Source organism: Sunxiuqinia sp. A32, from assembly GCF_052690465.1.
On the sequence record NZ_JBQYLI010000006.1, the window covers coordinates 1 to 57671 of the forward strand.

The following is a 57671-nucleotide window of genomic DNA, read 5'->3' on the forward strand; positions in this document are numbered from 1 at the left end:
AGATTGATAACTTTCAATCTTTTTCCCACTCTTCGCTGAAAATAAAAAGAGGCCATCTCTTTTGAGACAGCCTCTTCTTTCCCTAAATCACGAAGCTCAAGGCCTTCGCTCGTGTACTATCGAATTGATTGATTAATTGATTAACTCAATAGGGATTTTACCTTATCAGCAATGTCTTTGCCATCCGCTTTGCCTGCAAGATTTTTACTAGCGAGCCCCATTACCTTCCCCATATCTTTCATGCTTGTTGCACCAACTGATTCAATAATGGTTTTAATAGCAGCAGTCAAATTTTCATCACTCATTTTTTCTGGCAGATACTTTTCAAAGACCTCAACCTGCACCATTTCCTGGCTATATAAATCTTCTCTCCCTTGATCTTTGTAGATGTTTGCAGAATCGCGTCCTTGCTTTGCCAGTTTTTGGATGACTTTAATTACTTCATCATCACTTAGCTCAGAAGAAGCACCTTTTGCTGTTTTCGCCTCCAACAGAACTTTCTTAATTCCACGGATTGCTTCCAGTTTTTCTTTTTCGCGAGCCTTCATGGCTGCTTTCATATCTTCATTTACTTGATCAAATAAACTCATGTTATTGTTTTTTATTTCAAATTCTAATTAAAAATTCCATAGCCAGCTGACAAGCAAAATAACGTTTGCCAGAAACGACTAATCTACATTATCATGCAAATAAGAGTTGTTATCACGAAGAACCGTTTTATCTTCCTCATCAGGAGATAAAGAGAAGCGACTAAAACGCTCTTCAAATTTCTTACGCATACTCTGAATATTCACTTTCTTGCGACGATATGCCGGAATGTTTTCCAGTTCATCAACTTGCTCATCAGTCGAAACAGAATAATCCATCTTTATTGAGAAAGATTCTTCCTCACTGTGAGTTTTTGGTTTTCCGTACAAGTCTTCAAATTCATCTTTAGGCGATGAATTAATATCAAACTCAAAAGTGCGCTGATTAGATGAAGAAGAACCAGTATCACCACTCGTTGGAACCTTCGGTTTTGGAGCAGCCTTTGGAGCCGGTTTTGGCTGTGGATCATCAACCAACGTATGATATGTTTTCTCCACCTTACGGGCAGCCATCATCTCGGGAATACTGGTGACACTAAATCCCGTGGCTATAACTGTAACAGAAACCTTGTCACCTAAAGCTTCATCAACTCCATTTCCCCAAATTAAATCAGCATCATGCCCGGCTTTTGCCTGTATGTAATCAGTAATTTCGCCAATCTCATCCATCGTAATTTCCTCTCCGCCTGATGTGATATTAAGCAAAATATTTCGAGCTCCGTGAATGTCATTATTATTCAACAATGGTGAATTTAAAGCTTCCTCAACCGCTCTCATTGCACGGTCCTCACCTTCTGCTGTAGCAGATCCCATCACAGCGACACCGCTGGTGCGCATAACTGTTTCCACATCAGCAAAGTCAACATTGATATATCCCGCAACAGTAATAATTTCAGCGATCCCCTTAGCTGCTGTTGTTAAGACATTATCAGCTTTAGCAAACGCCTCTGAAATTTTAAAATCACCGTACATCTCACGAATGCGCTCGTTATTGATCACCAACAAGGAATCAACATGTCCTTCCAAAGATGCGATTCCATCAATTGCCTGTTTAATTCTCCGACGACCTTCATTACGGAAAGGCAGGGTAACAATACCCACAGTGAGCAGCCCCAGCTCCTTGCATGCTTCAGCGATAACTGGTGCAGCACCAGTTCCCGTTCCGCCACCCATTCCTGCAGTTATAAATACCATTTTCGTTGACTTCTCCAACATCTTTTTCACATCTTCAATGTTCTCAATGGCTGCGTCACGCCCAATTTCGGGTTTGTTCCCAGCGCCTCGCCCTTCCGTAAGAGATTCGCCCAATTGAATTTTTAGTGGAACAGGACTGTTCTTCAAAGCCTGTGCGTCGGTATTACACAGCATAAATCCCACATCCTTAATCCCTTGTTGAAACATATGGTTCACGGCGTTTCCGCCACCGCCTCCAACACCAATTACTTTAATAATTGTACCAGAGGATTTATCTAAATCGAAATTCATAATATCGCTTGACATACGCTAATTCTTAATCATTATCATTTATTGTTTCATCCTGATCATCAAAGAATTTATTAAACTGGCGTTGAAACCAGCTATCAACTTTCTCTGTATCTTTAAATTGATCAGTTACCAGCTCTTCCTTTCTCCGATTCTTTTTCCTATTCACAGGTGTTGACTCGGATTTTATTGGCTCAGAGTACATTTTTTCTTCTGCTTCTACCTCAATCAGTTCTTCGTCAGTTTCATCGTCGAGGTTTATATTGAATGTCTCATTGCTTAAAACAAACTCCTCTTTGGGCTCTTGCTTCTGCAACAGACTATTCGGATTTTTATCAAATCGGGTGGCAATGATGGTGACGCTAATTTTCTCACCTAACTTTTGGTCGATGCCATTCCCCCATATAATATTGGCGTCTTGCCCTGCCTTTTCCTGAAGAAACTCAATGATATCGCCAATTTCACCCATAGTGATTTCATTACTTCCAGACGAGATATTAAGCAAAATATCTTTCGACCCGTAGATATCATTGCTATCCAACAGGGGCGACTCCAATGCTGCTTGAACGGCATCCATTGCGCGACCATCTCCTTCAGAAATACCCGTTCCCATGATGAATACCTTGCTTTGAGACATGACCGTATTCACATCGGCATAATCAATGTTGATATTACCATGAAGCGTGATGATCTCAGCTACACCTTTTACAGCAGTTGCCAAAATATTATCAGCCTTCTTAAACGCTTTTGAAGCAGGTAAGTCACCATAAATTTTATGCAGCTTTTCGTTGCTTATTACCAACAAACTATCTACCTGATCTTTCAGCTTCTCTACGCCTTCCAATGCCTGATCAAAACGCCGACGACCTTCTGCTGGCGACGGTACGGTTACAACCGCGATAGTCAAGATATCCATCTCTCTTGCCAGTTCAGCAATAACAGGTGCGGCACCAGTTCCGGTTCCACCACCTAGTCCGGCTGTGATAAAAAGCATTTTGGTAGCACCTTCCAATACCAACCTGATATCTTCCAAATTTTCAATGGCCGCCTGCTCACCTTGTTGTGGCATATTGCCGGCACCACGTCCTTCAGTAAGGGTAACCCCAAGTTGAATTTTGATAGGAACCGGACTATTTCGCATTGCTTGCGCATCCGTATTGCAGATGAGAAAATCAACACCTTCGATTCCCTCTTCAAGCATGTGATTAACCGCATTACAGCCTCCACCACCCACTCCAATTACTTTAATAATTGAAGACTTTGACTGCTCTAACCCAAAATTTAAAATGTCCTCCATACACGAGGATTTTGTATTAATTAAAACATTTCCGTATCCTGTTCATCTTCAAAGAACAGTGTAACCTGGCGTGCAACTTCCTTCCTCATTTGAGCAAAGATTCCAGGCTGAGTCGTTCGTGTTTTCTTTTTCTTCTTTTTAAAGAAAAATTCCTTTTCGTTTTCTTCTGCAGCATCATTTAAGGCCGTGAAGAATAAACCTAAAACAGTCGCATTTCGTGGATCTTCCAGTGGTTTCCAATGGTCATCCAAATGTAAGCGAGGAATACCTTTCCTCACATCCATACCTGTTCTAAATTTGATTAGCTGACTTAAGTTTGGCATTAACGCACTGCCTCCTGTTAGAACAATACCAGCACCAACCTTATCCAGGCAGCCAGTACTTTCAATCTGATAAAAGAAAGCATCAATAATTTCTTCCATCCGGGCCTGAATAATGAATGCCAGACTTTTAAATGAAATTTCCTTAGGTTCCCATCCTGAGATTCCAGGAATAGTCACCACTTTATCTTCCGGGGCAAAATCGCCCATTGCTTGCCCAAACTGCACCTTCAACGATTCGGCCTGTCTGGCAAGAATTGAACAGCCCTCTTTTATATCATGAGTGATTACATTCCCACCGAAAGGAATCAGGAACGAGTAGGCCAGTACACCATCCAGATAAACCGCCACTTTTGTTGTTCCTCCACCAATATCAACGAGAATAACACCTGCTTCTTTTTCATCATCAGAAAGTAAGATTTCCGACGATGCCAATGGGTCCACCATTGTTTTTTTCACCTGAATAGCGGCACGCTCAAAACATAGTTTGAGGTTATTCTCATAAACCTCTGGTGCCGCGAGCAATTTAAAATCAGCTTGTAATTTTTCACCAGTAATTCCAACCGGATTGGGTATTCCAATCTCATGGTCGATAGAAAACAACTGTGGGCAGGTATGATAAATCTTAAATCCTTCAGGCATCTCTACCCGTCGGGCAATCTCGAACAGGGCATCGACATCTTCCTCCGAAACAATTCGACTTTCTCCAACATACTTTTCCGCCTTTGAAGATATCGTTTTCAAATGTTGACCAGCAATATTTACATACACCTGATCAATGTCTCCATCAAACATATCTTCTGCCTGACGAACAGCTTCATGAATCGCGGAAAAGGCTTCTTCAATATTTAAAACAATTCCCCGTTTCACACCCATTGACCGCGCTTTTCCATAACCAAGCACTTCAACCTTTCCTTCTTCAGTTTTTCTACCGGCTACCACTACAACTTTGGTGGTACCTACGTCAACTGCTGTTACTATTTTATCGCTCTTGCCCATAAGCTTTATTTTTTAGTACAAACAACCTGATTCTGATATTTTAAACTTATATTTTTATAATGCGTCCAACCAGATATTGAAAATACCTGTTGGTATAACGCTTTCAGATTTCTAAACTTCTTCTGGAAGTCCTCAGAATTGCCAAACTCAATTAATTGATCACCCACCTGGGGAACCAGAATCAACTCCCCATCATTCTCTACATAAATCTGCTCGATCTGAGCTTTCCAAAATTCATTTTCATCAATAAACCTCACGATTGACAGAAGCTCTTCCTTTGCGAATTTTTGCGAAATACTGCCATTTGCAACCAACACCTTCGCCGTGAACTTATTTGTTTGGTCTATTTTAACTCCTTCAACATCCAAATAATAATCATCATTTCCGCTCATAACCCGCACAATTGGATTACGCTGTTCTACTTCTGCAATGATAGATCCTTTGAAATTGAGACTTTCACCGCTAATATGTCTGAAGACTTCTATTTTACGAATTGAACCCACCTGACTCAACTTCTCTTCCAATTCATTGGTATTGATGTCACTCAGTTTTTTCTCTAATAAATTAGCATCTGTCTTCTTAATTAGATTTGTGATCTCTTCTTCATCTAAAAAACGAGGAGATCCATCCTTGATAAGAACCGTTACACCTGTACATTTTACTTTAGATAATTCACCAGTTGAAAAAGCAAGTGAAATAATCAGGATCACCCCGATCACCATTAATACTATAATATGTAGTACTCGCTTACGCATTGTCTTTCTTTTCTATCACTTTCTTAAGTGGTCCAACCAATGTATCAATATCGCCTGCTCCCATCATCAAAATCACACCTTCTTTAAAATCTCTGGCTACATCTATTAGCTCACTCTTTTTAATGAGACTTTTATGATTATTTTCTATTTGATCAAATATCAATTTCGATTCCACCCCTTCAATTGGTTTTTCGCGGGCAGGATAAATATCCAGCAAAACCACTTCATCCAATTGCGCCAATTCTTCAGCAAATCCGTTAGCAAAATCTTGCGTTCGGCTATACAAATGGGGTTGAAAAACGCCTGTTACATATCGATCAGGAAACATCGCCTTTACTGACGAAATAGTCGCTTTCAATTCTGCAGGATGATGCGCATAATCATCAATCAAAATATATTTCCCTGAGCGAAACTGAATATCGAATCTTCGTTTTACACCACTGTAAGTTGACAAAGCCTTTTTCAACTCTTCATCACTCACTCCGGCTTGCAATGCCAAAGCAGAAGCGGCAACGGCATTCTCCACATTCATAAGCCCGGGATAATTCAACCCAATATTCTGAATAACTCCTTTTGGATGAATCAAATTAAATTGATAAGACTCGTCCACCAAACTCAGTTCATCCACAAAGAAGTCTGCCTTTTCATTTAACGAATAAGAATAATATTGAACGTCACTGTTTTTATCCTTATTTACCGGAAGACCTTTTTTAGTAATCAATGATCCGCCAGCTTTCACCTGTCCACCAAACTCATTAAATGATTTTATAATCTCGTCATGATTTCCATAAATATCCAGATGATCTGCATCCATTGAAGTAATTACCGCATGATTTGGATGCAACCGTAAAAATGAACGATCAAACTCATCGGCCTCGGCAACTATCCACTCACTTTCAATACTAAGGAGTAAATTACTTCTATAGTTTTTTGAAATACCTCCCAAAAATGCTGTACAACCAAGCGATGATTGGTATAAAATATGCGCCAGCATTGTTGAAACCGATGTTTTACCGTGCGTTCCTGCAACTGCACACGATTTTGACTGGTCACAAATCAAACCCAACACTTCCGATCGCTTCTTCAACTTAAAACCATTTTCTTCAAGGAATACTTTTTCACCCAAGTCTGCAGGAACCGCAGGCGTATAAACAACCAGACAAACATCTTTTACAAGGTACTCAGACAACCAATCTGGTCGATCTTCATAATGCACAATAATATCTTCTTCTTCCAAAGCTCGAGTTAACTCAGTCTCAGTGCGGTCATAACCCGCAACAATGTAGCCAGCATGCTTAAAATAGCGTGCCAGCGCACTCATCCCGATTCCTCCGATACCAAGAAAATAAATTTGCTTTATTTGATCCAAGCCTGTCATCTTTTTTGTACTTCTTTTAAAATCACTTCAATAATTTCGCTAGTGGCATTTGGCTTTGCCAGTTTTAATGAATTTGCCGACAAAGAATCTAATTTTGCTTTGTCCGCAACCAGTTTCATTGTTTGCTCTATCAAACTTTCTTTTGCTTTACTGTCTTTCACTAAAATGGCTGCATCCTGATCAACCAATGCCATCGCATTTTTTGTTTGGTGATCTTCAGCTACATTAGGTGATGGAACCAATATGGAAGCTTTTCCCAACAAGCAAAGCTCAGAAATAGTTCCTGCCCCTGCCCTGGAAATAACCAAATTAGCAGCCTGATAAGCCAAATCCATCCTTGACAAAAATTCTAAAGGTTTCAGATTAGCAGGTTGCTTTCCTTCCAATCTTCCCAACAATTCCTGGTAATATATTTTCCCGGTTTGCCAGATAAACTGAACACCGGATTTTTCAATCAATTCCAAATTGGCCATCACACTCTCATTCAACGTGCGAGCACCAAGACTTCCACCAACAATCAAGACAACCGGTTTCTTCTCTTCCAAGTCAAAAAACCGGAAAGCCTCTTTTTGATCTGCTTTCTCCAATAAATTTTGGCGTACAGGATTTCCTGTCAACACCAGCTTTTCGGCTGGGAAATAACGCTCCATATTTGGATATGCCACACAAATCTTTTTCACCTTTGCAGATAACAACTTATTGGTTACACCTGCGTAAGAATTTTGTTCCTGCAACACTGCCGGAATTCCTTTTTTCACAGCAGCCTTTAAAACAGGTCCACTTGCAAAACCTCCCACACCTATAGCAACATCTGGCTGAAAATCACGAATTACTTTTTTTGCCTTACTCATACTTTTATAGAGCATGTAGGCAAACTTGAATATCTTGAGAGATGCTTTCCTTGGCAATCCCATTACTGGTAAACCAACAATTTCATAGCCAGCAGCTGGCACCCGTTCCATCTCCATCTTCCCCAAAGCACCAACAAATAAAATGTCGGCTTCCGGTATACGGGCTTTCAGTTCATTGGCAATGGACAAGGCCGGGAAAATATGCCCCCCGGTTCCACCTCCGCTTATGACTACTTTTAGTTCTTTCATTTATAATTCTTCGTCTTCATCCGGCACGTCAATCATGACCGGTTGTTCTGCAACTTCTTTTTTATCTTTTTGGTTCTGATAGCTAACTGATAAAATAATACCAAACGATGCTGCCGTAAAGAGCGTGGAAGTCCCCCCCATACTCACCCATGGCATTGGCTGTCCGGTAACAGGAAACACCCCCGTGGAAACCGCCATATTTATAATTGCCTGAAAAACCATCACCAACACCAAACCGGCTGTTAAAAATGCCGGAAACGTTCGATTCGATCGCCGGACAATAACCACCCCCCGATATAAAAAGATGAGGTATAGCATGGCAATACCAATTCCTCCGACCCAGCCATATTCTTCAATGATAATTGAATAAATGAAATCGTTGTACGCAGCTTCCATGTAATTACTAACTTCACTCCCACCGGGACCTTTACCAAACACACCACCTTCATAAATAGCCAGTTTGGCATAATCTGCCTGTGTCATTCCAAGCTCCGCCTGATCATCACCATAAACAAAATCATCGATGCGTTCCTTGAATGTATGTACACGCCCCGCCCAACTCGGCAAATAATCAGCAGTGAAATACACCAGGGTTAACAACAGAATTCCTGCAACAACCGGTAACATCAATAGTTTTATAGGGATTCGACCTATTAACATCAAAACCATCACACTTCCAAAAATTAAGGCAGAAGTAGAAATGTCGCCGTAAAAAATAATTCCACAAATTCCAACGCTTACACCCATGATCCAGATAAAGGCTTTCTTCAAGTCTTCATACGTTTTTTGCCTTTTGCCAAGCACTTTTGCTACAAACATGATTAAGGAGATTTTTGCAAGCTCGGCAGGCTGAAAACTCAAAAAGCCTAAATCAAGGGATCTCGGAGTAGGCTTAGAGGGTGTCAATTTGTACTGAATGATGGCTGCAAACAGGGCAGCTGCAGTTGCCATCAGTAATAAAGGCGCAATCCATGAATAAAACTTGACAGGAATAATATTTACTAAAAATGCCATCAAACCAAAACCAATGAGAATAAAAACAATTTGACGAATCAAGTAGTAACCCGTATTTCCTCCCGCCTGTCTATAAGCCAACCTTCCCGTTGCACTATAAACAATCAATAATGAAGCCAGTGATAAAAACACCAGAATCACCCAAATAATACGGTCACCTTTCAATATTTTTCCTAATGAGAAATCCATTCTATAACTCCCTTACAGCCATTTTAAATTGACGACCACGATCTTCATAATTATCAAATAAGTCAAAACTGGCACAAGCCGGTGACAACAATACAGTTTCACCATTTTTAGCCAGGTAATATGCAGAACGCACCGCATCTTTCATGTCATGAGTTTCCAAAATATCCGGAATCACATCTGAAAAAGCATCAATAATTTTTTTATTGTCCAGTCCAAGACAAACAATTGCTTTCACCTTCTCCTTCACCAAACCTTTCAATGATTCGTAATCGTTTCCCTTGTCAACTCCACCGACAATCCACACAATTGGCTTGTTGATACTTTCCAGTGCATACCAGGTTGAATTGACATTGGTTGCTTTAGAATCATTGACAAAAGCGATTCCATGAACTTTCAGAAAGTGCTCCAAACGGTGCTCTACTCCCTGAAAATTGGAAAGGCTTTCCCTGATTTTCTCGTTCCTGATATTCAGCACCATCCCGGCAAGTCCTGCTGCCATGGAATTGTAAGTGTTGTGCTGACCCTGTAATGCAATATCAAAAATTGACATATTGAATGAATTTTGTTCCCTGTTAATTACTAGTTGATCCCCTTTTAGTCCTGCTCCATCACCTTTTAGCTCAGTCAAGCTGAACGGTAGGCATGTTGCCGGTATACTTCTTTTATCTATTTCCCTCTGAATAACCGGGTCTTCTGCCCAGTAAATGAAGAAATCATTTTCAGTTTGATTTTGTGTGATCCTAAATTTCGAATCGATGTAATTCTGAAAATTGTATTCGTATCGATCCAAATGATCTGGTGTGATATTCAGTAAAACTGCTACATCAACCTTGAATTCAAACATTCCATCCAACTGAAAACTGCTCAGTTCAATTACATAATAGTCGAAATTCTCATTGGCTACCTGCCATGCAAAGCTGTGCCCAACATTTCCTGCCAATCCTACATTTAATCCTGCGTTTTTAAGCAAGTGATAGGTAAGCATGGTGGTGGTTGTTTTTCCATTACTTCCGGTAATGCATATGGTTTTAGCTTTGCAATACCTCCCTGCAAATTCAATTTCAGAAATTACCGTAATACCTTTTACATGAAGTGCTTTAACCAATGGTGCATGATCCGGAATTCCCGGACTTTTGATCACCAAATCAGCCTCCAGAATTAAGTCTTCAGAATGTTTTTCCTCTTCAAACTTTATTTCATTTTTTAAAAGAACGTCGCGGTATTTTTCCTTCACTTTCCCGGCATCAGAAACAAGAACTTCAAATCCCTGTTTTTTAGCCAGAATGGCCGACCCAACTCCACTCTCTCCGGCACCCAGTATAACCGCAAACTGTGCCATCCTACCTGATCTTTAAGGTAATAATGGTTATTACCGCCAACATAATTCCCACAATCCAAAAGCGAGTTACAATTTTCGCTTCCGGAATGCCTTTTTTCTGATAGTGATGGTGAATCGGACTCATTAAAAAGACCCGCTGCCCTTCACCATGTTTCTTCCTGGTATATTTGAAATAAGCCACCTGAATGACCACTGAAAGATTCTCAATCACGAAGATTCCACACAATAACGGAATCAATATCTCTTTGCGAATTACCACAGCAAAAACGGCAAGAATTCCACCCAATGCCAAGCTACCGGTATCTCCCATGAAAACCTGTGCCGGATAAGAATTATACCATAAAAATCCAACGGTTGCCCCAATAAAAGCTGCTATAAATACTGTCATTTCGCCGATATTGGGGATATACATGATATTCAGATAATCGGCATAAATTACGTTACCACTCACATAAGCCAATATTCCAAGAGTTACTCCGCTTATCGCCGACGTCCCAGTTGCCAGCCCATCAATACCATCCGTGAGATTCGCAGCATTGGAAACTGCTGTTATGATGATGATAATTGCAAATGCATAAACCAACCATCGCCAGAATTCGGCTTTTGGGCCAATGAAAGCAATAGGCCACTTATAGTCAAACTCATGATTTTTTATGAATGGCAAGGTGGTTCTGGTAGATTTTACCTCTTTTGTTACAAAATGAATCTGCTGCTCTCCGCTCTCCTTGTCAACAACCAACTGCTTAACAAATTCACCTTCGCTGTTACGAACCCGCTCGCGAACAACCACATCTTCAGCAAAATACATTGTTGATGCAACAATGACTCCTAAGCTAACCTGTCCCAGAATCTTAAATTTACCTGCCAATCCTTCTTTATCTTTCAAGAAAACCTTGATATAATCGTCAATAAAACCGATCATCCCCAGCCATGCAGTGGTAATAATCATTAATAGGATGTAGGTATTATTTAATTGTGCAAATAAAAGCGTAGGAATAAGAATGGACGCTAAAATGATCAGTCCTCCCATTGTTGGAGTTCCTTTCTTTTGCAGCTGACCTTCCAATCCTAAATCACGCACTTCCTCACCAATTTGCTTCTTTTGTAAAAAGCCGATGAGCTTTTTACCAAATCCCATGGTAATTAGTAGTGAAGTAATGATCGCTGCAGCTGACCTGAAAGAAATATACTGGATCATCCCCAATCCAGGAATATCAAAATCTTTTAGCCATTCATACAATAAATAAAACATTCCCTTATCTTTTTAATTTGCGTTAAACAGTTCGTTAATTACTTCTTTGTCATCAAAATGATGCTTCACACCATTGATCTCCTGATAATCTTCATGCCCCTTACCTGCAATCAAAATAATATCTCCAGGCTGTGCCAGCATGCAAGCTGTCCGAATAGCTTCTCGCCGGTTAACTATGGAAAGCACTTTGCTTTTTTGATGAGCCTCCACTCCAACTTCCATATCAGTGATAATTTGCTCAGGCACCTCTGTTCGAGGATTATCAGAGGTAAGAATTACTTTATCACTTTGCGAAACGGCTTCCTGTGCCATTACTGGTCGTTTTGTTTTATCACGATCTCCTCCAGCACCGACAACGGTAATTACCTGCTCGTTGCCAGTTCGTATCTCAGCAATTCCACTCAATACATTCTTCAAAGCATCCGGTGTATGTGCATAATCAACAATGGCATACTTTCCATCAGGAGAACGCAAGATTTCAAATCTCCCTGCAACTGGTTTTAAAGCACTGATCACTGGCAAAACTTCGTCAACTTCTTCACCCAGCAAAACGGCAGTAGCAAATACAGCCATCAAATTATATGCATTGAAGATTCCTGAAAAGTGCGTCCACACCTCCATACCTTCAATACTCAGAAGCATACCGTCCAGATGTTTTTCAATGACTTTGCATTTATAATCAGCCAATGATTTCAAAGCATATGTTTTCTTTTTCGCCTTGGTATTCTGAAGCATCACCATCCCATTTTTATCATCAGCATTGCTCAATGCAAAAGCAGTGGCGGGTAACAAGTCAAAGAATTTCTTCTTTGCCTTTAAGTACTCAGCGAATGTTTTGTGATAATCTAAATGGTCGTGTGTCAGATTGGTGAAAATCCCGCCATCAAATTCAATTCCTTCAATTCGATCCTGATCAATAGCGTGTGAGCTTACTTCCATGAAACAGTATTCACATCCGGCCTCCACCATTTTTGCCATTAAAGATTGAATTTGAATTGCATCAGGTGTCGTGTGGGTTGCAGGTAATTCGTTCTCGTCCACATAATATTTAATTGTGGATATTAATCCAGCCTTGTAACCCAACTCACGATACATCTTATATAATAAAGTAGCGATTGTTGTTTTTCCGTTGGTTCCAGTAACACCAACTACTTTCAATTTAGAAGATGGATTCTCATAAAAATTACCAGCGATTTGCCCAAGAGCTTTCGCGGTATCTTCCATTTTTACAAGTGATACATTTTTCGCCTCAACATCCTCAAACTTTTCAGCAACAACAGCTATTGCACCACTTGCTATTGCTTTATTAATATAGCGATGCCCATCAACATGAGTTCCAGGAACTGCGACGAAGACATCACCCGCCTTCACATTTCTGGAATCAAAATGAACCTGATTTATCTCAACAGACAAATCCCCATTGACCAATTCAACATCCAGCCCTTCTAATATGTCTTTCAATAACTTCATCAACCTAAATCGATATATATAGTTTGACCTTTTCTAATTTTATTTCCTGCCGGCAACGATTGTTTCCGTACTTTTCCAATTCCCTTCATTTTAACTTTTAAGCCAGAATTTTCTAACAGGTAAAGAGCATCGCGACTTCCCATTCCACGAACATCAGGCACTAAGCCTTCCTGAATAGTAAGCTGTGAGATATCCAGGTTATCCTGATCAGAATTTACTTTAATGAACGTTGAATTTGCCTTTTCCTCCGGAATGTCAAGATCTAGTTCATCTGCTGTTCTCAATATATCTTCAGCAAATCCAGGTTTAACAACTGGCGCTTCTGCAATCATTTCTTCTTCAGGAATGCGAGGATCAAGAAAAGAAGCATATACTTTCCCAACAACTTCTTCAAAAACAGGACCTGCAACTGATGCACCATAATATTTTCCTTGGGGTCCAACAATTACAACCACACAAGTATATTGAGGATCATCCGCTGGAAAATACCCGGCAAACGAAGCCTGATAATTTTTCCGTCCGTCTTTTGAGTAACCTTCATTATTATAAGCGACCTGGGCAGTTCCAGTCTTTCCGGCAATCGGGAAGTGCGGATTATTTAATGATTTACCAGTTCCATCTATACAAACAGCCTCTAATAAAGCCTGCGCTTTCTTTAAAGTTCCTTTTGAGCAGATTGAAGGATTTAGAACTTCAGTTTTAAATTCTTTCACCAGAATTCCATTCTCACGAACTTCTTTTACAAATTTTGGTTTCACCATCTTACCATCATTGGCAACGGCATTATAAAATGTGAGAGTCTGAAGCGGTGTAAGCTTGATTTCATATCCATAAGAAATCCATGCAAGAGACGGTCCCCACCAAACTTTGTCTCCAGGGTATTTAATATATGGGACTCCCTCTCCAGCAAAGCCAAGTCCTAATTGTTTATTTAATCCAAAATTGTATACCCGGTCTATGTAATCTTCCTCATGACCTTCATAAAACTTGGTAATAATTTTTGCAACGCCAACATTCGAAGACAACTTGAAAATATCTTTCATAGAAAGTTTACCATGTCCGCCATACCGCCAATCGCTGTCATAAATAGTTTGCCCACGATAGTCCCAAACTCCGTTTCCTGTGTCAAAAACATCCATGGTATCCACGTAACCATGTTCCATTGCCACCATCATCGAAACCAACTTAAAGGTAGACCCGGGCTCACTACAGCCAGCATGGCCCAGTGCAAAATTGTACGTTTCCGAGTAATTCCCATCTTTTCGTTTTCCAAGATTAGCAATTGCTTTAATCTCTCCTGTTTTCACCTCCATCACAATGGCTGTCCCCCATTCAGCCTGCGATACGTCCATTTGTTTTTGTAAAGCATTTTGTGTGAAATCCTGGAGATTTACATTCAGAGTAGTAATCACATCACTTCCATCCTTAGGTTCAGTTATTGGCACATCAATCCAGTGACCGGAATAGTTTCTCTTAAGTGCCATTCCATTTTCACCACTTAAATAGCCTTCCATCAAACCTTCAATGCCAGAATATCCAATGTTTCCATGAATTCCGCCATAGGCACCTTTATTTAATGTACCAATAGTTCGACTAGCCATATCTCCATGCGGCAAGACTCGCTCACTTTCACGAACCACGATCAACCCCGCTCCAAACGAAGTACGTTTTAACGTTTCCAGTTTTTTAAATTTTTGCAGTTCGTTGTAGTTAACTTTATCTGGATGGATTAAAAACCAGCGATTGCCCTTTTTAGAATCCCGACTTAAACGTTGTTTAAATTGATACTTTGAAACCCCAAAAAACTTCGCCACTTCCAAAGAGAATTCATCTGCCTGATCTGCAAAAACTCGCAATACCCGGGGTGCTTTGAGATCCATTCTTAATTCAAAATATGGAACTGAAGTTGCAAGAATGCTACCATCATCAGCACAAATATTCCCTCTCTTCGCTTGAATTTCGGAAGTATTTGTTCGCAAGTCTTTTGCTGTTTGCTTCCACTTCTCTGTATCTACCGTTTGAATAATGAAAATCTTAACCACGATGATGACACCCATCAACACAGCCAGAAAATAAATAATCCCAAAGCGGGTAATTATGTCTTTTCTAATTTTCATTTATCTTCTTCTAACTTTTCAACTTTTAACTTTCTGGCTGGCTCTTTAGGTTCAACTAAATCCAACCCACTTGACTTTACTTTATTGGTGATTTCGGTTGGCCTGTTCATCCTCATCAATTCTGTTTCATAAGTAATTGACTCGGCCTTCAATTCTTTGATTGAATCCTGAACAGTCTCCATTTTGCGAATAGTCTTTTCCGACCAATAACGGTTTGATATAATTAATATACCGAGCAAACCAAGAAAGAACACAAAGGGTATTTGTTTGATCACCTTTTCATTGGCAAGCAAACTTCCACCAAGTAGAGATTTTAATCCACCTCGTACTTTTTTCCCCTTTCCTTTATTTTTTGGTTCCTCGCTCATACTTTTTCAGCAATTCTCAGCTTTGCACTTCTCGCCCTTGGATTTCTCTCAATTTCGTTTTCATCAGGAATAATCACCTTACGGTTTACTGCCGTTAATCCGGAACTTATATTTCCGTAAAAATCTTTCTCCAACTTGCCCTCAAAATTTCCTGAACGTATAAAATTCTTTACCAAGCGATCTTCTAATGAATGATAAGTGATCACCACCAACCGACCACCCGGCTTTAACAACTCAGCACTTTGTTCCAAAAAGTCTTTCAATACTTCCAACTCCTGATTGGTTTCAATACGAAGTGCCTGAAAAACCCTTGCCAAATATTTTGTTTCATGTTTCTTTGGAACACAAACAGCAATTACATTTTTGAACTGATCGATTGTTTTTATTGGTTTCTGCAGCCTCGCTGCCGTAATGGTTTTTACCAACCGATAAGCATTTTTAACCTCACCGTATTCTTTAAAAACCCGAATTAGCTTTTCTTCATCATATTCATTGACAATTTGAGAGGCGGTCATTTTTGCATCACGATTCATTCGCATATCCAAATCACCGGAGAAACGAAAAGAGAAGCCACGTTCTGCCACATCAAAATCATGAGACGAAACACCAAGGTCTGCCAAAATTCCATCAACCTTTTCAACTCCATTATATCGAAGGAAATTCCGGATGTATTTAAAGTTGTGCCTAATGAAAATAAACCGTGGATCATCAAATGCATTTGCAGCAGCATCCTCATCCTGATCGAAGCCAAACAAACGACCGTTCTCCAAACGACTCATTATTTCACGAGAGTGACCGCCCCCTCCAAAGGTGACATCAACATAGTCGCCATCCTTTTGAATGTTCAGCCCGTCGATGCTTTCATTCAATAAAACCGGTATGTGGTAAATTTGATCCACGCTATTCTTCTATATCACCAAAAGTCTCTGAAAACATTTCTCCGTAATCGCCCATCTCTCCGAGATAAGCTTCGTACTCGCCAACATCCCAAAGACGGATTCGGTCGCCCTGACCAACAAAAACTACATCTTTGGAAATATTTTTCTTCTCCATGAAATTATTTGGCAGGTTCATTCTGCAATTCTCCGGAACGTTGATAATTTTAAAGCTCCGGTAAATCATATCAAGCAAACGGCTTTGCTGACGATTATTCCGATTCAACTTTGACTTCAGGGATGCTAATCTTTTCTCCCAGTTTTCAACTGGATAAACATTCAGACATTTCTCATACGGATCCAGCTCGATAGCCAATTGGCCACCGGGAATCCTGCCTCCCATCTCGTTTTTATAATCGGCAGGCAATACGACTCGACCTTTTTCGTCGATTGTTGCGTTTTTTTCTGCTGAAAAATCCATTTGTCAATTGCCTTTAATTCAATCGTAAAAATAGTGATTTCTTCTACAAAATTCCACTTTAAGTCACATTAAGTCACATTAAGTCACCAATATCAAAAATAAGACCTGTTTATTTCTTGTTAATATCGCAATCATCACTGTTAACAACATCACTCTTTGCACTGATTAACTGAACGTTGACTTGTCAACAATTATTACAAACAACCGTTAATAAATCTAATTAGTCAATTTTAGTTTTGAATAAGCTAGTCACAAAAGATTATCGAGAACTATTTTTTTATAATTTTCGCCTTGCAAAACAAGTATTCGAGAAAAAATGGACAAAAACTCATCAAACAAAATCAAGCGTATTGATATGCGTGAGGTTTTTACGGAAAAAGCTCCAAGACTAGCAAAATTTATGCCTGGTTTTGTCTTCCGCTACCTCAATCGAATTATGCACATCAAAGAAGTCAACGAAATCATAGACCTTTACGGGGAACAGGATGGGATTGAATTTGTGCATAGTGTTGTTGATTATTTTGGTGTAACACAGCAGGTCAATGGACTGGAAAACCTGCCCTCTGAAGGACGGTATATTTTCGCAGCAAACCATCCACTGGGTGGATTTGACGGCTTATTACTCATGAGCAATGTCAATAAAGTTCTTGGCGAAGTCAGGTTTCTTGTTAACGATGTATTAATGAACATCCCTCAGCTAGGCAGTGTTTTTGTACCTATAAACAAACATGGGAGCCATGGCCGTGATTTTGCGAAGGTAGTTCATGAACAATACAACTCTGATGTACAAATTTTAATCTTTCCATCGGGATATGCTTCCCGAAAAATAAAAGGTAAGATCACCGATCTAGATTGGAAAAAACATTTCATACAAAAAGCGGTTCAATATGAACGAGATATTATTCCCGTCCACGTAAGTGGACAAAACTCCAAGTTCTTTTACAGACTTGCGAACTTCCGAAAAGCAATAGGATTAAAATGGAACCTAGAAATGTTCTTTCTTGCTGATGAAAGCTTTAGACACCGTGGTAGTAATTTTACTATCACTTTTGGCAAGCCAATCTCGTATAAGAAACTTGACAAATCAAAAACCCAGAAAGAATGGGCGGATGAAGTACGAAAGATCCTATATGCGCTGCCTGAAAAAAAGTAGCGATGAATTTTACGTTTCATGAAAATTGATTCTAAATAATTTTTTTTAGTTTTGTAGCTCATTAAAATTAAGCAGACTAAGTATGAAGGATATAGTTGCACCTGCTCCCAAAGAAGCTGTTCTAGCTGAACTGACAGCTGATAAGCTCTTACGGAAAACGAACAAAGGTGCTAATGAGATTTACGTGATTACACATCACGACTCTCCAAATATCATGCATGAAATAGGCCGCCTGCGTGAGATTACATTTAGAGATGCCGGAGGAGGTACAGGCAAAGACATTGATATCGACCAATATGACACTCAGGAAAATCCATACAAACAACTAATTGTTTGGGATCCTGATTCTCAAGAGATCCTGGGTGGTTACCGATACATCATGTGCACAGATCTGCCTGTAGATGAAAATGGTGAAGTTCAACTTGCCACATCAAGGTTATTCCACTTTTCAGAAGAATTTAAAACTGATTACCTTCCATACACATTGGAGCTTGGTCGTTCATTTGTTCAACCGGCCTACCAATCTAGCAAAGCTGGTGCTAAAGCACTTTTTGCACTAGATAATTTATGGGACGGACTAGGTGCTTTAATTGTAGATCACCCCGAAATGAAGTACTTTTTCGGAAAAGTGACTATGTACACTCACTTCCACACGGAAGCGAGAAATCTGATTCAATTTTTCTTTTTAAAATACTTCCGGGACAAAAGCAATTTAGTTTCTCCTAAAAAGCCGATGGAACTTCACATGGACACTGAAGAACTCGAGAAGATTTTTAATGGCGGCTCCTACAAAGAGGACTATAAAATACTAACTCAACAGGTCAGAGAACATGGGGAAAACATTCCCCCACTAATTAATGCCTATATGAATCTGAGTCCTTCGATGAAAACTTTTGGCACAGTTCTCAATGATCGATTTGGAGAAGTAGAAGAAACCGGAATCATTTTAACAATCAAAGATATTTACGAGGCAAAAAAAGATCGTCACATTGAAACCTATATTAAGGGTAAAAGCGACGAATTCCCAGAAGTAGAATAAAGACAATTACAATTATAAATGAAAAAAAGCAGGTTTTAAGCCTGCTTTTTTTCATTTATATATAGTGCCTATAACAGTATCTAATAAGCCCTTCCGTCAATTTGCTCTACGAAATTAATGAAGGAAGTATTCACAACCTTATTTCCACCAGGAGTTGGATAGTCCCCGGTAAAATACCAATCACCCAAATCATTTGGACAAGCCTTGTGCAAGTTTTCTGTGCTCTGATAAATAATTTCAACTTCAGCTTTACAATCTTCCGGCCTCAATAATTCTGCAATTTTTGCAGAAATTTCTTCTGCTGTAAATTGGCGATAAATATCTTTTACGTAATTAACTATCTCTTCTTTAGGCAGATTCTGCTGAGCTTTACATTTCTCATAAACTTCATCAATAACACTCTCCTTGCCATGATCCTTCAGTAAATCAATAGCTGCATTAAACGCAATGAATTTATCCAGCACCGCCATGTCGATACCATAACAATCCGGATAACGAATCTGAGGAGCAGAAGAAACAACAATAATCTTTTTAGGATTCAACCGATCAAGAATCTTCAGAATGCTTCTTTTCAATGTTGTTCCCCTAACAATTGAATCATCGATGATCACCAAGGTATCTTCATTTTCTTTCAACACACCATAGGTAACATCATATACGTGCGCAACCAAGTCATCCCTACTGGCATCATCTGCAATAAAGGTTCGCAGCTTAACATCCTTAATAGCAATCTTTTCAATTCGAGGCTCACGTGAAATAATTGCTCCCAACTCCTCCTCTGACAACTGGCCTGCCCTACCTTTGATTTGCTCTTTCTTCCAGTCAATCATATGTTGATCAACCCCTTTCATCAAACCATAGAAAGCTGTTTCAGAAGTATTTGGAATATATGAGAAAACTGTATTTTCAATATCGTAGTCAATTGCCCCCAAAATTGTTGGTGCAAGCAATCTTCCCAACTCTTTACGTTCATGATAAATTTGCTTATCACTTCCTCGTGAGAAATAAATTCTTTCGAACGAACATGATTTACGTTTGTGCGGCACCCGAACAATTTGCGTAGAAACATCTCCATTTCTCTTCACAATAAGTGCTTCTCCTGGTTTTACCTCCTTCACATCCTCGTATTTCACATTCATCACTGTCTGAATAACCGGACGCTCCGATGCAACCACCACAATTTCATCATCATAGTAATAATGCGCTGGACGAATCCCCCAAGGATCCCTTGTAACAAAAGCGTCACCATGTCCAATCAGTCCGGCCATCGCATAACCACCATCCCAATCTTTACTGGCACTTTCAACAATGCTCTGAACATCCAAATTATCCTCAATCAAAGGCGATATTTCCCTGTTCGAGTAACCTTCATTTTTATATTGACGAAAGCGAGCCTGGTTTTCTTCATCCAAAAAGTGACCAACTTTTTCAAGAACTGTAACAGTATCAGTGTAATTCTTTGGATGCTGACCAAGATCAATCAACCGCTGAAACAACTCATCCGTGTTCGTCATATTGAAATTACCAGCCAAAACCAAGGTTCTGGATTTCCAATTATTGGTACGAAGAACCGGATGAACAAAATCAATACTATTACGTCCAAATGTACCATATCTTAAATGTCCCAAATAAAGTTCCCCTGCATATGGAAGGTTTTTGTAGACCCATTCAAGATCACTTATATCTTTTCCTGATTTAATCGCCTTACGAACTCCTTTACTCACCTTGTCAAAAACATCCTTAATTGGATTTTGCTCTACAGAACGATATCTGCTAATATACTCTTGCCCTGGTTTCAAATCCAGCTTTACACTAACCACACCGGCACCATCCTGCCCTCGGTTATGTTGCTTTTCCATCAACAGGTAAAGCTTATTTAATCCATATTGCCAGGTACCATATTTCCCCTGATAATAATTTAATGGTTTTCTCAATCGAATTAATGCAATTCCACACTCGTGTTTAATCAATTCACTCATTGCTTGTTCTTTCGGTATTTAATTCAGGAAATTGAATAATGTCTTTCACTATGAAAGCATTTGGATAATCTCTTTTTATTCTTGCTTTTAATTTTAAAGCTTCATTTTTTGTTCTAAAATCCCCAACACGAACCTTAAAGTTAGGACTCAAAAAAGTTATATACGCGGTAACATCCTGATATTTTCTTAAAAAATCAGTTTTAGTCACTAACGCCTTTTCACGAGCTCCAATACCAGACTCAAAAAAGATCTCCAATCGAAAACCGTCCGTTCCATTCAACCGTTTATTCATGTCGATATGAGTCTTCAAAAGACTATCAATTCGCGCATCTTGCTGAACCTGTATTGCTTGTGAAATTTTCGGGGATTGACTTTGGGGTGTTAAGGATTCGTATGATTGCTCCTGAGCAGTCGAGCTCAAAGTAAAAAGGAGAATAATCCCAAGGACAAAATATTTCATACCTATTTCCTTTAAAAGTGCAAATATAATGCTAAATGATTTAATTCGATCAAGTAAGTTTTCAACGACCCGTTAAAAACACAAAACTTTACATTGATTAAACATTTTAATGGCTTTGATTATTGCCAAACCAACCGAATAAAGGTTTTGTTTTAATTTGGCGCTTCCAAATCCGGTCAAAATCAATAAATTTGCAAGCTTATTTCGAGACTGATGAGAGAGAAGAAACTATTTATTGAAACATATGGATGTCAGATGAATGTTGCCGACAGCGAAGTGGTCGCAGCCATTCTTCAAGACAGAAAATATAGTATTTGTGAAACGGCAGAAGAAGCAGATGCCATCTTTATTAATACCTGCTCGGTTCGGGACAATGCAGAACAACGCATTTGGGGAAGATTAAATCATTTAAAAGGATTTAAAAAGAAAAATAAAAAGCTGGTAGTTGGTATTCTTGGATGCATGGCTGAACGTGTTGGTGAAAAATTTTTAGAACATGATGCTGTTGACCTTGTTGCAGGCCCGGACGCTTATCGTGACCTTCCCTTTTTAATTGATAAGGCTTGTGAAAATGGCGAAGCTATCAATGTGGAGCTTTCGACAAATGAAACCTATGATAAAATTACTCCGGTACGAATTGGAGACAAAACGCTATCTGGTTTTATAAGTATTACCCGTGGTTGTAATAATTTTTGCACCTACTGCATTGTTCCGTACACCAGAGGAAGAGAAAGAAGTCGCGCCCCTAAAGATATACTCAACGAAGTAATTGATCTTCAGCAAAAAGGATACAAAGAAATCACCTTACTTGGACAAAATGTGAACTCATACAAGTGGCTTCCTGAGGGAGAACGCAAACCAACTCGTTTTTGGGATTTGTTGGAGATTGTTGCCAAAGAAGCACCAGATGTTCGTATTCGCTTTACAACTTCCCACCCCAAAGACATGTCTGACAAGGTATTGAAAATGATTGCTGCCTATCCAAATATCTGCAGCCACATTCATCTTCCTATGCAATCTGGAAGTTCACGAATTCTTAAATTAATGAATCGAAAATATGATCGGGAATGGTACATGGATCGCATCAAGGCAATTCGGGAAATCATTCCGGATTGTGGGCTTTCTACTGATGTGTTTTCCGGTTTTTGCACTGAAACAGAAGAGGATCACCAAGAAACTTTGACGATGATGGAATGGGCAAAATTCGACATGTCATTCATGTTTAAATACTCGGAACGCCCGGGGACGTATGCCTTTAAACATTTGGAAGATGATATTCCCGAAGAAATAAAAACCCGTCGGCTCAACGAAATTATTGATTTACAAAACAGACTTTCCATGGAAAGCAACCGAGCTGACATTGGGAAAAAATTTCATGTTCTTGTTGAGGGACCATCGAAAAAGAATCCGGAAGAATTTTTCGGCCGAAGCTCTCAAAATAAAGTTGTAATATTTCCAAACAACGGGTATATAAAAGGGGACTACGTTACGGTGGAAATTGAAAAATGCACACAAACAACATTAATTGGTAAAGTTGTAAATCAAACATCATGAGTAAACTTATTGAAGAATTTCAGGATTACCGCTCACGAATGAATGAGAAGATATTGGGAGCAGACAACAAAGTAATGAAACGAATTTACAGCGTTGATACCCTTGCTTATCAGGAAGGTGCACTTTCTGTAAAAACAAAAGAAATGCTGGGTCTTGTTTCTTCAATGGTCTTGAGATGTGATGATTGCATAAAATACCATTTGAAAAAGTGTCACGAAGAAGGCATTAGCAATGACGAGATATTTGAAGTTTTCGGAATTGCAAACCTTGTTGGCGGTACAATTGTTATACCCCATACCCGCCGGGCAGTTGAATATTGGGAAGCGCTCAACGAAAAATACGGGGTAAATACTCATACAAATTAATACACAAAATATGATCGCCATAAGTGTTACCGGAAAACGCAAAAATGCCTTAATGGACCTTCGATTTGGAAGAGCTCCATACTTCGCCCTTTATGATGGAAAAGATATTACTTTCATCGACAATCCATATTTTGAAGAAGAACATGATGTTGCGCCGAGAGTCGTTAAACTACTTCATGATAAAAATGTGAATAAAATAATAACCGGAGAAATTGGTCCCAAGGCAAAGAAATCACTTGACCAGCATCAAATTCAAACCATCATGCTGAATGAAGATCGAATTAGTATTCAGGGAATTATAAAAAAGATCTTTTAAACTTTTCTTGCGATTTTCTTCACATTCTGACATCTGTCCTAGCAAAAATTGACATAAATGTTATACAAAAGTCGGAAATAATCAATAAATGATTATCTTTCTGCCCGGTTGCGCTTTCGATTACAAAAAGGACAAAAACATTAACAACTGACGCTGGAATGGAAAAAAATACCGGGAGAGAATTTGCCTGGGTTGAAGTATTTGATGCTCTGGATGATTTGATTTTTGTCATTAATCCTGATTATACTATTGAGAACCTAAATAAAAAAGCAAAAGACTTTTTAGGGGTTAATCATTGTGATTCTTCTTGTGGGAAGTGTCATCAATTATTATATAATAGTCAGGATCCCTGTTTGTTTTGTCCGAAAGAAGACTGCCGTTCAAGTTTTCATTCCTGCCCGGTAGATACACCAGTCCATTTGAAAGATCGCTATTTCAAAATGAAGATGCATCTCGTTCGGGATGAAAATGAAACACCAACTCACTTCGTTGAATTTCTGCACGACGTAACTGAAGAAACTAAAGCTTTAATCACATTAAAGGATACTGAAGAAAAATACAAACTTGTTGCAGAGAACTCCTCTGATGTAATTGCATTGGTTGATGGAAATCTACAGTTTACATACGCGAGTCCATCTGTTAAAACAATTGTTGGTTATACAGTAGAAGAGTTTTTACAACTCGGAATGGGTGATGTACTCACTCCCGAGAGTTATTTAAAAGTAAGGTCTCTTTATGCAACCGACAAAACACTGGGAAAAATCACAGGCAATTATCAGGTTGTAAAAAAGGACAAGACAACAGGATGGGTTGAAATGGCCATTACTCCACTTCGGAACAATAAGGGCGAAATTACCGGATACGTTTCTCAATCAAGAGATGTAAGTGACAAAAAAGAAGCACTTGATGCATTAAAAATAAGTGAAGAAAGATACAACCTGGTACAGGATAAAGCAGATATCTACATTTCATATTTCACTCCCAAAGGGAAAATTGTATTTATGAATAGATTGTTTGCCCTCTATCTTGGTGGCAAACCAGAAGATTTTGCAGGTAAGCACATCCGTGAAGTCTTAGACGAAAAGCTGTATCATAAATTCAAACAACGGTTGAAGGAAATTTCTCAGAGCTCAACGTCGCTTGATTATGAAGACGAACACCTTATTAATTCTAAAAAAAGGAATGTAATTACAACGTTTTCCAAAATAACAGACACAGAAGGTAAACCCCAGGGAGTACTGGTTACTACAAAAGACATTACAAAATTAAAAACTGCAGATGCTAAAATTAAACAAAGTGAAGAGCGACTGAAAAGTTTGCTCAACATTACGCAAATGGATCATCTTAGCCAGTTTGAGATTTTAGATCATGCTTTGGAAGAAGCGCTGAAGTTCACTCAAAGCAAAATCGGTTTTCTATATCACTACAACGAGAAAAATATGACCTTCAACCTCAATAGTTGGTCAAAATCGGTTACCGAAGAATGCACTATTAGAGAAAAGAAAACCAAACATCACCTTGATGACGCGGGGATATGGGCTGAGGCTATTCGCAAACGTGAACCTATCATTTTCAATAGTTACGGACAAAAGAAACACCAGGCAAAAAAACTCCCTGAAGGACACCCAGCTATTGAAAATTACATAAGCGTACCTATTTTTTGGAATAAAGAGATTGTTTCCCTCGTAAGTTTAGCCAATAAACAGGACGATTTCACCGAAAATGACATCCACCAAATTCAGTTATTAATGAATACAGTGTGGAAAATCATTGAGCGTAACCGATCAGAACAAGAACTCATCCAGGCAAAAGAAAAAGCGGAGGAAAGTGACCGATTAAAATCATCCTTCCTTTCGAATATGAGTCACGAAATAAGGACTCCGATTAATGGCATTATGGGTTTTTTAGGCCTATTGCGCGATGACGAATTAGATGATGAGACCAAAGAAGAATTTTTCGAGCTGATAGACAGCAACTTTAATCACCTGATGACTCTAATCTCAGACATTATTGACATTTCTAAATTAGAAGCTAACCAGATTAGCCTGCTTAAAAGCGATGTCAATATCAATGATTTAATTTTTGAAGTAATTAAACTCAACGACTCTGAGAATACATTATTAAAAAGCAAAAATATTCAGATAACCGTTGACAACACTAACACTAACAACATAAATCCGTTGATTAGAACGGATAAAGTAAGATTACGCCAAGTGCTTATCAACTTGTTGAATAATGCAATTAAGTTTACTGATGAAGGCGAAATTCGAGTTGGATATACTTTGCAAGGAAACTTCCTGCAATTTTGCGTTCATGACACGGGAATAGGGATCCGGGCTGAACAGCAGAAAATGATTTTCGAGCATTTTCGCCAGGCCGATGAAACACTGACAAGGAAATTTGGTGGTACAGGACTTGGCTTGTCAATATCTAAAAGATTGGTGGAACTTATGGGTGGAGACATTTGGGTAGAATCTCAAAAAAATGAGTATTCTAAATTTTACTTCACATTACCATACCTTCCAGTTCAAACTAAGACCGAAATTCAAGCCGCTCCTGTCAAAAACAAAACCATCAAATGGAAAGGTAGGTCCATCCTGATTATTGAAGACGACGATTCTAACTTCTTATTCTTGCGGGAAGTACTAAAACAAACAGAGGTACGTATTTTACGTTCTTCCAGCTGTGAAGAAACACACCAATTCTTAAAACAAAATTATGCAATTGACTTGGTTCTACTGGATATCCGGCTGCCAGATGGAATTGGAACTGATTTGATACCCTATATTCGAAAGCAATACAATGCAATACCCATTCTTGCACAAACAGCCTTTGCGCTCGAAAACGACCGAAAAAAATACATGGAAGAAGGTTGTGATGGCTATATCACAAAACCAATTATTGAAGAATTATTCATTAAAATGATTGATGAAAAACTGAATCCTCCAGTTGATGCTAATCTTGAAAATACAATCGACGGTTCAGAAATGGAGCTAGTGCTAAAATAACAGCCTGATGGTATAATATTTCCCTGGTAACAATGTCATCGGTCAGCAACCCAATAGCACCATTTTGCTGTTTCGAGTTTGTTTGGTTGAATACTCGATCATCAGCATCTCCAAGTTCCATGCCTTCTTTTATCAGCCTTCCAATTTCTGGTGGCAATAAAAAACTCCCAGTTCGCGCTTTCGAGATATTTTTACCATCTGAAATAACTATCCAGGCAAATGCAAATAAATCATTTTCTTCAAAATGAACACCACCTTCAACTCCAACAAAAAAATCAGCGTCACCATTCTTGTTCATGACGTTTTCAACTCGATTCAGAGCTCCCGTTAAAGTTTCCTCATCAGATAATGGCTGATCTGGCACACCAGACTCTACATTGAATCCAATAACTTCTACATGCTTTTTCATACAAGCTTCAAAGCCATACTCTACAGCATTTAGCTTAACCGGGTTTTTCGATGCAACAGCAATTTTCATAAAAAGTATTTTAGGGGTATTGAGACTTTAAAGCTAGTTTTACTATTTTTAACAATCAAATTTACAAGTATGATTATTCGAGAAGCCATCCCGCAAGATGCACCAGATATTATTGATTTTCAACAAAAAATGGCATTGGAAACTGAAAACATTGAATTGGATACAGATATCATCACCAATGGAGTTCATGCCGTTTTTAAAGATTCAACCAAAGGTAAATATTACGTAGCCGAAATTAATGGGAAAGTTGTCGCGTCCTTGTTAACTACGTTTGAATGGAGCGATTGGCGAGATGGAACGATATTATGGATTCAATCTGTTTTTGTTTTGAAAGATTTTCGTCAAAAGGGAATTTATCGCAATATGTACATGCATATCCGCGACCTTGTTGATAACCACCCTAATCTAAAAGGTATTCGTTTATATGCTGATAAAAGTAATACTGATGCGCATCAGGTTTATCAAAAAATGGGAATGGATGCCGATCATTACCAATTATATGAATGGTTAAAAAATGAATAATATGCAACGTAAGCCAATATCTCCAGAAGCTCGCAAGCAACTGATAATTGCTCAGCGAAACGAAGTAACTGAATATCATATTTACAAAAGACTCGCCAGAAGAATTAAAAACACTCATAATTCTGATGTGCTAAATAATATTGCAGAAGACGAGCTCAGACATTATAAGATATGGATGAATTATACAGGTCGTGAGGTAAATCCAAGCAAATGGGATATTTGGAAGTATTATTGGATTGCCCGGATTTTTGGAATCACGTTCGGGATTAAATTAATGGAACGTGGCGAAGAAAGTGCTCAAATTAACTACGATCAATTAGCAAAAGAAATACCAGAAGCCGTCGGAGTCAGCAAGGATGAAAACGACCACGAGAAAGAGTTAATTAAAATGATCAAGGAAGATAAGCTGGAGCATATTGGTTCGATTGTTCTGGGGTTGAATGATGCACTTGTTGAAATATTGGGAACCTTGGCTGGTCTTACTTTTGCTCTTCAAAACACCAAGTTGGTCGCATTGGCGGGAATAATAGCTGGAATTGCCGGAGCTTTATCCATGTCTTCGTCAGAATATCTTTCCCACAAATCGGAGGGTAACGCTGAAGGAGCAATAAAACCTGCAATTTTCACTGGTATTGCCTATCTATTTGCGGTGGTATTTTTGGTTGCACCTTTCCTTATTTTTGCGTCCCCATTTATGGCACTTGCTGTTGCGGTTGTCGACTCGGTATTTGTTGTCTTTCTATACAGCTACTACATATCGGTTGCGAATGATCAACCTTTTCGAAAACGTTTCCTCGAGATGGTCATACTCAGCACGGTTGTGGGACTATTATCATTCGGCTTAGGATACCTGGTTCGTGTGTTATTTGGAATCGAAATTTAAAACAAACGAAAGAGACAAACGTTCTCTGATAGAAGATTGAATTGTTGTGAGTTATTATTTATCCAAATTAATCCTTGAAGGAGAGCATCAAGGGCAGGATTTTAAATATTGTATTAATGATTCTAAAAAGATTGCCCGCTCATTGGTGGCCTTTGCCAACACCGATGGAGGCAGACTTTTAATTGGGGTTAAAGACAATGGAAACATTGCAGGCGTTAGATCGGAAGAAGAATATTACATGATTGAAGCAGCTGCAAAAATATATAGTAAGCCCGAAATTAATTTCGATGTGAAGCAACATCTTGTCGATGGGAAAACAGTTCTGGAAGTCACCATTGATCCAAGTCAAAATAAACCGCATTTTGCAAAGGATGAGGACGGAAAATGGCTCGCCTACTTTCGTCAGCATGATGAAAATCGTTTAGCGAATAAGGTTTTAATTGATGTTTGGCGAAAACAAAACAGCAAAAAAGGAATCTTCATTCAATACTCAAAAAATGAAAAATTCCTACTCGACTATTTGGAGAAAAATGAGTCAATCAGTTTATCTGCGTTCTCGCGAAAAGTACATATTACATTGAAAGATGCTGGTCAGATTATTTCAGATTTTATTGTTCTGGGGATTCTTGATCTACAACATGCCGATAAAAAAATCAAGTATAAACTTGCTGATCAATTTAATCGTGAAGAATGGGAAAAGAAACAAAATTTACCTTAACCAATAAATTAATATATTATCTAAACCAACTCCTGATTTTATAATTAGTTTTATGAGATCAATAAAAAGAAAAGAATGAAACGAACATGAATTTTCTTCATTCTAAATTCACAAACAAGAATGATTAAAATTTATGTGAGTTCCTGAATGTCTTCAAATTTTTTGAACATTCAGAAATCAAAAAATTTTAAACAGATGAAACGAATAGTATTTTTTGCAATTGCAGCTTTTGCAGCCTTTCCTCTAATGGCTCAAGAAAATTATAAAGCAATATCCAAAGAGGACTCAGTAAAGATTTATCATGGACAGGATGCCTACCAGGTAAAAACATACACGCAAAAGTTTAAATCAAAGAAGCCGAAAAACATCATCCTGATGATTGGTGACGGAATGGGTACTTCTCAGATATATGCTGGATTAACAGCAAATCATGGAAACTTATTTCTGAGCAATTTCAAAAACGTAGGTTTCTCTAAAACCTATTCTTCAGACAATTACATCACAGACTCTGCTGCCGGAGGAACTGCTCTATCTGCAGGTATAAAAACCTATAACGGCGCAATTGGAGTGAACCCGGACACACTGGATGTAAAAACAATATTAGAACTTGCTGAAGAAAATAATAAATCAACAGGACTGGTTTCAACATCGGCAATTACGCATGCAACACCCGCCTCGTTTATTGCTCATCAACCTAGCAGAAATATGTATGAAGCGATTGCAGCTGACTTCCTGCAAACTGATATTGATTTATTTATTGGTGGTGGTTATAAGCATTTCACACAACGAAAAGACGGTAAGGATTTAACCGTCGAATTAAAAAAGAAAGGCTACCAGGTACTACAGGATATTGATGAAATTGCCAAGGTTAAATCAGGGAAACTTGCAGGCTTAACCGCAGACGAACACAACCCCCGATATGATGAAAGGGGCGATATGCTGCCAGTAGCTACAGAAACGGCTATTAATTTATTAAGCAAGAACAATAAAGGTTTCTTTTTAATGGTTGAAGGCTCTCAAATTGATTGGGGTGGCCATCAAAATGATGCAATTTATATTGTTGAAGAAATGCTTGACTTTGACCAAAGTATTGGCAAAGCGCTGGAATTTGCAGCCAAAGATGGCAATACGCTTATAGTAGTTACTGCAGATCATGAAACTGGCGGACTTTCAGTTTCAGGTGGTAATTTATCTACAGGCGATTTTAAAGGAGGTTTCACCACTGGTGGTCATACTGGTATTATGGTGCCTGTTTTTGCCTATGGCCCTGGTGCTGAGAATTTCACCGGAATTATGGAAAATACTGATATTCCTAAAAAGATGATGGAGCTATTTGGGTTCAGTATGCCTAAATAAGATATTCACCTGTCATTTCTATAACACATTAAAAACTATTGAAAGTAAGCCTGTTTCTTTCAATAGTTTTTTATTTTTAACCCTTTGTATAAACTGGTGCTTATGAATTCGCTGGAGATATTGGATCACGTCCGACTAAATTTTTCCCAATCAGGATTGTTATTTCTAAACATTGCGTTGGCATTTATCATGTTTGGTGTAGCACTTGACATTCAGATGGAGGATTTTAAGTCTGTAATCCAAAAACCAAAATCCGCGATAACCGGAATTATCTCTCAGTTTCTTTTACTTCCATTCCTGACTTTTATTTTGGCAATTATTATTAACCCCACTCCCACTGTCGCGCTAGGAATGATCTTGGTAGCTTCGTGTCCCGGAGGAAATATTTCCAACTTCATGAGTTCGATGGCCAAAGCAAATGCTGCGCTATCTGTTAGTTTAACTGCCTTTGCTACCTTAAGTGCCATTTTTATGACACCATTAAACTTTGCTATTTGGGGTGATTTTTATATCAAATATTATAACGCTTCAGCAGCTCAGGAACTGCTTCGACCATTGGAAATAGACAAACTTCAGATGTTTGAAACAGTTTTCATTCTTTTGGGATTACCCGTTATCATTGGATTGTTATTTTCAAAGAAATTTCCGAGAACGACCGAAATAATCAAAAAACCAATAAAAACCGGATCTGTTTTGTTTTTTGTAATCATGGTTGTTGCAATGTTATCAGCAAACTTTGACCATTTCATTAAATACATTCACCTGGTTTTCTTTATCGTTCTTCTTCACAATGCATTGGCTTTAACTACTGGCTTTGCCTTTAGCTCTTTATTGAAACGCCCACGCATTGATCGACGAACAATTACAATAGAAACAGGAATTCAAAACTCTGGATTAGCATTGGCCCTCATGTTCAATCCCAAAATATTTCCACCGGAACTTGAGCTTGGCGGAATGACCATCATTGCGGCATGGTGGGGAATATGGCACATCATAAGTGGACTGGCTATGGCCTCTGTATGGTCCAGAAAAACGATACTGGCCTAATATGGAAAAATGGTCATTGGGATATGCAGTTCTAAAAGTGGTGGTTCAATTTGCCATGTGGCTGAGTCATCGAAAAATCACAGTGATTGGGAAAAAGAATATCCCATACGGCTCCCCGATAATTTTCGCGCCAAACCATCAAAATGCACTGATGGATCCATTGGCCATTTTATGCACGAATAAAACACAACCTGTTTGGCTGGCAAGAGCCGACATATTCAATTCAAAATTTGTTGTCTCTATTTTAAAATTTCTCAAGATTTTACCGATATACAGAATCCGTGATGGAAAAGATAATCTTGGTAAAAATGAGGATATTTTCGATACAGCAATTAAGGTATTGGAAAATAACAAAGCAGTTGGCCTCTTTCCAGAAGCTGCACATTCAGGAAGAAGACATATGCTCGCTCATAAAAAAGCTGTTCCCCGAATTGCATTTCTGGCGGAAGCAAAACATAATTTCAATCTTAATTTGAAAGTATTACCTGTTGGAGTTTATTACAGCCATTACTGGCATTTTAACCGGAGCATTTTAATTAATTACGGTGAGCCAATTAAGCTTTCAGATTATAAAAAAGAATACGAAGAAAATGATTACAAAGCAGCCCTGACTTTGCGCCAGGACATTGTTTCGAACTTACAGAAACTAATACTAGATATCCCCAGCAAAAATCATTATGAGAATTATGAATTGCTAAGGGAAATCTGGGGGGAAGAATATGTAGAAATAAATAACACAGATAAAAATAAAATAGTTAATCGCTTTTATTCCGACAGAAAATTAATGGATCAGCTTGATCGTAAAGAGAAAGAAAATCCGGAAAGTTTCGTTGCACTGCATCAAACTGTTGACGGTTATCGAGAAAAACTTGATGAGTATCATTTAAAAGATGAAACGGTTAAAAATGAAACACACATAGGAAGTAGCTTTACACTAAAAACGATTTTGGCTATTACACTAACGCCTGTATTAATATTGGGAAATGTTTTATTCCTAATACCATTCTGGTTACCGCGCTGGTATATTCAACGCAAAGTTAAGGATGACACTTTTTACAGTACATTCCAATTTGTGGCAGGATTAATTACTCATTTTATTTTTCTTGTGGCCACGACTATCGTCATGTGGACACTAACCAATAATATATTGATTTCACTTTCCTCCATTTTCATCATCCTATTTGTAGGCAAGCTATCATTTTACATCCTGGAACTTTGGAAAGAAATCATACAAATCACACGATTCCGATTGCTAAGAACAAAGAATAAAGGAACCTATCTGGAAATCAAAAATTCCAGAAAGAATTGCATTCATCTTTCATCCGCATATGTCTTTGATTGATTTTTTTATAGCTTTGTCGCTTCAAATCTTGACCGATGAATTATATAACAGCTTTCATTCTTGCACTCGGATTATCATTTGACTCCTTTGCTGTTTCGGTCATTAGTGGATTAAATATTCCACATATACGTTTCTTTCAAGCTGCCAAACTTGCTATCATCCTGGCAATTATTCAAGCATTAATGCCTTTAATTGGATGGCTGCTTGAAAGCAGTGTCCGCCAATTAATTGAGCCTGTCGATCATTGGATTGCTTTTGGTATTCTTTCATTAATCGGTGGAAAAATGATCATTGAAAATTTAGGAACCAAGGAAACCAAGGAAATTAAAGATCCCTTAAAACTGCCAGTCGCTATTGTTCTCGGAATTGCAACGAGCATTGATGCTTTGGCAGTTGGATTTAGCATGTCTGTCTTTTTGGAAAAAATTCTAATCGCAATATTTATTATCGGCATGGTTACTTTTTTGGCCTCTATGACAGGGGTTCTCATCGGTAAAAAGACCGGACCAAGGGTCAACAAATACGCCGAAATTGCCGGTGGACTCATACTAATTTGCCTTGGATTGAAAATTTTACTCGAACATTTAGAATTAGTATAATTTCTTTCTCTATTTTTATAAGTAAGAAATTATGTTTGAAATTGGATCATATCTCATTACCCCTTTAACCTTGTTGTTGATATCAACAGGGATAGTTGGACTGTTAATTTGTCTATATTTATTTCAATACCGTAAAAATCCGGGAGTACTTTACTTATCGTTTCTTCAATTTTTCACTGCACTATGGGCTCTGTTCTATGCATTGGAATTTTCAGCAACTACCATCGAATTAAAGTTATTTTGGTCCAAATTTTCCTATTTGGGAATTGCATTTACTCCAGTGAGTTTTTTACTTTTTGCGCTAAGTTTCTCTTCCAAAGAGAATTTACTCACAAAACAATTAAAAGCTATTTTAGTCATCATTCCATTAATATTTATTGCAATTGTTTTTACGAATGATTGGCACCATTTACACTGGATATCAGCTAAAATAAATCCAGAACACAACACAACGATATACACCTACGGCATTTCATTTTGGATGCTCTTTATCTTCACCTATTCCCTATTGTTAATAAGCGTGGTAAATATCATGCAGCTTCTACTTCGTTTCCCTGAATACTTCCAATCTCAGCTTGTGATTTTAGTATTGGCTTGTTTTCTTCCTGTGGCCGGAAATGTGATGTACCTATTTAATGTAAACCCAGTGGCTGGTTTTGACTGGACACCAGTTTTCTTCTTATTCTCAGGAATTTTACTGGCGTACATTAATATAAGATATGGCATTTTCAACCTGGTTCCTTTTGCACGGAATAAATTAATAGACATCATGCAAGATGCCGTGATTGTGGTTGACAAGCTTGGACGTATTGCGGATGTTAATCCTGCATTTCTCAATATAACCGGAGAAGATTCAAAACATATTCTGGGGAAAAAACTTTCGGAAGCATTTCCAAAGATGAAGAGTCTGATTGATCAATTAGCCTCAAACAGGGATATTGAGCAGTTGGAGGTTTCCTCCGAACTAAACAACCAAAAATATTCATTTGACATTCGCATTTCCTGTTTGTATGATAAACGAAAACTCTATTCCGGAAGGCTTGTGGTATTTCGAGATATTACTGAGCGCTCCCGCAACGAGCAGGAAACAAAAATTGCCAATCAACGATTGCTATCTGAAATTAGTGAGAAGGAACGATTGATTGCCGATTTGGATGCTTTTGCGCACACCGTTGCTCATGACCTGAAAAACATGATTGGTGCTATTGTAACCTGCACCGATATGATGGAAATGGAGATTGAGCATAAAAATGAGGAAGGAATGCGCGAAATCAATGAGCTCATTCAGCTATCCGCGAATAAAACCTTGCATGTTACCAAAGAACTTTTAACCCTTGCCAGTGTAAGGCAACAAGACGTCAAATGTACAGAGGTTGATATGGCTTCGGTTGTTACTGAAAGTATCAAGCGATTAAAAGACATGATCGAGTCAAACGATGTACTAATAAAAACACCCAAAAGCTGGCCGACGGCTTTAGGCTATGCTCCCTGGATTGAAGAAGTTTGGGTTAATTACATCAGTAATGCCATAAAGTATGGAGGCAATCCTCCAATATTGGAAATGGGTGCTGATCAACTCCCTCTTCAGCGACAAGTTCGTTTCTGGATCAAGGATAACGGAAAAGGACTTAGTAAAGAAGAACAGAAACAATTATTTCTGAAATTCTCAAGATTGGATCCTTCTCGCGCTGAAGGAAATGGTTTGGGTCTTTCAATTGTAAAGAGAATTATTGAAAAACTTGGCGGCGAAGTTGGTGTGCTCAGCAATGCCGTGAATGGAGAAGGTTCTCTTTTCTATTTCGTTCTACCTTCATCCATTGAATAGTGTTCCACTATTTTTCTGTCAACTCATACTTATTTAAACCAACAATAGGCTTAGCAAAAACAAACTATCTTTGAATAAAAATTAACGTCTCCTGCCCTTTCGATGCTTTTTCTGTTTGGCTGCATGCTTTGGCGGATTGCTGGGCTTCGTGCTTGTTTTGTTCGAAAAGTTTCGCTTCTTCACATGAAAAGCCCCCTTAAAATCCGGATACTCCAATTTTTTCTGGCGATCAATTTCCCTTAATTGTCTTTGCCGCTCATCTTTGCTGGTTTCCATCACCTCAACATCTTCTGGGATTTCCATCTCAGTAATTTCCATCCGAATAACCTCTTCTATTTTACGAAGATGGTATTCTTCAGAAGGATCAATCAAGGTGATTGCCTCGCCGGTATTGTTTGCCCTTGCTGTCCTGCCAATTCGATGCACATAATCATCGTATCGTTGTGGCAAATCAAAATTTATAACATGACTAACCATGCTCACATCAATTCCACGGGCAGAAACATCGGTGGTAATTAATATCCGCACCTCTCCATCCTTAAAGGCGTTTATTGCATTTACCCTGGAATTTTGGCCTTTATTGGAATGCATGATTCGTTTTTCACCCTCTGTTTTTCGCTTGATAATTTTAAAAACAGACTCCACATTTTCCTTGGTACTTACAAAGATAATCACCCTCGAAAACGTCTGCTCATCCTGCAATAAATAGCGAATCAGGTTCAACTTGGTTCGTGAATTCGGTACTTTATAATACGATTGCTGCACCAATTCGGCTGGTGTTGCAGAAGGAGCAATTTCAATGCGCTCCGGAAAGTCCAGAAACTCATGACTCATTTCTTCAACATTCTCGTTAAAGGTAGCTGAGAACAGCAAATTCTGACGTTTCACCGGAATGATCTCCAGCAATTGCCTAATTTGTGGCATAAATCCCATATCGAGCATTCTGTCTGCTTCATCAATCACAAGCGTTTTAATCTTTTTCAACGACAAAACACCATTCCTATACAAATCAAACAAACGGCCAGGTGTGGCTACCAAAATATCAATTCCGGGTTCAACAAGGTCAGCATGCTTTGTCCAGCCAATTCCACCATAAATTGCCGCATGACGAATGTTGCTGTATTGAGTTAATTCAGCAATGTCCTCTCCCACCTGAATCGACAATTCACGGGTTGGCACTAAAATTAATGCACGGGGATCTTCGCCTTCTGCTTTTACCAATTTCATAAAAATTGGAAGCAAGTATGCAGCTGTTTTACCAGTTCCTGTTTGTGCAATTCCCAGCACATCAACGCCTGAACGGATCACTGGAATTGCCTTTTCCTGAATGGGAGTTGGTTCTACAAACCCAAGTTCATCCAACCCTTTCAATATTGACTTGTTTACCTTTAATTCTTCGAATGTTGTCATAGCCTGCAAAGATACATTCTTAAGTTGGAAGATGGAAACAGGTTAAACCAATGCCGGATTGTTGGAATTTAGACACTGAATCAAGCTACTGCCAGCCCGGCAGGATATCGCAATAATTAGCACAAAAAGCATCCTGCTTTAAACTCATTTGTGTTAGGTGCTTTAATTCAGCGTTACTGTTAGCTTTTCATTTAAAGAATCACTTTTACTTACCAGCTGATTATCGATCCAGACACAGAGTTTACTTTGATTGCCTTCGATATCCGGATTCCAATCTTTCTTCCAAATAATATCAACATCATGATCATGGTAACAAAGGTTGCCTAAATAGAAATAATCCCATTTATCTTCCGGCAGAAGGGAGTTGATCGAAAATTCATTTTTATGCGAAGATGTAAAACCCAGTAAATCCTCGATCAGCATGTCGGGGAACGTGGAGTGAAAGTAGTCTTTAACTCCACCAAATTCCTCTCCGTTGCTCGGGATATACCATTCACCAATATTTCGTTCTTTCCCGTGCATAGCCACCAGTTTTTCAATCAGCATATAAAGCCGTTCTTTGTCAGGCACAGTAATTTGGCTTTTGTAATTTTTAAGGTAGTTGGCATACGCTTTATTCACCACGGAGTTCTGAAATGGCCAGCCACGTCCGTTCCAAGCATACGACTGTTCGTTATACAAAGGATGCTGTATCTCGGCTGTGGTCATTCCTTTTACATTGTTAAAACCTTTATCTGAAAAGAGCATTTCCCAGGCCGCATCATATTTGGTTTCGTTTTTGGGAATCATATTAAAGTACCAGGGAGTATAGCCTACCGATTCTCTTACCCTGGAAGCTTTGTCTTTTATTCCATATTCGTTGTCGGCCGCAGTAAATGAATAAAAGAATTGATCCTCTTCGTTCCACAACACCGACAGAGCCTTTTGTTGCAGTGCTTTTGATCGTTCGAGGTAGGTACTGCTTTTGTCGTAGTCTGACTGATTCCCTGACTCTTCGGCTTTTAATCCATACAGCGTAGCTAATGATTTTAAATTTGCATAGTAGTAACTATTAATTGAAGGACGCACCAAGTACACCAAAGGATAGGCATTCGCAAAAGCTTTGCTATATTTTTTTACATGATCGGAACCTCTGAGGTCGTTTATTGATCCCCAGCCCAGGTAATACTTTTTCCAGTCTTCGTTGGTATAAATGGCGTAAGGGCCGTCGCTTTCAATAAGTGGAAGGGCTGCTGAAATTGTAAACTCCATACCATCATAAAGATCCAACACTTTATAGAGTCCGTCGGTATGAGCCCCATTTTTACTGACCATGAACTTTTCGTCCCACACCTGTTGATGCTTTTCCATATAAGGAAGCAAGCTGTCTCGCCAACTGTTATCGGGATGAATTTTAAGGAAGGCTTCGGTTCCATCTACCATCCAGCTGGAGAAATGATGGCTTTCGGGACGTTCGATGTAGCTATGAAAGTTGCCACCTTTCCGTTGATTATGCCTGGAGGCATATCCTTTCATATAAAAATCGATGTATGATTCTAAATATTGAGGGTCCCGGAACCACCTTAGGTCATAAAACTGGTGTCCGGCTGGGCAGGAAATCGCCCCGCTGATACTGCCATGGGCCGGCCAGCCAAAAAATTCGGTAATTATCCAATAGTCCTTGTTTTCCTCCGGGTCTGTCCAGCGGCGGAAGTGTTTCGACATCATCCACCACCTGTAATTATAAACAGCAGTAAAATCTTTATTTGAACACGTAAACATTGGGATATTTTCCTGCAAAAAAGCTTCATTGTTACTGCTGTTGTATGGTCCATCCGACTCAGGTCTGCCTTCATAGCCATTAAATTCGGCAATGTCAGTTGAAAATGCATTTTGAGTCTCCTCTTTCAATCGCATTAGCTCAGATGTATAGTCGGGTTCTTGCTGGCTGCAGGAAATGATTATTCCCGAAACACACAACGTAATCAATAATTTAAAATTTACTCTTCTCAAAATTGCAAAGCTGTATTCCATAGCTGTTCTTTATTTTCCAGTGTTTTAGTTCATGCCAAAAATAATGATTTTATACCGTATCCTTTTATATCATTATACATACACCGAATTTAAATTGAACTTCATGCTTTCTTAAAATTGTAAATACAGTAATATGACAATGGATTGTTTCAGGGAAAAGTGAGTATGATGGCTCCTTGCATATTAGCAGGGAGCTTGTAGCTAATATCAGTACCTCGATCGGCAAATCACGGAGCTTTTAGGTACAAACAGGAAGCTCGGAGGTTCAAACACCCATCTTTGAGGTGGGGAGGGGTACCTCTGAGGTGGAGTACCCTACCTCGAAGGTACCCTATTCAATAATTCTGAGAAAGAAGTAGAAGTCTAATGATTCTACAAAATCCTTTAACTCGCAACAATACTAAATTTTCGACGAACACAGGGGTGAAACATCACAAAACACTGAAAACAAGCAAATAATACATTTTCCTTTTCACTACTTCAGCTTTTTCCGTAACCAGGCTCTTACCGGTTCATCGTACCACTTTAAACTTACATATGCCAACACGATAGCTCCTGTAAAAGTAAGCAGTGCATTTGGCAAAGCCTGCCACAATGTAACGCCACTGTGATTGCTCACCCATGCCACGTAAAAGTAAACAAGCACATAATGTGTCATGTATAAGGGATAAGAAAGATCCCCAAATAACTTACAAATTTTATTTGCCATTTGTTTATGCACCACACCTCCCGCACCGAAATATACAATTACAGGAAAGACGATGATGATGCAAAAAGCTTCATACAAACCATTCATCCAAAGATGTTCTTCACCGCCTATTCTTGGCATGAGCAAAACAACCGCAAGCAGCAGACTACACCAAAAGAAAGCATTTTTGATGTAAGTAGGCTTCGCTACCCGAGATAAAAGCAAACCTGCAAAAAATGGGAATAAGGTACGTGTTATTCCAATACGCATGTGTTCAACATTAAGTGTCCAGCCACCGGCAACGTCTCCATTCGGACTAGTAACAGCAAGATGCAAAAGTAATGCACCTGTCAGTACGACAAAGAAAGCCATTGCCTTATTCGATAATTTCCTTAGCCCCAGCGCGTAGAGAATATTCGCTATATACTCGAAAAATAATGACCAGCCAACACTATTGAGAGGATGCATTTCCTGCCAGCCACGTATATCCATAGAAAGTGGTATGGGTATTATCGTATATCCTATCAGCATTACAATGATCATCTTCCACACCGGAACAGTATGAATAAGTGGCCAGATCGTTGAATCAGTAAAATAAAAGCCAATAGCGCCAAGCGTCATGCCCAATACAACGAGTGGTTGCAGCCGCTCGAACCGGCGCCGAAGAAAGCTGCCGATGGTTATTTTGTTCCATCTGTCGTCGTAGGCATAACCAATTACAAAGCCGGAGAGGAGAAAGAAAAAATCAACTGCCAGGTAACCATGGTTCACAACATTGTCAAGGTGTCCAGTGGCTAACGGTTCGGTAAGGTGAAAAAACACCACGATAATAGCTGCTACTCCCCGAAGTCCATCCAATATTAGATAATGCGGTTTTGTGGCAAGTTTGGTATTGTCCATATAGAGAATAGATATGTATACGGTGTTTCCAGATACTGTGACCAACCGTAAATTTTCGTCCCCAAAAATAGTATAAAATTTCATCTGGAAGCAATAGAAATCAATCCGATTTCCGGAGAAATTGCACCTGCTCCGGAGGATTTCATCGTAAGGTTATTATTCTATTGGGAAACGAGATACGATCATGCACCAGCATGATTAGGTGCTCAAAATCTTGTACAGATATAACTTAAAGTTGAAAATTGTAGACAGAGAGTCTAAATGCCGGGAATAAGTCTCTATTTAAGCGTTTTCACATTGCTTAAATTATCTTCCTAGTTCCAATAAATTCTTTTCATTTATTCCCTTCATGTAATAACAGGAAACCAAATGATAGAGTGTTTTATATTTAGACAACTAATATTCGAGTAAAGATTTTATTGCTTGATAGTAGCTCCTCCCACTTGTAATTTTACTTTGACTGTAATCATCAAGGAGTAGGACAAAGCGATTGTTAAAATGTTTCCTGATTTCCTTCAAAAGGTTTTTATTAATGAGATACGATTTGTGTACCCGAATAAAATATGCAGGCAATTTATCTTCCATCTTTTTTAAACTCGAATCTAAAACATATGATTTGGCGTGTTTGGTAACGATAGTCACATACTTTTCATTGGCCTGGAAATAAGAGACTTCGTCCAATCGAACAAAAATCACCCTATCGCCCACCTTTACAGGAATCGATGTGGCTTCTTTCCTAGCGTATTCCTGATTGAATTGTTCAATGAGATTATTCAGGTTAATTTTAGAACTGTCCCCATTAAATTGGTTCAGTTTGACAATGGTTTTTGCAAATCTTTCTTTAGTTAGCGGTTTTACCAAATAGTCGATGCAATTGGTATCGAAAGCTTCCAACGCAAATTCGTCATAAGCCGTGCAAAAAATAACTTTGGGCAAGTAGTCAAGTTTCTTTAGAACATCAAATCCACTGACTTCTGGCATCTGTATATCCAGAAAAATAAACTCCGGCCTCATACGGTTTATTTTCGTAATAGCATCTTCGCCGTTTTCAGCTTCTCCAATGATCTCAAACTTTTCAGGATATTCTGAAATCATTGACTTTAAACGCAAGCGTGCCAAGGGTTCGTCGTCAATAATAATTGTTTTATAAGGTTGGTTGTTTTTCATAGTTTAAGCTGATTGTTCAGAATAATATTAACGTTTTTATTCGCGCCGTTTTCCCAATTGATAATGGCATCATTTCCATAAATAATATCCAGTTTATCGTGCAAGTTTTGAAGACCGTAACCACTTACTGGTTCTGCCGGAAAATCGGGACCGTTGTCAAAAATCGAAATCGATAAATCCTTTTCTTGCTGTTTTACTTCAACTGCTATTTTACCTCTACTTTTTATTTTTGACAGACCGTGTTTTATTGCATTTTCAACAAGTGGCTGAATCAAAAATTTTGGAATCATCTTTTCCAGCGTATTTTCATCAGCATTTATCTCATACTCAAGTTTACTTCCAAAACGTATCTTTTCTATTTCCAGGTATTTCTTAACCATTTCCAGTTCTTCGTCAACAGAAACATAGGTTTTGTTTTCCTTGTTGATTGAGTACCTGAAAAGCTCTGAAAGACCAGTAGCCATACTTTCTGTTTTGTCTGCATCAACATGGGCTAAGCTAGCAATAGAATTTAGCGAGTTATACAAAAAATGTGGGTTAATTCGCGAATGCAATGCATCTAACTCTGCTTGATTTTTGAGCTCTTTCATTTTGGCAAACTCCACATCTTTTTGGTTCACCATGCTTTGTATACGATAATTTATAAAATTGTAGAAAACCCGTATTGCAGCAATGAAAATAATGAGAAACAGCCATGATGAATTATCGCTCCAGAAATAACCAAGTGAAAGTATGGGAAGCGATAAAAAAGACGATAATAAACTATACAGTAAGATCAAAACCACTGGAACTATAGAAGCTGAAGAAATTGTAGTTAAAAGGATGTAAGCCTGTTTCCCCGCAAAATTATTTATCCTTTTAAGAACCTTAGATTCTGCATAATAGATAAATACCAGAACCATCAATGCAAAAATGACAGTTATTAAAAAATTAGCTATAAAAACAACTGGCCTGGTTATTAATAAAAGTGAAAGATCTCCGGATATTTTGGCAGCTGAAAAGAAAAAGGGAAGTATTAAAAGGATTATCGTTCTTTGTTTTATGTACAAGAAAAGGCAGGGATTCTCCTTCCTTTTAGATTCCTTTGAGAGGAAAAATAGAAACCCAAATAGCAGCAAAATGGCTTTTAGCGCATACGAAAAATTCGTTATTCTTTGCTGATACCTCAAATTTAAATAAAACTCGTAGCCAAATTCCTCGACTATTCTTTCTTTCAGCTGTTTATAGAAATCCTGGGAGTATAACTTTTTTAGTAGGTCTTTGTCTACTTCATTAAATTCAACCTCTGATTGTTGAAGTAAATTGACAGCAGCAAAAACACCGCCATATCCAGTGCTTCCATATTGTGGTGCGTAAAGCTTTGTCAAGTTTCGAATAGTAAAGAAATAAATTCGTGCAACCGATTCTTTGTCAGTGAAAGATCCGGGAAAACCAAGTTCAACATAAACCTTTACAATCTTTGAGCCGGAAGTAACCTGGCTGTAATTGGCAGATACCCCAGGCTCCTGTACAATCGTTAGTCTGAAGTTGGGATCTGTATCTACCATCTTTATCTTAACGGTTTCAAGCAGTTCGTTTAGCTCAGAAATCATCTGCGTAAAAATGGCTGAATCCTGATAGTTTTTCGCACCGATAATTTTAAAACGAATATCATCTTCAAACCGATAAGCTTTTGCATTTTCTCCATTAAATAATCTTTCCCGAATTACATTCCAGGTCGTTTTTTCGTAAGGTTTTACATCTTGTGCATATGAAATATGTATTGTAGTCAATAATGTGAAAAGGATAAATAACAACTGTTTCATAATTTCTTGGTTTAAGTTTTAGGTCAAATAAACAGTGTTGTCATCTGATAATTTAGCTTTTTCCGATGAAGTGTCGAATTTAGGTAGTATTCTGTTTGGTTTACAAAGTTTAGGTGATATTTCTTTCCCTGTAAAGTTCATTAATCCCCATCGACACCCTTTCATCCAATACCGTGGCAATTAACCGATGTTTCCACTCAGCAAAGCTTATACATTTTCCCCGGCAAACTCATCACCATTCCTTTAAATTCAAGATCCAGCAAAATGGAAGAAACCTTGCCCATTGGGAGTTGGCATTGCTGGCAAAGCTGATCGATAAAAAGCTCGCCTTCTTTTAATTCATCAGTTATCAATTCCTCTTCATGGCTTAACTCAACAAACAGTTGCCTTTGTATTTTCCGGGGCTTATCAACTTCTGGTTGCCACGACATAAAATACTCCAGATCTTGCAAATTCTCAATTAAGGTCGCTTTGTTTTGCTTAATCAACTGATTGCATCCCCTGGAGTAAGTATCCGATGCTCTGCCTGGAAATGCAAATACATCGCGGTTGTAGGAGTCGGCAATATCTGCAGTCACCAAAGCTCCACCCTTTTCTGCCGACTCTACAACAATCGTTGCATCACACAACCCGGCAATAATGCGGTTGCGACGAAGAAAGTTTTGACGATCAATTTTTGTCTCGCTAATAAAATCAGTCAGCAATCCACCATCTTCCAGCATTTTTTGTGCGGTTGATTTATGCAGACTTGGATACAAACGATCCAGGCCGTGCCCTAAAACGCCAATGGTTGGGATCTCATATTTCAAGCAGGCTTTATGCGTAATCACGTCTATTCCATAAGCCAGCCCACTAACCACGCAATATCCACTACGCTCAGCCATGGCGTTGATAAGCGAATCGCAACATTCCTGACCATAGGTTGTAGCATTTCGGGTTCCCACAACTGCAACCATTTGCCGCTTATTCAAATTCACATTTCCCTTGGAATACAACAACAAAGGCGCATCTGCACATCTTTTTAACCGATAGGGATAATCTTCATCTAAATAAAAATAAGTCTGTAACTGATACTTCTCTATGAATTTTACTTCTTCCTCGGCACGGGAAAGCACATCCGACTGGGCAATTTTTTTCGCAGTTATTACTCCAATCCCCGGAACTTTCTTTAGGTTATTTTCCTTTTCCTGGAAAATACCTTCCACACTGCCGATATAAGCAATGAGGTTTTTAGCATTCACACAGCCAATACCCGGTATTAGAGATAACGCTATTTGATACTGAAGAATATTGATTTTGTTCATCGCCAGGGGTTTGCCATAAAATTAAGGAATTCCCCGTAAACAGAAAAGCTTATTTTACCCTTTCCATGCTTTCCAAGTCTGATAAAATTGCCTGAATCTGCTTTTTACTAAGTGCTGACAAACTAATTTCAGGGTATTCGGCAATTCCTTTGGCGGTTTTTATAGCAACAACTAAATCAGAAAACAAGAAAGTCTTTTTAATTTCAGCATGGTAAAGCATCTTCTTATTAAACTCAACCGAGCTGTACTCTTTGCCGAAAAACGCGATTAGTGGGTAATAGCGAATAATCAGATCGTCTCCATCCGAAGAGTAATAGAAATAATTGAGGCTAACCAATTGAGAAAACACAATGACTAAAACCAATACGCCACCGGTAATTATGGCTTCCAAATCCATTTCCTTCCACACAAAAAACAAAACCACTAAAAGTATAATTACCAATAACAGATTGAATGTTCTCTTAATTTTTTTCGACCTTTTTTGATTTGAAAGTTCCATAAAGCATTATTGATTCGTAAATAATCCCGGCAAATATGTTTTGATTTGAAAGGGCTGCCAAAAATATTTTAACTTTGCCAGCACCAAAATACAAAGTAATGGCTGTTTCAAAAATACACTCAAATATTATCTTTTCCCAACAGATTGAAGCGGAACTTGAAAAGATTGTCGACAAGTTTCCGATGGGAAAAGTGTTTTTATTAACCGAAGAAACCCCAAAAAAATTATGTTTAACGCTGATTGAAAATCTCGTAAATGAGAAAAACATTCAAACGATAACTATTGAAGGGGGCGAAACCAACAAATCAGTAAAATCGGTTGAGAAAGTTTGGCAATTCCTCTCTGAGAAAGGTGCCGACCGAAAATCGCTATTGATTAATATTGGTGGAGGAATGCTGACTGACCTGGGTGGATTTGTAGCGTCAACTTTCAAGCGGGGAATGGCATTTGTAAATATCCCTACTACTTTGCTGTCTCAGGTTGATGCGTCTTTGGGTGGCAAAACCGGGATTAACTTTAACGGTTTAAAAAATGAAATTGGTGTATTTAATGAACCGGATGCGGTTATTATCAACACAAACTTCCTGAAAACCATTGACTATGAAAATTTCCTTTCAGGCTTTGCCGAAATGCTGAAACATGGATTAATAAAAAGTAAGGAGCACTGGGACGAGTTGATGGATTACGATTTGAATAATATTGACTACGATTCATTGCAGGAAGTAATTTCTCATTCAGTAGCGGTTAAAGATTGGCACGTACAAAATGACTTGACCGAGAAGAATATCCGTAAAGCATTAAACTTTGGTCATACTGCCGGGCATGCATTTGAAAGTTATGCGCTTCATGAAGGCAAACCAATCTTACATGGACATGCTGTTGTTTACGGAATGATTGTGGAACTTTTTCTTTCAGCTAAAATGTGTGGATTAGCACAAACTGAGTTGGCAAGCATTTCGAAATGGTTGCTGGATGTGTATGGTAAATTTGAAATTCAGACCGCTGATTACGATGCATTATATGAATTAATGACACACGATAAAAAGAATGAGGGAAGCCGGATTAATTTCACCTTAATACCAGAAATTGGTCGGGTAGAAATTAACCAGGATTGTTCCAAGGAATTGATTGTTGAAGCGTTGGATTTCTACCGAAGTCTTTAAATTTAATCTTGGCTCTTTGTTCCTAATTCCTGACTCTAATTGCAAATTATGAAATTTACCCTTTCAAAGACAGATAAAACCATCAAGGGAAGTATCAACCTTCCTTCATCTAAAAGTATTGCCAACCGTGCACTGATTATTAATGCACTTAGCTACAGTCCGAACGAGATTGAAAATCTTTCGGATAGTGACGATACAAAAGTGATGCAAAAAGTGCTGACTTCAAATACCAATCATTTTGACATTGGACATGCGGGAACAGCCATGCGCTTTTTAACCGCTTTTCTGGCTCAGATTGTTGGTGAATGGACGATTACCGGATCAGAGCGAATGAAGCAACGCCCTATTAGTATTTTAGTAGATGCATTAATCGAATTGGGAGCGAAAATTGAATACCTCGAAGAAGAAGGTTTTCCGCCCTTAAAAATCTGGGGATCCAAACTGAAAGGGAAGATATTGGAATTAGATGGAAGTATAAGTAGTCAGTATATTTCTGCCTTGTTAATGATTGCGCCAACAGTTGAGAATGGTTTGACTTTACGCCTCAAGAACAAAATTACCTCCAGAAGCTACATTGAATTGACTTTAAAATTAATGAAGCAATTTGGTATTCGTTATGCATGGAAGGGAAATGAAATCCGCATTGAAGAACAAACGTATCGTCCCAAGCAATTTGTAGTTGAAGCTGATTGGTCGGGTGCTTCCTATTGGTATCAATTGGCTACCCTTGCTGATGAAGCAGAAGTGGAACTTAAAAATCTGCGACTGATGAGCCTGCAGGGTGATTGTGAGATTGCCGGTTGGTTTAAACAATTTGGTGTGGACAGCAAAGCAACCAATGATGGCGTAGTCATAAGTAAGACCGAAAATATTCAACCGGATCATTTGCAACTGAATTTTATTGAAAATCCGGATGTGGCGCAAACTATGGCTGTTTTATGCGTTATGAAAAAAGTACCGTTCCATTTTACTGGATTGGAAACCTTAAAAATAAAGGAAACAGATCGCATTGCAGCTCTCCAAAATGAGTTGGCAAAATTTGGTGTTCAGATTATAGAACCCAAGCATGGGGAACTAAAATGGGATGGTTCATTTACTCTCACTAAGGAAGACTTGCCCTGCATTGCTACTTATCACGATCACCGCATGGCACTGGCATTCGCTCCTGCTGCTATGTTTACCAAACTTGAAATTGATGAACCGATGGTAGTCACTAAATCGTATCCGAATTATTACGAGGATTTAAAGCAGGTTGGGTTTACTGTAAATGAATAAAATTAGTATGAAACTAAACATTCTAATATTCCAAGCTTTATTTTTTGCATTTTTTCTCATTGCATGTAATCAAAAAAAAAGCTCTAAATGTGAACTATTAGAAATAAAACCGAATAGTATTGTTTTTTATTACCCCGATGAACAAAAAATTGACTCGCTGATCAAACTTAATAATGGTGAATCTAACATAGAAGAATCATTAAGTGATTTCTCAAATTATATATCTGAAATAATAGATCTATATCACGACTCAAGTTTAACTATACAAATTTCAAATAATCGTTATTTTTCCGTAAACGATTCAGTTATCGACAGAAATGACTTAAATAGCGATTTCGGAATAATTATATCTGGTAATAAAAATAATCTTTCGATTCATAAGGGTATTATGACTGATCTAGATTATATGCAAATTATTGAAGAGAATAAATAATTTATCGCTTCTCCTGAAAAAAAGCAGTCATTAAATCGGCACAATCTTCAGCCATCACACCACTCACCACTTCTGTTTTGGGATGAAGTGCTTTAGGTGCAAATTTGGAGAAACCCCGCTTTTCATCTTTTGCCCCATAAACTAATTTACCAAGTTGTGACCAACCAAGTGCCCCGGCACACATTACGCATGGCTCCAAAGTAACATATAAGGTACATTCATTCAAATATTTTCCCCCCATTAAATTGGCGGCAGCAGTTATAGCCTGCATCTCTGCATGAGCGGTTACATCAGTAAGTGTTTCGGTAAGATTATGGGCACGTGCGATAATTCGGTTTTGAGCAACCACCACAGCACCCACTGGGACTTCTCCCTCGTCATAGGCCAATCGCGCTTCCTGAAAAGCCTTCTTCATAAAATACTCATCATTAAATGGCTCCATCTTGCGAAATCATTTTTGAATTAATGACAAACCTACCAATTTAATTGCTAAAATCTGCTTATTTTTGCAGGCAAACAAAAAAACAAACGATACTATGTACAGAACGCACACATGTGGTGAACTGCGCCTCGAAAATCAAGGAAATGATACAACGCTAGCTGGCTGGGTACAACGCAAACGCGAATTAGGTGGAATGACTTTTGTCGATCTTCGTGATCGCTATGGAATTACACAGTTGGTTTTTGATGAAAATTCATCACCCGAAATTACGGAGAAATTAAAGAAGCTGGGACGTGAATTCGTAATTCAGGCAAGTGGAACTGTTCGTGAACGTAGTAGCAAAAATAAAAATATCCCTACCGGTGAGATCGAAATTGATGTAAAAGAGTTGAAAGTATTGAGTCCATCTGCGGTGCCTCCTTTTACCATCGAAGACGAAAGCGACGGTGGAGATGATATCCGTATGAAGTATCGTTACCTGGATTTACGGCGTAATCCAGTACGGGAAAACCTTGTGCTTCGATCAAAAATGGGACACGCAATTCGTTCATACCTGAATGATCAGGAATTCATAGAAACGGAGACTCCGGTTTTGATAAAATCAACTCCAGAAGGTGCACGTGATTTTGTGGTTCCATCGCGCATGAACCCTGGTGAATTTTACGCATTGCCACAATCGCCTCAAGTGTTTAAACAGCTGTTAATGGTTGCTGGTTTTGACCGTTATTACCAGATTGTAAAATGTTTCCGTGACGAAGATTTGCGTGCTGACCGCCAACCAGAGTTTACTCAGATTGACTGTGAAATGGCCTTTGTTGAGCAAGACGATATTCTTTCAACTTTTGAAGGACTTACCAAATATTTATTCAGGACAGTTAAAAATGTCGAGATTGAAGATTTTCCACGAATGCCTTACAGCGAAGCCATGGAAAATTATGGTTCAGATAAACCTGATACACGCTTCGAAATGCTTATTAAGAATATTAGCGATGTTGTAAAAGGAAAAGGTTTTAAAGTATTTGACGACGCTGAATTTGTTGGTGGTATTTGTGCAGAAGGATGCGCTGATTTTACACGTAAACAGCTAGATGAGTTGACTAATTGGGTTAAACGTCCACAAATTGGAGCCAAAGGCTTGGTTTACGTAAAATGCAACGAAGACGGTACGTTCAAATCGTCAGTTGATAAATTCTACTCACAAGAAGATTTAAAGGAATGGGTAGAGGCATTTGGAGCAAAAGTAGGCGATTTACTGCTGGTTTTATCTGGTGACAAGTCAGATATGCTTGATGCAATTGGCGAACTTCGATTAGAGATGGGAAATCGTCTTGGACTGAGGGATAAAAACACCTTCAAACCACTTTGGGTCGTTGATTTTCCATTATTGGAATGGGATGAAGATAGTAATCGTTTTCATGCAATGCACCATCCGTTTACTTCTCCAAAACCGGAAGATTTAGAGCTTTTAGAAACCGATCCAGGAAAAGTCAGAGCAAATGCGTATGACCTGGTAATTAATGGCGTTGAAATCGGTGGGGGTTCTGTAAGAATCTTCAATTCAGAATTACAATCAAGAATGTTTGACTTGCTTGGTTTCACCAAAGAAGAAGCTGAGTCTCAATTCGGATTTCTGATGAGCGCCTTTAAATATGGTGCACCTCCTCATGCTGGTATCGCCTTTGGATTCGACCGTTTGGTATCTTTATTTGCAGGACTGGACAGTATCAGAGACACCATTGCATTCCCTAAAAACAATTCAGGACGTGACGTGATGATCGATTCTCCATCCACTATTGCCGATGCACAATTGGAAGAGTTGAATTTAAAACTTGATCTTAAAGAAGAATAGTTCACTTATATTATACAGAGAAAGGGGAGTCAATTGGCTCCCCTTTCTTGTTTCAAATTAGTTGTTCTATTAAAGAAAATCTTCTCTCACAGGATTGAAACTGTCAACCAATCTGGCCGTCTCGCTCAATAGTTGAATAGTATGGTCTTTTCCTGATGGTACAGCAAACATATCCCCTACTTTAAGCTTTACCGGTTCCTCCCCTTCGCGGAAAAGTATAATCTCCCCTTCTGCAACGTACGAAGTTTGTTCATGAGGATGATTGTGTGGAGGCTCTGGCTCTTCCCATGGGCCGCCTGTGAAATCTACTAAAACAGTCATTAAGTTATTCGTTTGAATAATTTTCCTTTTAAGCCCTTTTCGAACATTCTCGTATGGTACCTGATCAAACTTAAGTATTGTCATAGTGAATATGTTTAAATGAAAAAAGGGAAACCACTATGTGATTTCCCTTTCAAATATAATAGAAATTGTATTATTCTCTTTCTACTGCTTTTCTAGAAGAGTAGTTAATGTGCAGAGCTGCAGCTTTACGCAGTTCTTGCTTAATATCGGTTACGATACCCATTTTTGTATACTCGTCTACTTTTAGAGATGTAATCATAAATGGCACCTCTGCTTCTTCTCTGGCTTCACGCTCACTAGTAATATAGTCAGGAATGTCAGAAACTTTAGCAAATTGGTCATTTAACTGAATACGAGGTTCTGACCCAAATACTCTTTGGAATTGTTGATGAGGAGTTCCAACATAAATATAACTCACCAACGATTTCTTTTCTAATTTCGATAATTCTGTTGCTTCCGGAACAGTAACTTTTACCATTAAAGTTACCTCGCGCATAGTTGTACTAACCATGAAGAAGAAAAGCAACATAAAAACGATATCAGGCAAAGAAGCAGTTGAAATTGGAGGAAGCTCTTTAGCTCCACTTTTTCTAAATTTAGACATACTATTTTCCTCCTACTTTTTTGGGTTCAGCTTCAGAGATCCTTGAAGGATAAATATCCTGAATCGCATCTCTTTGATCTTTATCAAGCTTACTAAATGACTTACCAAACTTTTGTTTAGAAAGTTCCTCTCGAAGCTCATTAATGGCTCCAACCAACTCGTTTTGTACAGCGATATAGGTTCCATATTGTGTTCCTACATCATTTCGTAAAGAGATAACCCCTTTTGTTACCGGTATTTCTCCAAAATAAGGAATTTCCTTTGGAGCTTTTTCTGGTAATGTTTCATCATCATAAGGGTTTGCCATAAATTCTTTGGCTTTCTCACGAAGATCTTCAACGCGCATAGGTTCACCTTCAACCAAAAGTTGGTTATTGGCATTCACCAAAACCACAAAAACGTTACGTTCTTTGATTGGAGGGGTATCATCATCCTCTTGCTCTTCAGGTGGCATAGGAGGAAGTCGACGTTCAAGACCGCTGTCAACATCCATTGTAGTCGTCACCAGGAAAAAGATAAGCAACATGAAGGCAATATCTGCCAATGACGCTGCTGGTATTTCGGGTATTTTTTTTGACATAGTTAAATTTTTTCCTGTGTTAAAACCACTTTGAATTATTTAAAAACACGAGAGACTGAAGAAACAACAGTAGCAACAATTGCTAATAAAAGCAAGATGTATGTCGCATACAATGTTGTATCAATCCACTTAGAAATTGAATTCGTCAGTGAACCGTCAGCAATGAACTTTTCAACCCCGTAAAATTCAGGTAACGCATCAGTTGATAATGCATAGGAAATAGCCAAAACCACTCCAGCAAAAACCAACGCCATTAACCCTTTTTTTGCGGCGTCCTTATCAGTAAATGTATGTAACAGTGCGAATACAATAGCCACCACCGCACTAATACCTAAAAGAAGGTAAGACCATGTGATGTTTGTATTGATCCAGGCATTCATGGTTGGATCAGCATCATTCTCACTGATATTAGCCATCATAGACACAACCAGAAAAGCTGACACTGCCAAAAGTACCCATAACATAATGGTTAATACTTTGTCAAGTTTCATAAATTATTTTTTAAGGTTGTGTTTTACTAGAATGTCAATCAATGAAATAGAAGCATCTTCCATGCTGTTAATGATACTATCAATTTTTGCAACACAATAGTTGTAGAAAATCTGTAAGATAATCGCAACAACAAGACCAGATACAGTTGTAATCAATGCTACTTTAATACCACCAGCTACCAAAGACGGGCTAATATCACCAGCAACTTCAATTGCATCGAATGCAGAGATCATACCGATTACAGTACCCATGAACCCAAGCATAGGAGCAAGAGCGATAAATAATGAAATCCAGCTTAATCCTTTTTCAAGTAAACCTGCTTGAACACCACCATAAGAAACAACTGTTTTTTCTACAACATCCAAACCTTCTTCAGAACGGTCAAGACCTTGATAGAAAATACTTGCTACTGGTCCGCGAGTGTTACGGCAAATTTCTTTTGCTGCTTCAATTCCGCCATTGTCAAGAGCTTCTTCTACATTAAGTAATAATTTCTTAGTGTTTGTTGTAGAAAGGTTCAAATAAATAACTCTTTCTAAAGCCATTGCAAGACCTAAAATCAAAGTAATCAAAACGAAAGACATGAAAGTTGCACCACCTTCAATGAACTTTTGTTTCAACTGGCTGTGTAGTGATTTTCCTTCTTCTGCTGCAGCTGCTTGTTCTTCTTCAACGTCGGCGGCCATTACAGCTTCCTCAGCGGCAGGTGTAGTTTCTTCTGCTACTTCAGTTGTTGCCGCATCAGATTGATCCTGAGCAACTACATTGTTGGACGCTCCGAAATAAAGCATCCCAAGAACTGCTATAAACGCAAATAGTTTTTTCATCATTGGTTTTAATTTTAATTAGTAAATCTCCTTAATTTTTTAGTTTGTTATATCAAGTTTGTAATAATATTCATTAAAAAAACAGTATAATCTATTCTTAATCTTAGTAAACTCTTCATACCCCAGTGTTGTTAAATGTCAACGAATATTGAAAAGTTTTTGACTTGAAATCGTGTCACTTTACCAAAATTCATCAATAATCAAGGCCTATTCAAATTTGTAAAGAACGAATATCCAACATCAGTTCATATCCTTTATCAGTAATCTTTTCTGTCAATCAAAAACATTCAGATCATCTGATTTTACAGTTTATATGTCGAGTGGCAGTTTAAAGATCAACACTTTTCAACTGCACAAAACCTATCAATATCAACAAAATAAGAACTCCCCTGCGGAGAGAGAGGGATTCGAACCCTCGGTACCCTTTCGGGGTACACACGCTTTCCAGGCGTGCCAGTTCAGCCACTCCTGCACCTCTCCAATCGATTCTGCCCCCAGAATTTTCAGGGCTGCAAAATACAAAAAAAATGTGAAAAAAAAATAAGCTATTCACTTATTTCCCCACTCAAATTTTTATGTAAATGCATCTTAATATCCTCATGGTTCAAACCTTGTCCTAAAAGAAACATCAACTTGGTAACAGCCGCTTCTGTAGTCATGTCTTTACCACTTACAACTCCCGCTTCCAACAATTCTTTGCTTACCAAATATTGCCCCATTTTCACAGCTCCACCCTGACATTGAGTAACATTCAAAAATATCACTTTTCTCCGAATTGCTCTTTTGATTGAGCGGATCAACCATTGAGAGGTAGGTACGTTTCCCGATCCAAAGGTTTCCAAAACAACTCCTTTCAATCCGGGAATATTCAAAATACTTTCAAAGACCGCTTTACTCATTCCTGGAAACAATTTCAGAACTACTACATTTTCATCAAAGCGAGTTCGAACTTCCAGAATACCTTTATTTGCCTGATAAAATATATTTTCAGTAAAATACTTAATATCAACTCCTGCTTTTGCTAACAACGGATAATTAACGGAATCAAATACACTAAAATGATCAGCATGCCTTTTAATTACCCTGTTCCCCCTGTAAAGTTTATTATCAAAATAGACACAAACTTCCGGAACAATAGTCATGCCATTTTTCTGTGCAGCAGCTATTTCTATCGAAGTTATCAAATTTTCCTTCCCGTCAGTTCGAAAAATCCCGATAGGTAACTGGGAACCAGTCATCACAATCGGCTTGTCCAAATTCTCAAGCATATAGCTTAAAGCAGAAGATGTATAGGCCATTGTATCTGTTCCGTGCAAAATCACAAAACCATCAAATCTATTGTAATTTCGATGAATGGTTTTAGCTAATTTGGCCCAAACCTTTGGATTCATGTCTGAAGAATCAATTGGAGGATTAAATGCAATTGTTTCCAACAAATATCCCAGCCGGTTCAATTCGGGCACTTCATCCATAATCTGATCAAACTTTACAGGGCTTAGCATCCCTTGCTCATTTTTTTGAACCATACCAATGGTACCGCCAGTATAAATCAGTAAAATAGAAGGTTTATTCACAGTTTAGATTCATTAGAAACACAAAGGTAAGTAAAGCAAAAGTTATATGCCGAATAATTTGGTAGCATTTTCAGTAGTTATTCTGGCAACTTCATCAATAGATATTTGATGTAAGTCAGCAACCTTTTGAGCGATATAAATAATGTTAGCACTTTCATTTCGTTTTCCACGATTTGGTGCTGGCGTTAAATACGGAGAATCTGTTTCAAGAATCATATGACTGAGGTCGACATCTTGTAATACCTTATCTAAGCCAGAATTCTTAAACGTAACAATTCCTCCAACTCCCAATTTAAATCCGAGATCAATTATTTTATCCGCCTGTTCTTTAGTGCCAGTAAAACTATGAAACACGCCCTGCAAATCAGCAGTCTTCTCCATCATCAAGATTTCATATACTTCATCAAACGACTCACGAACATGAATAACAACCGGAATTTTATACTTCGTAGCTAATCTCAATTGATAGGTAAATGCCGTTTGCTGTTCCTCCAAAAAACGTGTCTCCCAATACAAATCGATGCCAATTTCTCCAATCCCATAAAACTTCCGTTTAGTAAGCCAGTACTCCACCAATGTCAGCTCTTCTTCATAATCTTCAGTAACTGAAGTTGGATGTAATCCCATTAAAGGAAAGCAAATCTGTGGGTAACTGTCGACCAAATCGAGCATCTTTTTCACCGACGAACTGTCAATATTTGGTAGTACTATTTTTCGTACCCCATTTTCATATGCGTGATTGATAACTTCATCAATATCACTATTAAAATCTTCTGAATATATGTGTGAATGTGTATCTATTAACATCGAAAAAAATTTGAATCAAAGAAAACATTTTTGGTTTAGCTGACCTAAAATAGAATATTATCTAATTGATAATTCCATAAAAAACCGGAAAAGATCCTGATGATCCTTTCCGGTTATATTACTTGATTTTGTTTAACTATTCAATTGATAAAAAATCGGCAATATTACAATTTATCAGACAACTCCCTGCGCTAACATTGCATCTGCAACCTTAACGAATCCACCAACATTTGCGCCTTTCACATAGTTGATTCTACTTCCATTCTTTCCATGTTTTACACAAGTATCATGAATTTCACGCATGATGATATGCAAACGTTTGTCAACCTCTTCCCGAGTCCAATTCAATCGCTGACTATTTTGTGTCATCTCTAATCCGGACACTGCCACACCTCCGGCATTAACCGCTTTCCCGGGGGCATAATGTAAGTTTTCAATTAAATACTCAACAGCATCTGCTGTACATCCCATATTCGACGCTTCAGCCAAAAGGAAACATCCATTTTGAACTAACAATTTGGCATCGTCCAAATCAACTTCGTTCTGTGTGGCACAAGGGATGGCTATATCAACCGGAACCTCCCAAGGTTTCCTATCAGAGAAGAATTCAACATTAAATTCCTGGGCATAAGGCTCCACAATATCATTATTGGTTGCTCTTAATTCAAGCAAGTATTCAACTTTCTCATCCTTGATTCCGTCAGGATCATAAACATACCCATCAGGACCTGAGATTGTCACTACCTTACCACCAAGCTCATTGATTTTAGAAATTGCTCCCCAGGCAACATTCCCAAAGCCTGAAACACTAAATGTATGTCCCGCAATATCTTTCCCCAAATTTTCAAGCATATGATGAACAAAATAGACTGCGCCAAAACCTGTTGCTTCCGGGCGAATTAAACTACCTCCCCAAGCTAACCCTTTTCCTGTAAGAACGCCTGTAAATTCATTTCGAATGCGCTTATATTGCCCAAATAAATAGCCAATTTCACGGCCACCAACGCCAATATCACCGGCTGGCACGTCTGTATTTGGTCCAATATGACGCTGCAACTCAGTCATAAAACTTTGACAAAAGCGCATTATCTCGTTGTCAGTTTTCCCTTTCGGACTGAAATCAGAACCTCCTTTACCTCCACCCATCGGCAAAGTTGTTAGACTGTTCTTAAATGTTTGTTCAAATCCTAAAAACTTTAAAATTGATAGTGTAACTGTAGGGTGAAAACGAAGTCCACCTTTATACGGGCCTAATGCAGAATTAAACTCAACCCGGTATCCACGGTTTATTTGCACTTCTCCCTGATCATCAATCCACGGAACGCGAAACATGATAACGCGCTCAGGCTCTACCATTCGTTCCAAAATTTTGGCCTTTTGATACCTGGGATTACGCTGATAAACCTCCCAAATAGATTCAACTACTTCCTGCACAGCCTGATGAAATTCTCTTTCGCCAGGAGTTTTAGCCTCTAAGGCTTCGATAAAATCATTAATATTGTTGCTCATCTTGCTCTTTTTGATTCAAAATGATTTGTATTTGTCAAACAAAGGAAGCGACGAAAATACACCTAAAAACTGATTTTATTCCAAGTCTGCTGAAGAAGTCAAATGTTTAAAAACAGAAACAAAAGAAAAGCAAATTGAGCGACGAATAGTATCCATTTAATAATTAACTAGTAAACGTAATCCTTCAATTTAATTCACAATAAAAGCATGAACCAAGATGATTCATGCTTTTTCGTAGTTGAATAGTATCCCCTATTTAAACTGACTTAGACAATTCCCTGAGCCATCATTGCTGTTGCTACTTTTACAAATCCTGCG

Annotated in this window: 53 protein-coding genes and 1 tRNA gene (1 of these 54 running past the window's edge); 18 read left to right on the forward strand and 36 right to left on the reverse strand. The window is 38.4% G+C overall.

The window, feature by feature from the left end; all coding sequences use genetic code 11:
- Positions 1–140: 140 nt before the first annotated feature.
- The 15 genes from ACUNWD_RS07505 to ACUNWD_RS07575 form a co-directional block, all read right to left on the reverse strand.
- Positions 141–590: a GatB/YqeY domain-containing protein gene (locus ACUNWD_RS07505; protein ID WP_445587174.1), complete on the reverse strand. Its 450-nt coding sequence runs from the start codon at positions 588–590 to the stop codon at positions 141–143.
- Between the two features lie 78 nt (positions 591–668).
- On the reverse strand, positions 669–2087 hold the full coding sequence (gene ftsZ, locus ACUNWD_RS07510; protein WP_445587175.1) for a cell division protein FtsZ: 1419 nt from the start codon (positions 2085–2087) through the stop codon (positions 669–671).
- A gap of 10 nt (positions 2088–2097) precedes the next feature.
- On the reverse strand, positions 2098–3366 hold the full coding sequence (gene ftsZ, locus ACUNWD_RS07515; RefSeq protein ID WP_445587176.1) for a cell division protein FtsZ: 1269 nt from the start codon (positions 3364–3366) through the stop codon (positions 2098–2100).
- A gap of 20 nt (positions 3367–3386) precedes the next feature.
- Positions 3387–4685 carry a cell division protein FtsA gene (ftsA, locus tag ACUNWD_RS07520; protein WP_445587177.1) on the reverse strand — a complete coding sequence of 433 codons (1299 nt, stop codon included), beginning with the start codon at positions 4683–4685 and terminating at the stop codon, positions 3387–3389.
- Between the two features lie 5 nt (positions 4686–4690).
- Positions 4691–5440 (reverse strand): cell division protein FtsQ/DivIB, encoded by a 750-nt coding sequence (locus ACUNWD_RS07525; RefSeq protein ID WP_445587178.1) that lies wholly within the window; start codon positions 5438–5440, stop codon positions 4691–4693.
- Positions 5433–6809 carry a UDP-N-acetylmuramate--L-alanine ligase gene (gene murC / locus ACUNWD_RS07530; protein ID WP_445587179.1) on the reverse strand — a complete coding sequence of 459 codons (1377 nt, stop codon included), beginning with the start codon at positions 6807–6809 and terminating at the stop codon, positions 5433–5435. The genes ACUNWD_RS07525 and murC overlap by 8 nt, the downstream gene beginning before the upstream one ends.
- Positions 6810–6814: 5 nt before the next feature.
- Entirely contained in the window at positions 6815–7918 is a 1104-nt protein-coding gene (murG, locus tag ACUNWD_RS07535; protein WP_445587180.1) for an undecaprenyldiphospho-muramoylpentapeptide beta-N-acetylglucosaminyltransferase, read from the reverse strand.
- The gene (locus tag ACUNWD_RS07540) at positions 7919–9121 is read right to left on the reverse strand and encodes an FtsW/RodA/SpoVE family cell cycle protein (protein ID WP_445587181.1); all 1203 of its coding nucleotides are present in this window, start codon (positions 9119–9121) and stop codon (positions 7919–7921) included. It abuts the gene before it with no gap.
- 1 nt (position 9122) lies between these two features.
- Positions 9123–10460 carry a UDP-N-acetylmuramoyl-L-alanine--D-glutamate ligase gene (murD, locus tag ACUNWD_RS07545; RefSeq protein ID WP_445587182.1) on the reverse strand — a complete coding sequence of 446 codons (1338 nt, stop codon included), beginning with the start codon at positions 10458–10460 and terminating at the stop codon, positions 9123–9125.
- 1 nt (position 10461) lies between these two features.
- Positions 10462–11712, reverse strand: a complete 1251-nt coding sequence (gene mraY, locus ACUNWD_RS07550; protein ID WP_445587183.1) for a phospho-N-acetylmuramoyl-pentapeptide-transferase — start codon at positions 11710–11712, stop codon at positions 10462–10464.
- Positions 11713–11724: 12 nt separating this feature from the next.
- Positions 11725–13182, reverse strand: a complete 1458-nt coding sequence (locus ACUNWD_RS07555) for a UDP-N-acetylmuramoyl-L-alanyl-D-glutamate--2,6-diaminopimelate ligase (RefSeq protein WP_445587184.1) — start codon at positions 13180–13182, stop codon at positions 11725–11727.
- A complete protein-coding gene (locus ACUNWD_RS07560) occupies positions 13182–15299 on the reverse strand; it encodes a penicillin-binding protein (RefSeq protein ID WP_445587185.1) in 2118 nt (705 codons plus the stop codon). Before ACUNWD_RS07560 ends, ACUNWD_RS07555 begins: the two co-directional genes overlap by 1 nt.
- The gene (locus ACUNWD_RS07565) at positions 15296–15667 is read right to left on the reverse strand and encodes an FtsL-like putative cell division protein (protein WP_445587186.1); all 372 of its coding nucleotides are present in this window, start codon (positions 15665–15667) and stop codon (positions 15296–15298) included. The genes ACUNWD_RS07560 and ACUNWD_RS07565 overlap by 4 nt, the downstream gene beginning before the upstream one ends.
- Positions 15664–16566: a 16S rRNA (cytosine(1402)-N(4))-methyltransferase RsmH gene (gene rsmH / locus ACUNWD_RS07570; RefSeq protein WP_445587187.1), complete on the reverse strand. Its 903-nt coding sequence runs from the start codon at positions 16564–16566 to the stop codon at positions 15664–15666. Before rsmH ends, ACUNWD_RS07565 begins: the two co-directional genes overlap by 4 nt.
- A gap of 1 nt (position 16567) precedes the next feature.
- Entirely contained in the window at positions 16568–17023 is a 456-nt protein-coding gene (locus ACUNWD_RS07575; protein ID WP_445587188.1) for a division/cell wall cluster transcriptional repressor MraZ, read from the reverse strand.
- A gap of 316 nt (positions 17024–17339) precedes the next feature.
- Here ACUNWD_RS07575 and ACUNWD_RS07580 point away from each other — a divergent pair, with 316 nt between their 5' ends.
- Positions 17340–18176, forward strand: coding sequence for a 1-acyl-sn-glycerol-3-phosphate acyltransferase (locus ACUNWD_RS07580; RefSeq protein ID WP_445587189.1), 837 nt, complete (start codon positions 17340–17342; stop codon positions 18174–18176).
- An 82-nt stretch (positions 18177–18258) separates the two neighbouring features.
- Positions 18259–19215: a GNAT family N-acetyltransferase gene (locus ACUNWD_RS07585; RefSeq protein WP_445587190.1), complete on the forward strand. Its 957-nt coding sequence runs from the start codon at positions 18259–18261 to the stop codon at positions 19213–19215.
- Positions 19216–19295: 80 nt separating this feature from the next.
- On the opposite strand, the gene ACUNWD_RS07590 is transcribed toward ACUNWD_RS07585, so the two are convergent.
- Entirely contained in the window at positions 19296–21194 is a 1899-nt protein-coding gene (locus ACUNWD_RS07590; protein ID WP_445587191.1) for an amidophosphoribosyltransferase, read from the reverse strand.
- Positions 21187–21654, reverse strand: a complete 468-nt coding sequence (locus tag ACUNWD_RS07595) for an SPOR domain-containing protein (RefSeq protein ID WP_445587192.1) — start codon at positions 21652–21654, stop codon at positions 21187–21189. Before ACUNWD_RS07595 ends, ACUNWD_RS07590 begins: the two co-directional genes overlap by 8 nt.
- Before the next feature lie 213 nt (positions 21655–21867).
- Here ACUNWD_RS07595 and miaB point away from each other — a divergent pair, with 213 nt between their 5' ends.
- The 4 genes from miaB (at position 21868) to ACUNWD_RS07615 (ending at position 26897) form a co-directional block, all read left to right on the forward strand.
- A complete protein-coding gene (miaB, locus tag ACUNWD_RS07600; protein WP_445587193.1) occupies positions 21868–23208 on the forward strand; it encodes a tRNA (N6-isopentenyl adenosine(37)-C2)-methylthiotransferase MiaB in 1341 nt (446 codons plus the stop codon).
- On the forward strand, positions 23205–23573 hold the full coding sequence (locus ACUNWD_RS07605; protein ID WP_445587194.1) for a carboxymuconolactone decarboxylase family protein: 369 nt from the start codon (positions 23205–23207) through the stop codon (positions 23571–23573). Before miaB ends, ACUNWD_RS07605 begins: the two co-directional genes overlap by 4 nt.
- 10 nt (positions 23574–23583) lie before the next feature.
- Positions 23584–23889, forward strand: a complete 306-nt coding sequence (locus tag ACUNWD_RS07610) for a NifB/NifX family molybdenum-iron cluster-binding protein (RefSeq protein ID WP_445587195.1) — start codon at positions 23584–23586, stop codon at positions 23887–23889.
- 158 nt (positions 23890–24047) lie between these two features.
- Positions 24048–26897 carry a PAS domain S-box protein gene (locus ACUNWD_RS07615; protein WP_445587196.1) on the forward strand — a complete coding sequence of 950 codons (2850 nt, stop codon included), beginning with the start codon at positions 24048–24050 and terminating at the stop codon, positions 26895–26897.
- Here the strand turns inward: ACUNWD_RS07615 and yjjX are convergent.
- On the reverse strand, positions 26845–27375 hold the full coding sequence (gene yjjX, locus ACUNWD_RS07620; protein WP_445587197.1) for an inosine/xanthosine triphosphatase: 531 nt from the start codon (positions 27373–27375) through the stop codon (positions 26845–26847). The genes ACUNWD_RS07615 and yjjX overlap by 53 nt on opposite strands.
- 69 nt (positions 27376–27444) lie before the next feature.
- Between yjjX and ACUNWD_RS07625 the strand changes: the two genes are divergently transcribed.
- From ACUNWD_RS07625 to ACUNWD_RS07660, 8 genes are all read left to right on the forward strand, one after another.
- Positions 27445–27897, forward strand: coding sequence for a GNAT family N-acetyltransferase (locus tag ACUNWD_RS07625; protein ID WP_445587198.1), 453 nt, complete (start codon positions 27445–27447; stop codon positions 27895–27897).
- Position 27898: 1 nt separating this feature from the next.
- Entirely contained in the window at positions 27899–28780 is an 882-nt protein-coding gene (locus ACUNWD_RS07630) for a VIT1/CCC1 transporter family protein (protein WP_445587199.1), read from the forward strand.
- Positions 28781–28826: 46 nt separating this feature from the next.
- Positions 28827–29498 (forward strand): AlbA family DNA-binding domain-containing protein, encoded by a 672-nt coding sequence (locus tag ACUNWD_RS07635; protein ID WP_445587200.1) that lies wholly within the window; start codon positions 28827–28829, stop codon positions 29496–29498.
- A 195-nt stretch (positions 29499–29693) separates the two neighbouring features.
- A complete protein-coding gene (locus tag ACUNWD_RS07640; RefSeq protein WP_445587201.1) occupies positions 29694–30854 on the forward strand; it encodes an alkaline phosphatase in 1161 nt (386 codons plus the stop codon).
- Between the two features lie 102 nt (positions 30855–30956).
- Entirely contained in the window at positions 30957–31901 is a 945-nt protein-coding gene (locus ACUNWD_RS07645; RefSeq protein ID WP_445587202.1) for a bile acid:sodium symporter family protein, read from the forward strand.
- A gap of 1 nt (position 31902) precedes the next feature.
- Positions 31903–33243, forward strand: coding sequence for a 1-acyl-sn-glycerol-3-phosphate acyltransferase (locus ACUNWD_RS07650; RefSeq protein WP_445587203.1), 1341 nt, complete (start codon positions 31903–31905; stop codon positions 33241–33243).
- Positions 33244–33278: 35 nt separating this feature from the next.
- On the forward strand, positions 33279–33842 hold the full coding sequence (locus ACUNWD_RS07655) for a manganese efflux pump MntP (protein ID WP_445587204.1): 564 nt from the start codon (positions 33279–33281) through the stop codon (positions 33840–33842).
- A 31-nt stretch (positions 33843–33873) separates the two neighbouring features.
- Positions 33874–35667 carry a histidine kinase N-terminal 7TM domain-containing protein gene (locus tag ACUNWD_RS07660; RefSeq protein WP_445587205.1) on the forward strand — a complete coding sequence of 598 codons (1794 nt, stop codon included), beginning with the start codon at positions 33874–33876 and terminating at the stop codon, positions 35665–35667.
- An 81-nt stretch (positions 35668–35748) separates the two neighbouring features.
- Here ACUNWD_RS07660 and ACUNWD_RS07665 read toward each other — a convergent pair whose 3' ends face one another.
- From ACUNWD_RS07665 to ACUNWD_RS07695, 7 genes are all read right to left on the reverse strand, one after another.
- A complete protein-coding gene (locus ACUNWD_RS07665) occupies positions 35749–37077 on the reverse strand; it encodes a DEAD/DEAH box helicase (RefSeq protein ID WP_445587206.1) in 1329 nt (442 codons plus the stop codon).
- 162 nt (positions 37078–37239) lie between these two features.
- Positions 37240–39090 carry an MGH1-like glycoside hydrolase domain-containing protein gene (locus ACUNWD_RS07670; RefSeq protein WP_445587207.1) on the reverse strand — a complete coding sequence of 617 codons (1851 nt, stop codon included), beginning with the start codon at positions 39088–39090 and terminating at the stop codon, positions 37240–37242.
- Between the two features lie 475 nt (positions 39091–39565).
- Entirely contained in the window at positions 39566–40723 is a 1158-nt protein-coding gene (locus tag ACUNWD_RS07675; RefSeq protein WP_445587208.1) for an acyltransferase family protein, read from the reverse strand.
- Between the two features lie 351 nt (positions 40724–41074).
- On the reverse strand, positions 41075–41845 hold the full coding sequence (locus ACUNWD_RS07680; RefSeq protein ID WP_445587209.1) for a LytR/AlgR family response regulator transcription factor: 771 nt from the start codon (positions 41843–41845) through the stop codon (positions 41075–41077).
- Entirely contained in the window at positions 41842–43650 is a 1809-nt protein-coding gene (locus ACUNWD_RS07685; RefSeq protein ID WP_445587210.1) for a sensor histidine kinase, read from the reverse strand. The genes ACUNWD_RS07680 and ACUNWD_RS07685 overlap by 4 nt, the downstream gene beginning before the upstream one ends.
- 197 nt (positions 43651–43847) lie before the next feature.
- Positions 43848–44954 (reverse strand): DNA-processing protein DprA, encoded by a 1107-nt coding sequence (gene dprA / locus ACUNWD_RS07690; RefSeq protein ID WP_445587211.1) that lies wholly within the window; start codon positions 44952–44954, stop codon positions 43848–43850.
- 49 nt (positions 44955–45003) lie between these two features.
- Entirely contained in the window at positions 45004–45453 is a 450-nt protein-coding gene (locus tag ACUNWD_RS07695) for a hypothetical protein (protein ID WP_445587212.1), read from the reverse strand.
- Between the two features lie 98 nt (positions 45454–45551).
- On the opposite strand from ACUNWD_RS07695, the gene aroB reads away from it, so the two are divergent.
- Genes aroB through ACUNWD_RS07710 form a run of 3 tightly spaced genes read left to right on the forward strand, consistent with a single transcriptional unit; the run spans position 45552 to position 48324 of the window.
- A complete protein-coding gene (aroB, locus tag ACUNWD_RS07700) occupies positions 45552–46616 on the forward strand; it encodes a 3-dehydroquinate synthase (protein ID WP_445587213.1) in 1065 nt (354 codons plus the stop codon).
- Positions 46617–46664: 48 nt separating this feature from the next.
- The gene (locus tag ACUNWD_RS07705) at positions 46665–47891 is read left to right on the forward strand and encodes a 3-phosphoshikimate 1-carboxyvinyltransferase (protein WP_445587214.1); all 1227 of its coding nucleotides are present in this window, start codon (positions 46665–46667) and stop codon (positions 47889–47891) included.
- A gap of 7 nt (positions 47892–47898) precedes the next feature.
- Positions 47899–48324, forward strand: coding sequence for a hypothetical protein (locus tag ACUNWD_RS07710; protein ID WP_445587215.1), 426 nt, complete (start codon positions 47899–47901; stop codon positions 48322–48324).
- Position 48325: 1 nt separating this feature from the next.
- Here the strand turns inward: ACUNWD_RS07710 and ACUNWD_RS07715 are convergent, their stop codons facing one another.
- Positions 48326–48766 carry a nucleoside deaminase gene (locus ACUNWD_RS07715; RefSeq protein WP_445587216.1) on the reverse strand — a complete coding sequence of 147 codons (441 nt, stop codon included), beginning with the start codon at positions 48764–48766 and terminating at the stop codon, positions 48326–48328.
- Positions 48767–48860: 94 nt separating this feature from the next.
- On the opposite strand from ACUNWD_RS07715, the gene aspS reads away from it, so the two are divergent.
- Complete coding sequence (gene aspS, locus ACUNWD_RS07720) at positions 48861–50615, forward strand: aspartate--tRNA ligase (RefSeq protein WP_445587217.1); 1755 nt, start codon at positions 48861–48863, stop codon at positions 50613–50615.
- A gap of 69 nt (positions 50616–50684) precedes the next feature.
- Here the strand turns inward: aspS and ACUNWD_RS07725 are convergent, their stop codons facing one another.
- The 10 genes from ACUNWD_RS07725 to gdhA (ACUNWD_RS07770) all read right to left on the reverse strand — a co-directional run.
- On the reverse strand, positions 50685–51020 hold the full coding sequence (locus tag ACUNWD_RS07725; protein WP_445587218.1) for a cupin domain-containing protein: 336 nt from the start codon (positions 51018–51020) through the stop codon (positions 50685–50687).
- A 70-nt stretch (positions 51021–51090) separates the two neighbouring features.
- Positions 51091–51564: an ExbD/TolR family protein gene (locus ACUNWD_RS07730; protein ID WP_445587219.1), complete on the reverse strand. Its 474-nt coding sequence runs from the start codon at positions 51562–51564 to the stop codon at positions 51091–51093.
- Position 51565: 1 nt separating this feature from the next.
- Complete coding sequence (locus ACUNWD_RS07735) at positions 51566–52144, reverse strand: biopolymer transporter ExbD (RefSeq protein WP_445587220.1); 579 nt, start codon at positions 52142–52144, stop codon at positions 51566–51568.
- A gap of 35 nt (positions 52145–52179) precedes the next feature.
- Entirely contained in the window at positions 52180–52635 is a 456-nt protein-coding gene (locus ACUNWD_RS07740) for a hypothetical protein (protein WP_445587221.1), read from the reverse strand.
- 3 nt (positions 52636–52638) lie between these two features.
- Positions 52639–53466, reverse strand: a complete 828-nt coding sequence (locus ACUNWD_RS07745; protein WP_445587222.1) for a MotA/TolQ/ExbB proton channel family protein — start codon at positions 53464–53466, stop codon at positions 52639–52641.
- Between the two features lie 389 nt (positions 53467–53855).
- Positions 53856–53943: transfer RNA gene (locus tag ACUNWD_RS07750), tRNA-Ser, on the reverse strand.
- 65 nt (positions 53944–54008) lie between these two features.
- Positions 54009–55037: an asparaginase gene (locus tag ACUNWD_RS07755; protein WP_445587223.1), complete on the reverse strand. Its 1029-nt coding sequence runs from the start codon at positions 55035–55037 to the stop codon at positions 54009–54011.
- Positions 55038–55079: 42 nt separating this feature from the next.
- On the reverse strand, positions 55080–55844 hold the full coding sequence (locus tag ACUNWD_RS07760; RefSeq protein WP_445587224.1) for a TatD family hydrolase: 765 nt from the start codon (positions 55842–55844) through the stop codon (positions 55080–55082).
- Between the two features lie 174 nt (positions 55845–56018).
- Positions 56019–57353, reverse strand: a complete 1335-nt coding sequence (gene gdhA, locus ACUNWD_RS07765; protein ID WP_445587225.1) for an NADP-specific glutamate dehydrogenase — start codon at positions 57351–57353, stop codon at positions 56019–56021.
- A 266-nt stretch (positions 57354–57619) separates the two neighbouring features.
- Positions 57620–57671: the end of an NADP-specific glutamate dehydrogenase gene (gene gdhA / locus ACUNWD_RS07770; RefSeq protein ID WP_445587226.1), read on the reverse strand. It continues 1301 nt past the right edge of the window; the window shows 52 of its 1353 coding nt (coding positions 1302–1353); the start codon falls outside the window, past its right edge; the stop codon is at positions 57620–57622.

Coding starts and splice junctions, on each gene's coding strand:
- ACUNWD_RS07505 (WP_445587174.1), bottom strand. CDS start 590: ATGAGTTTATTTGATCAAGTAAATGAAGATATGAAAGCAGCCATGAAG.
- ftsZ (WP_445587175.1), bottom strand. CDS start 2,087: ATGTCAAGCGATATTATGAATTTCGATTTAGATAAATCCTCTGGTACA.
- ftsZ (WP_445587176.1), bottom strand. CDS start 3,366: ATGGAGGACATTTTAAATTTTGGGTTAGAGCAGTCAAAGTCTTCAATT.
- ftsA (WP_445587177.1), bottom strand. CDS start 4,685: ATGGGCAAGAGCGATAAAATAGTAACAGCAGTTGACGTAGGTACCACC.
- ACUNWD_RS07525 (WP_445587178.1), bottom strand. CDS start 5,440: ATGCGTAAGCGAGTACTACATATTATAGTATTAATGGTGATCGGGGTG.
- murG (WP_445587180.1), bottom strand. CDS start 7,918: ATGAAAGAACTAAAAGTAGTCATAAGCGGAGGTGGAACCGGGGGGCAT.
- ACUNWD_RS07540 (WP_445587181.1), bottom strand. CDS start 9,121: ATGGATTTCTCATTAGGAAAAATATTGAAAGGTGACCGTATTATTTGG.
- murD (WP_445587182.1), bottom strand. CDS start 10,460: ATGGCACAGTTTGCGGTTATACTGGGTGCCGGAGAGAGTGGAGTTGGG.
- mraY (WP_445587183.1), bottom strand. CDS start 11,712: ATGTTTTATTTATTGTATGAATGGCTAAAAGATTTTGATATTCCTGGA.
- ACUNWD_RS07555 (WP_445587184.1), bottom strand. CDS start 13,182: ATGAAGTTATTGAAAGACATATTAGAAGGGCTGGATGTTGAATTGGTC.
- ACUNWD_RS07560 (WP_445587185.1), bottom strand. CDS start 15,299: ATGAAAATTAGAAAAGACATAATTACCCGCTTTGGGATTATTTATTTT.
- ACUNWD_RS07565 (WP_445587186.1), bottom strand. CDS start 15,667: ATGAGCGAGGAACCAAAAAATAAAGGAAAGGGGAAAAAAGTACGAGGT.
- ACUNWD_RS07575 (WP_445587188.1), bottom strand. CDS start 17,023: ATGGATTTTTCAGCAGAAAAAAACGCAACAATCGACGAAAAAGGTCGA.
- ACUNWD_RS07580 (WP_445587189.1), top strand. CDS start 17,340: ATGGACAAAAACTCATCAAACAAAATCAAGCGTATTGATATGCGTGAG.
- ACUNWD_RS07585 (WP_445587190.1), top strand. CDS start 18,259: ATGAAGGATATAGTTGCACCTGCTCCCAAAGAAGCTGTTCTAGCTGAA.
- ACUNWD_RS07590 (WP_445587191.1), bottom strand. CDS start 21,194: ATGAGTGAATTGATTAAACACGAGTGTGGAATTGCATTAATTCGATTG.
- ACUNWD_RS07595 (WP_445587192.1), bottom strand. CDS start 21,654: ATGAAATATTTTGTCCTTGGGATTATTCTCCTTTTTACTTTGAGCTCG.
- miaB (WP_445587193.1), top strand. CDS start 21,868: ATGAGAGAGAAGAAACTATTTATTGAAACATATGGATGTCAGATGAAT.
- ACUNWD_RS07605 (WP_445587194.1), top strand. CDS start 23,205: ATGAGTAAACTTATTGAAGAATTTCAGGATTACCGCTCACGAATGAAT.
- ACUNWD_RS07610 (WP_445587195.1), top strand. CDS start 23,584: ATGATCGCCATAAGTGTTACCGGAAAACGCAAAAATGCCTTAATGGAC.
- ACUNWD_RS07615 (WP_445587196.1), top strand. CDS start 24,048: ATGGAAAAAAATACCGGGAGAGAATTTGCCTGGGTTGAAGTATTTGAT.
- yjjX (WP_445587197.1), bottom strand. CDS start 27,375: ATGAAAATTGCTGTTGCATCGAAAAACCCGGTTAAGCTAAATGCTGTA.
- ACUNWD_RS07625 (WP_445587198.1), top strand. CDS start 27,445: ATGATTATTCGAGAAGCCATCCCGCAAGATGCACCAGATATTATTGAT.
- ACUNWD_RS07630 (WP_445587199.1), top strand. CDS start 27,899: ATGCAACGTAAGCCAATATCTCCAGAAGCTCGCAAGCAACTGATAATT.
- ACUNWD_RS07640 (WP_445587201.1), top strand. CDS start 29,694: ATGAAACGAATAGTATTTTTTGCAATTGCAGCTTTTGCAGCCTTTCCT.
- ACUNWD_RS07645 (WP_445587202.1), top strand. CDS start 30,957: ATGAATTCGCTGGAGATATTGGATCACGTCCGACTAAATTTTTCCCAA.
- ACUNWD_RS07650 (WP_445587203.1), top strand. CDS start 31,903: ATGGAAAAATGGTCATTGGGATATGCAGTTCTAAAAGTGGTGGTTCAA.
- ACUNWD_RS07655 (WP_445587204.1), top strand. CDS start 33,279: ATGAATTATATAACAGCTTTCATTCTTGCACTCGGATTATCATTTGAC.
- ACUNWD_RS07660 (WP_445587205.1), top strand. CDS start 33,874: ATGTTTGAAATTGGATCATATCTCATTACCCCTTTAACCTTGTTGTTG.
- ACUNWD_RS07665 (WP_445587206.1), bottom strand. CDS start 37,077: ATGACAACATTCGAAGAATTAAAGGTAAACAAGTCAATATTGAAAGGG.
- ACUNWD_RS07670 (WP_445587207.1), bottom strand. CDS start 39,090: ATGGAATACAGCTTTGCAATTTTGAGAAGAGTAAATTTTAAATTATTG.
- ACUNWD_RS07680 (WP_445587209.1), bottom strand. CDS start 41,845: ATGAAAAACAACCAACCTTATAAAACAATTATTATTGACGACGAACCC.
- ACUNWD_RS07685 (WP_445587210.1), bottom strand. CDS start 43,650: ATGAAACAGTTGTTATTTATCCTTTTCACATTATTGACTACAATACAT.
- dprA (WP_445587211.1), bottom strand. CDS start 44,954: ATGAACAAAATCAATATTCTTCAGTATCAAATAGCGTTATCTCTAATA.
- ACUNWD_RS07695 (WP_445587212.1), bottom strand. CDS start 45,453: ATGGAACTTTCAAATCAAAAAAGGTCGAAAAAAATTAAGAGAACATTC.
- aroB (WP_445587213.1), top strand. CDS start 45,552: ATGGCTGTTTCAAAAATACACTCAAATATTATCTTTTCCCAACAGATT.
- ACUNWD_RS07705 (WP_445587214.1), top strand. CDS start 46,665: ATGAAATTTACCCTTTCAAAGACAGATAAAACCATCAAGGGAAGTATC.
- ACUNWD_RS07710 (WP_445587215.1), top strand. CDS start 47,899: ATGAAACTAAACATTCTAATATTCCAAGCTTTATTTTTTGCATTTTTT.
- ACUNWD_RS07715 (WP_445587216.1), bottom strand. CDS start 48,766: ATGGAGCCATTTAATGATGAGTATTTTATGAAGAAGGCTTTTCAGGAA.
- aspS (WP_445587217.1), top strand. CDS start 48,861: ATGTACAGAACGCACACATGTGGTGAACTGCGCCTCGAAAATCAAGGA.
- ACUNWD_RS07725 (WP_445587218.1), bottom strand. CDS start 51,020: ATGACAATACTTAAGTTTGATCAGGTACCATACGAGAATGTTCGAAAA.
- ACUNWD_RS07730 (WP_445587219.1), bottom strand. CDS start 51,564: ATGTCTAAATTTAGAAAAAGTGGAGCTAAAGAGCTTCCTCCAATTTCA.
- ACUNWD_RS07735 (WP_445587220.1), bottom strand. CDS start 52,144: ATGTCAAAAAAAATACCCGAAATACCAGCAGCGTCATTGGCAGATATT.
- ACUNWD_RS07740 (WP_445587221.1), bottom strand. CDS start 52,635: ATGAAACTTGACAAAGTATTAACCATTATGTTATGGGTACTTTTGGCA.
- ACUNWD_RS07745 (WP_445587222.1), bottom strand. CDS start 53,466: ATGATGAAAAAACTATTTGCGTTTATAGCAGTTCTTGGGATGCTTTAT.
- ACUNWD_RS07760 (WP_445587224.1), bottom strand. CDS start 55,844: ATGTTAATAGATACACATTCACACATATATTCAGAAGATTTTAATAGT.
- gdhA (WP_445587225.1), bottom strand. CDS start 57,353: ATGAGCAACAATATTAATGATTTTATCGAAGCCTTAGAGGCTAAAACT.